This window comes from Francisella sp. XLW-1, from assembly GCF_008711455.1.
GTDB lineage: Bacteria > Pseudomonadota > Gammaproteobacteria > Francisellales > Francisellaceae > Francisella > Francisella salimarina.
Map to the genome: position 1 here is coordinate 230,686 of NZ_VXKP01000002.1, position 57,671 is coordinate 288,356.

Sequence of the window (57,671 nt, forward strand, 5' to 3'; positions counted from 1 at the left end):
CCAAAACAAATCACAATAGCTAAAAATATTGCGATAGGCGCGACAAGACTTACATTTCCAGGTATTGTTAATATTACAAATTTTATAATAGAGTCAATTCCAAGACCCTGTGAATAGGCCTGCTGAAAAAGTCGAATAAGTAAATTGGCAGACACAATAGATATTATAAAAAGAGTAATAGATGTGAATGTATTAACTATGTCTTTGTTGTAATATTTTTCTAGAATCAAAGTATGCCACTATATTTATATAATAATTATGCTAGTAGCAATTCTATATTTTTTATAAGCAAAAGTCAGTAAATAAGAATAACTAGGTTTTAAATTTAATGCGATAAATGTCGTTTTTTGATATTATGTTTGAAAATATGTTACAAAAAATACAGGATCTCTAATGAAAATTGTTGTAAATAATCAGTCGACTTTGTCCGCTGAAGTGTTGATTGTTGCTCAAGAAAACCTTAAGAAACTTGTTGAAGAAACAAAATGTCCAAATTCAAAGTCTTTACTAGATAAAAAAGTTTTTAAAGCTGAGTCTGGTGAGGTTCTTCCTTTACTACATGGTGATAAAGTTGTAGTTCTGCTAGGTCTTGGGCTTAGACAAGATTTTATAGCTTCAGAATACGATAAAATTATTGCAAAGATAGCCGAACAGCTTAAAAAATTAAACATAAAAGAGGTTTCTGTAAATATAGACTATATCTTTGCGAATTATAATGAGAAGCAGTTTACTTTAGACACCATTAGAGCATTGATTTCTGAAACCTATGTTTTTGATCAATTAAAATCTAAAAAAGAGAATTTTTCATTAGAGCAAATCGAATTAGTATATTCAGGAAATCAAGATTTGGAAGAGTCTGCTAAGGTTGGTTCAGCAATTGCGTGTGGCCAAAATTATGCCAAGGATTTGCAGAATCTTCCAGCAAATATTTGTAATACAGATTATATGTTGAATGAAGCTAGAGATTTAACATCTAAATATGAAACATTTAATCTTAATTACTTAGATCAGGATGCTATGGCAGAGCTTGGAATGGGCTGCGCATTAGCTGTGGGTCGTGGCTCAGATATGTCTAATTATACTGTATGTATGGAGTATAATGGTGGTGATGAAGATCAGGCCCCGATAGTACTGGTTGGTAAAGGTTTGGTGTTTGATAATGGAGGTATCTGTATTAAGCCCGCTGCTGGGATGGACTCTATGAAAATGGATATGGGTGGAGCTGCTGCTGTTATGGGTACAATGAAAGCTCTAGCAATGCTAAACATTCCTATTAACGTTGTTGGTGTTATGGGGCTTGCAGAAAATGCTGTAGATGCTAGATCATATAGACCAGGTGATGTACTTAAAAGTATGAAAGGTATAACGGTAGAGGTAAGTAATACAGATGCAGAAGGTCGTCTAGTGCTTTGTGATACTTTAACTTATGTTGGTAAATATAATCCAAAAGCAGTTATTAATATGGCAACCCTGACAGGTGCTATGATTATCTCTTTAGGAGATGCATTTTCTGGAATGTTTGCTAATAGCGATAAACTTGCCAACAGTCTTCAGCAAGCAGCCGATGTCTCTAATGATTTAGTATGGAGACTGCCTTTGCATAAGCCATACTTTAAAAAGTTAGAAAGTAAAGTTGCTGATATGGATAATTGTGGTCGCGATAGATCAGCAGGCTCTATAGTTGCAGGGTTGTTCTTATCAAAGTTTACAGAAGATTATGAGTGGGCTCATCTTGATATCGCTGGATCGGCAATGGGAGATTTTGCAAATTGCAAAGCATCTGGTAGACCAGTACCATTACTTATACATTATCTATTGTCGCAATCTAAATAACATATATTTCTCTCTAGTATATTTTTTCTAGTATGGTAGAATACTTCTGTAATTAAATATCACCTCTTTTAGATTTTAATTACGGAGATTAAAAATGCTAAGAATTACTCAACAAGCGATCACTTTTGATGATGTATTGCTTTCACCTAGATATTCGAACGTACTTCCACATCAGGTAGATTTGAAAACAAATATTACTAGGGATATTAAATTAAATATCCCTTTAGTATCTGCAGCTATGGATACTGTTACTGAGTCACGCCTTGCTATAGCTATAGCTCAAGAAGGTGGGATTGGAATTATACACAAAAATATGTCTATACAGGCTCAAGCTCAAGAAGTTAAAAAAGTTAAGAGATTTGAGAATGGGATGGTGATTGATCCAATTACCATAAAACAAGAGAGCTCAATCAAAGATGTCATGCAGCTTGCAAAAGAGCATAATTTCTCTGGTTTTCCAGTCGTTGATGATACTAATAAGATTATAGGTATTGTAACTAAGCGTGACTTTAGATTTGCAAAAGATTTAGATGAGCCAGTGAGTTCTATAATGACACCTAAAGATCAGTTAGTGACAGTAGCTGAGGATGCTTCTCAAGGTGCAATCAAGAAAAAACTTCATGAGCACAAGATAGAAAAGTTACTTGTAGTAAATGAGCAAGGCGAGCTAGTTGGTTTGATAACTACAAAAGATATTGAAAGATCACAAAACAAGCCTAATGCTTGTAAGGATTCGCTTGGTCGTTTAAGAGTTGGTGCTGCAGTTGGCACAGCGGCTGACACTAAGGAACGTGTCACGGCATTAGCAGCAGAGGGCGTTGATATAATTGTTGTTGATACAGCTCATGGCCATTCTCAAGGTGTACTTGATATGGTTAATTGGGTCAAAGAGAATTATCCAAAAATTGAGGTTGTAGGTGGGAATATTGCTACAGCAGAAGCTGCGAAGGATCTTGTTAAAGCTGGTGCTGATGCTGTTAAAGTGGGTATAGGCCCAGGTTCAATATGTACAACAAGGATTGTTGCTGGTGTTGGTGTGCCACAGATTACTGCGATATCAAATGTTGCTGAAGCTTTAGAAGGCACAGGAGTTCCAGTTATTGCGGATGGTGGTATCAAATTCTCTGGAGATATAGCAAAGGCCATAGTAGCTGGAGCTTCAGTGGTTATGATTGGTGGTCTTTTTGGTGGTACTGAAGAGTCTCCTGGTGAGGTGGAACTTTTCCAAGGACGTTCTTATAAGTCATATCGAGGTATGGGATCTCTAGGTGCTATGGAACAAGGCTCTTCTGATAGATACTTCCAGGGTAATACTGATGCTAAAAAATTTGTTCCAGAAGGTGTCGAAGGTAGAGTGCCTTACAAGGGGCATCTTGCTGCAGTTATACATCAGTTAATAGGTGGGTTAAGATCTAGTATGGGGTATACTGGTTCAAAGGATATTCAGACTATGCGAACAGAGCCAACTTTTGTTCAAATTACCGGCGCTGGGTTTAAAGAATCTCATGTACATAACGTTACAATTACGAAAGAACCACCTAATTATCAATCTTAGAGCTCTTTATTTTCGTTCTATTAAGCTATAATTTACTATTATTTTTTTTAGTAGATATAAAGTGATGTCTGAAGCTATACTGTTTCTAAATGGTAGTATCAATTTGTCTTTTTGTGAAAAGTACATTAGAGATATTTTGAATAATTACGATATATTTTGTGCAGATGGTGCTTACAAAAAGATTAGTGAATCTGCTTGTTTAAGTCCAAAAGTTAAAAAAGTTGTAGGTGACTTTGATTCATTCGCTGTTCTAGATGATGAGCTATTTCTTATTGATAAGGATCAGTACTCTACAGATTTTGAAAAATCTTTAGAATATATTATCTCTTTGGGTGTTACAAAGGTTTATGTCTTTGGAGCATCAGAGGGAGAAATGGATCATTTTTTATGCAATATTAGTATTGCTAAAAACTATATGCGAAGATTAGATATTGAGTTTATAGATACTTACTCTAGATATTTTTTTATACCTAAGAAGTATAGTATAGGCGGTGTGCTTGGTAAGATGTTTTCAGTTATGCCTTTTGGATATGCAGAAAATATATACTATAATGGTCTCAGGTATCCCTTATCTGGTGAGACCTTGAGTATAGATACTGGTACAGGTGCAAGAAACTATGCTATTGAAGATAGGGTGGAAATATCTTACTCAGATGGAGATATTTTATTATTTATATCGCATGCAAAATATAAGGATAGATTAAATGACATTTTGTAATAATTCTAGAAAGGGACTAAAACAACAGAATGTAAACTTGAAACAAGAGTTCGCAGTAGATGATCATAGAGTTGAAAAATTATCTTTGAAGCTTGAAGGTATTTACTTTGATTATTCAAAAAATCTTGTTAATGATGCTATATTAAAATCTCTTTTAGAAGCAGCTGATCAGTCTAACCTTAAAAATAAGATTTTGCAGATGTTCACGGGAGAAAAAATCAACTCTACAGAGAATAGATCTGTTTTGCATACTGCGTTACGTGATTTATCTAATTCTCCACTAGTCATAGATGGACAGGATATTCGCAAAGAAGTCAATGAAGAGAAGCAACGTGTAAAAGCTCTTGTTGAAAAAGTAACATCAGGAGAGTGGAAGGGCTTTTCGGATAAAAAAATTACGGATATTGTAAATATCGGTATTGGAGGTTCAGATTTAGGGCCAAAAATGGTTGTTAGAGCTCTGCAACCATATCATTGTACAGGTCTAAAAGTTCATTTTGTTTCAAATGTTGATGCGGATTCATTATTACAAGCTTTACATGTTGTTGATCCTGAGACTACTTTGTTTATTGTGGCATCTAAATCATTTTCGACAGAGGAGACTCTTTTAAATTCTATATCTGCTAGAGAGTGGTTGCTAGATCATTATGAAGATGAAAAAGCTGTAGCTAATCACTTTGTAGCTATATCTAGTAAATTAGATAAAGTAGAAGAATTTGGTATAGATCTTGAACACTGCTACAAGATGTGGGATTGGGTTGGTGGACGCTATTCATTATGGTCATCAATTGGTATGTCGATAGCTTTTGCAATTGGCTATGATAATTTTGAGAAGCTGTTGGCTGGTGCATACTCTGTAGATAAGCACTTTAGAGAAACAAGCTTTGATAAAAATATTCCTGTAATTATGGGATTGTTAGCCAGTTACTATTCATGTGCTTATGCTAGTCAGTCACAAGCATTACTTCCTTATGATGAAAGGCTCTGTTATTTTGTGGACTATCTTCAACAAGCTGATATGGAGAGTAATGGTAAATCTGTGAATCTTGCTGGAGAAACGGTTAATTATCAGACTGGCGTGGTGTTATGGGGTGGTGTCGGCACAAATGGGCAACATGCTTTTCATCAACTTTTACACCAAGGTAATGTTTTTATTCCTGTTGATTTTATAGCTGTGGCTACAAGCCATCATAGATATGATAATCATCAACAGGCTTTACTAGCTAATTGTTTTGCTCAGTCACAAGCACTAATGTTTGGACAATCTTACGATATGGTTTATAATGAGCTCTTAAATTCTGGTCTAAGTGAACAGCAGGCAAAAAAGATAGCTCCTCACAAAGTAATTCCAGGGAATAGGCCAAGTACTACTATTATACTTGATGAGCTTAGCCCATATACTCTTGGGGCTCTTGTTGCTCTATACGAGCACAAGATATTTGTTCAAGGAGCACTGTGGGATGTGAATAGTTACGATCAGTGGGGTGTTGAACTTGGTAAAAAACTTGGTAAAAATATTTTAAAGGCAATGGGCGATGATTCTTCTGATGAGTATCAGAATCTTGATGAGTCAACTAAATGGCTTATAGCAAAGGTAAAAAATAAATAATGTTTACTAGTAAGAAAAAAGGCTTTTCTTTAGTTGAGACAATGGTTGTTATTGTTATTATGACTATATTGATGATGGCAGCAATTAGTTCTTTTACCTTTTTTTTTAAAACATTTGCTGAGACTAGATTGACTAATTTACAAAAGTTTATTGAGTATAGTGTTATTAGGGCCCGCTCTGATGGCAGGACTGTTATAATTTGTGCAGCTACTCCAGATAGTTTTGATGAATCAGGTAAATTGGATAGAAATAGTTTGTCTTGCTCTAATTCAAGATTGTGGGGTGACGATCCTCTCGTTGCTTTTGAAAGTACTGATGGTACAGAAATATATGATGGTAATACTGATGAGATAATAGCAAACCTTCCTCAGGGAAATAATGGTCGTATTTATCTTAATTTAGCGGGGAATCCTAGCTTTATTAGGATTGCGCCTAACGGTTTTATGGCTACAGGTAACGGTAATATTACATATTGTGATAGAAATAATAATTATCAAGCAGCATTAGTTATTAACTTGGTCGGTAGAGTAGTTTATACTGATAGTCCTACGAGAGATGGTGGTGGGGCATTTACTTGTGAATAGTTTGATTTGTGTTATTAAAAGGAGAGAATAAATAATGACAAATGATAGAGTACCTATGACTCCAGTAGGAGAAGAGGCATTAAGAGCAGAGCTAAATAGACTAAAAAAAACTGAAAGACCTGCGATTATTGAAGCTATAGCAGAAGCTCGTGATCATGGAGATCTTAAAGAGAATGCTGAATATCATGCTGCTAGAGAGAGACAAGGTATTATAGAAGGTAGAATTAAAGATATAGAATCAAAACTATCTAATGCTCAAGTTATTGATGTAACAAAGCTTCAAGCCAATGGTATGGTTATATTTGGAGCTACAGTTACAATTATGAATATTGATACGGAAGAAGAAACTACATATCAGATAGTTGGTGAGGATGAAGCAGATATAGATAATCATAAAATATCTGTTATTGCACCTTTGGCACGCGCTTTAATTAAAAAAGAAGAAGGCGATGAAGTTACCTTGGATACGCCTAAAGGTAAAGTCACTTACGAAATCTTAGAAGTAGAATACAAATAATCTAAAATTCAACGGATATTTCTCTAAAATTCTTTATGAAAAAAATTATCATTAAGGGTGCAAAAACCCATAACTTAAGAAATATTGATGTTGAGATACCTAGAGACAAGCTTACTGTTATTACAGGTTTGAGTGGTTCTGGTAAATCATCATTAGCGTTTGATACGCTATATGCAGAAGGCCAAAGACGCTATGTCGAATCATTGTCTTCTTATGCTAGGCAGTTTTTATCAATGATGGATAAGCCGGATGTTGAGCATATAGAGGGCCTTTCGCCGGCTATCTCAATTGATCAGAAAACGACATCTCACAACCCAAGATCTACAGTTGGGACCGTTACAGAAATATATGACTATCTGAGAGTCTTCTTTGCTAGGGCTGGAACTGCTAAATGTCCAGTACATCATATCGAGCTTAAAGCACAGACAGTTAGCCAGATGGTTGATAAAATTTTAGAGTTTGATGAGAAAGCTCGGTTAATGATACTTGCTCCGATCATTTCTCAGAAGAAAGGTACTCACCATACTTTGTTAGATAAAATATTAGCACAGGGTTATATCCGCGTTCGTATAAATGGTGATTTTTTTAATCTAGATGAGGATTATCCAGAGTTAGATCGCTATAAGAAACATAATATAGATGTTGTAGTTGATAGATTTAAGCCTAAGAAAGACAATGAGCAAAGAATTGCAGAGTCTATAGAGACCGCTTTAGATCTTGGTAATGGTATCGTCAAATTAGCAGATATGACTAACGAAAATGCTGAAGATATCTTATTCTCATCAAAGCATGCTTGTCCGTTGTGTGATTATGCTCTCAAAGAGCTATCTCCAAGAATCTTTTCATTTAATAGTCCATTAGGGGCTTGTAGTAGTTGTGATGGTCTGGGGGTCAAAGAATTCTTTGATGAGAAGAAAGTAATAATAGACCCTGCAATTTCGCTTAAGCATGGAGCAATTGTTAAGTGGAATAAAACAAATCAATATTACTATTCACAATTAGAATCCTTGGCTGAGCATTATAAATTTTCATTAGATGAACCTTTTGAGAAATTATCTAAAAAAGTTCAAGAAATAATCTTGTACGGTTCTGGTGATGAAACCATTAAGATGACTGTTGATTCAATTAGAGGTGGTAGACAAACTAGAGTTAAATCATTTGAGGGAGTCATACCTCATTTTGAGCGTAGATACTATGAGTCTGACTCAGATATGGTCAAAAAAGATCTCTATGAGCTTATGAGTAACCTTAAGTGTAAGTCTTGTAATGGTGCTAGAATTAATGAATATGCTAGAAACATATTTATAGCAGATAAAAATATAGCAGATGTGTGTGCCTTGTCTATAGATGAATTATTGAAATGGCTTGATGAATTAGAGTTTGTCGGGCAACAAAAAGTTATTGCAGAGAATTTACTTAAAGAGATCAAGCTAAGAGTTGAATTTTTAGCAAATGTTGGTTTGGAGTATTTAAGTCTTTCAAGACAGGCTGATACTCTTTCGGGTGGTGAAGCACAGCGTATTCGTTTAGCTAGTCAGATTGGTGCTGGATTGGTTGGCGTTATGTATATCTTGGATGAACCTTCTATTGGTCTTCATCAGAGAGATAATCAACGCCTTTTAGATGCATTGCATAATCTTAAAGATTTAGGTAATACGGTTATCGTTGTTGAACATGATGAAGATGCAATTAGGCAAGCTGATTATGTTATTGATATGGGGCCAAAGGCTGGTGTTCATGGTGGTGAAGTAGTTGCATCAGGAAATTACCAGACTATTATCAAAAATAAAAAATCTTTGACTGCTGATTATTTAAGTGGTCGCAAGAAAATAGAAGTGCCAGATAAAAGGCTGAAAGCTTATAAGAATCGTTTTATTGAAATAAACGGAGCAACTGGCAATAATTTACAAGGTGATAACTTAAAAGTTCCTCTTGGTGTTTTGACTTGTGTAACCGGTGTATCAGGGTCTGGTAAATCAACTTTGATTAATAGGACATTATATCCTCTAGCATCAAGATTATTAAATAGAAGTACACTTGTACCTATGGAATATAAATCACACAAAGGATTTAATCATTTTGATAAGGTTATTGATATCGATCAGTCGCCAATAGGACGTACTCCTCGTTCAAATCCAGCTACATATACAGGTGTCTTTACACCGATAAGAGAGCTGTTTGCAGCTACAGCGGAGTCTAGATCTAGAGGGTATAGTCCAGGAAGATTTAGCTTCAATGTTCGCGGAGGTAGATGTGAGGCTTGTCAGGGTGATGGTGTTATAAAAGTTGAGATGCATTTCTTAGCTGATGTATATGTGGCTTGTGATGTTTGTGAAGGAAAGCGTTATAATCGTGAAACTCTAGCTGTACAGTACAAGGGGAAAAACATATACGAAGTATTAGAGATGACTGTGGAGGATGCTCTAGGGTTTTATGATGCTATTCCGAGTATCAGGACTAAATTAGAAGCTTTAATGAGTGTCGGATTGTCTTATATTAAGTTAGGCCAAAGCGCGACTACCTTATCTGGTGGAGAGGCGCAAAGAGTTAAATTAGCTAAAGAGCTTTCAAAACGCTCAACAGGCAAAACTTTATATATTTTAGATGAACCTACTACAGGACTACACTTTTATGATATTCATCAGCTTTTAAAAGTAATTATGGATCTGCGTGATAGAGGTAATACGGTAGTAATTATTGAGCATAATCTTGATGTTATTAAGATGGCTGATTGGATAGTGGATTTGGGTCCTGAAGGTGGAAGTAAAGGCGGACAGATAATTTTTGAGGGAACACCAGAAGACATTATCAAATGTAAAAAATCTTATACAGGGAAGTATTTGAATAATTTACTTTGATTAAGATGTTGAAACTTTATTTAAGTTATTAGGTTTGCAAAGTATCGCATAAGCTAAGATAGCTAATAAGCCCAAAAAATATATAACTTGAATCCATGCAAAAGCAGAAGAAGATATAATAGAGTCAAAGTTTATATTTTTAATTCCAGAAAATATTGCTAAAACTACACTCGCCCATGATATGGCAAATGCATTTGTTAATTGAATTATTGAACTATTAACAATTGTCGCAGGACTCATGTGCTCATCATTTTCGATAGAGTTATAAATTCCTGCATTACAAACTATAGTAAACATTCCAAAACAAATACCTATTATTATAAGTAAAACTGAGAATGCAAAAAAGTTAAAGTCAATAAAGATTATTCCTAGGCTCAAATATGTAAAAGCCATTGTTGTAAGAGTTATCACAAAAAAATTATAAAAATGTAAGCTTATTAGTACTTTTTTTACTACTTTTTTAACATACCATGCGGGCATTATGAAAAGCATTAATGTTAGGCCTGATTCAAAAGCAGAAAAGTGTTGCTTCGTCTGTAAATATAATGGTAGAAGGAAAGACATGCCCATTATCAATAAGCGGGTTGTGGAGCTTATGATAGTGAAATATTTAAAACATTCATTTTTGAAAATATTTAGATTAATAACAGCATTATCACCTAATCGTATTGCGTGTCGAAGATATATTGCAAATAAAATTATTGATGATAAAAGTATTAACCATTTAGTATTTGGAAGTATATTCGCATCAATCATAAGATCTATAAAAAACATTAATAATGCTATTGAGACTCCAAGAATTAGAAAACCTTTAAAGTCAAATTTTCTAATTTTTGCTACTGAAATATTGGGTAAGTAGATACTTATTAATATTATGCAAACTAGCACGATAGGGAAGTTAATAAAAAATATCATTCTCCAACCTATATAAGTTGTCATTGCACCTCCAAATAAAGGTCCTATAACAGGGCCGAGTGTAGCAATGACTGCTACTATTGACATAGCTGTTAAGCGATCGTTTTTGAATATTCTAACCATTGCTAAACGAGCAACAGGTGCTGTAAATGCTCCAAAAGCGCCTTGAAATGCTCTAAATATTACCAGACTAATAATATTTGTTGAGAGTCCACAAGCTACAGAAGAAATAACAAATCCAACCAAAGATATGACGAGAAGTTTTTTGCAGCCTATTTTATCTGAGATCCAACCAGATGCTGGAATAAATAACCCCAAAGCTAATAGGTAAACAGTTACAGCTACTTTAAGAGCTAAAGCATTTACTTGAAAATCATTAGCTATTTGAGGTAGAGCAGTATTAAGTGCTGAACCATCAATTAACTCTATAAGAAAAACTATACCAATTGTATAGGCTATTATTTTATTTCTATCCATTATAAATTTAAGAATTGCTTTCGTTTTGACAACGATTAAGTATCATGAATAGATCAGTATATATTTATATTGCTCAATATCATATTGATATTTATACAATTATTTGGCAAAACGACTAGCTAATAATCGAATTTTTTACTATAGTATTAGTTGGATTTTAGTATTAAAACTTCATAGGGAAGAAAAAGGTAAAATAAATATATGGCACAAAATAATGATAATAAAAATAATATGCTTAAAAATATTATTTTTTGGATTTTAATCATTGGTGGGATGCTACTGCTTTTCAATGGTATCAATGATACAAATAGTTCATCTAAAAGTATTAATTATTCATCGTTCGTTAGTAAGTTAAAAGATAATAAAATTAGTTTAGTAGATGTCGATGGTAGAACTATTACTGGTAAAACAGAAGATGGTGAAAGCTTTGTAACTTATGCTCCACTACTTGATGGAGGCTTGGTTAATAAGCTAGAAGATAGCAAAGCTGTTATTAAAGCAAAAGCACCTGAGAAGCCAAATATATTTTTGGCATTCTTGCTAAATTGGTTACCTATGTTACTAATCTTTGGTTTCTTTATCTATATGATGATGAAAGCAGGAGGTGGTAGTAAAGGAGGACCTTTCTCTGTAGGTAAAAGTAAAGCTAAACTTTTAGGCGAAGATGAAATCAAAGTAACTTTGGAAGATGTAGCTGGTGTCGATGAGGCTAAAGAAGAAGTAGCTGAGATTGTTGATTTCTTACGCGAGCCAAAAAAATATGAAAAAATTGGTGGTAAAATTCCAAAAGGTGTCTTAATGGTAGGACCTCCAGGAACGGGTAAGACACTTCTAGCAAGAGCTATAGCTGGTGAGGCTAAGGTACCATTTTTCTCAATTTCAGGTTCTGATTTTGTAGAGATGTTTGTTGGTGTCGGTGCATCTCGTGTACGCGATATGTTTGACCAAGCTAAGAAAAAAGCACCTTGTTTGGTATTTATTGATGAGATAGATGCTGTGGGTCGTCATCGTGGCTCGGGTATGGGTGGCGGTAATGATGAACGTGAACAGACTCTAAACCAAATGCTTGTTGAAATGGATGGTTTTGCTGATAATGAAGGTGTTATAGTAATTGCTGCAACTAATAGACCAGATGTTTTAGATAAGGCATTATTAAGACCTGGTAGATTTGATAGACAAGTAAATGTAGGTTTGCCTACGGTTAAAGGTCGTGAAGCTATACTTAAAGTTCATATGAAAAAAGTAGCTTTAGGCGATGATGTTAGGGCTGACTGGATAGCTCGTGGGACTCCAGGTTTTTCTGGTGCTGAGCTTGCTAACCTTGTAAATGAAGCAGCTCTATTTGCTGCAAGAGAGTCTAAAGATAAAATTAGTATGGCAGATTTCGAAAAGGCTAAAGATAAAATCTTGATGGGCTCAGAAAGAAGAAGTATGGCTATGACTGAGAAAGAGAAGAAGCTTACTGCATATCATGAAGCTGGTCACGCTATTATTGGTAAACTGATGCCTGAACATGATCCTGTTTATAAAGTAAGTATTATACCTAGAGGTAGAGCTCTTGGTGTAACTATGTATATGCCAGAGGGTGATACTGTTAGCCAAAGTAGGCTTATTTTACATGGACGTTTATGTAGTATCTTTGGTGGCAGAATCGCAGAAGAGCTTATATTTGGGTATGATCATGTTACTACAGGAGCATCTAATGATATTCAAGTTGCTACAGATATTGCTCGTAACTATGTAGCTCGTTGGGGTTTATCAGATGCTATGGGAACTATACTTTATGATGTTGAAGATGATGGTCCATTTGGAGGAAGTGGTGGTAAATCTGTCAAAATGTCAGATTCTACTATTCGTGAAGTAGATACAGAAGTACGTAAGTTGATTGATAAGAGCTATAACAAGGCTAAGAAATTATTAGAAGATAATGTTGATATCCTTCACGCTATGGCAGATGCTCTTATGAAATATGAAACTATAGATGCATTACAAGTTGACGACTTAATGGCGCGACGTGATGTACGTGAGCCAGGTGAGTATGGAGATAGCTACAAGCCAAGTGTCGAGGTTGGTAAGGTTATAGCTCCTGCAGCTCCGGATGAGGATGTTCCAGATACATCTGATGAATCTAATCCTAAAGATGATCTCTAAATATATATTAAATTAAAATCATTCTTAATTCTAAAAATGTTCAAGTAAAAATCTAATATGTATTAATAGTAATTTTAAAGTTAATGTGTTAACTAAAGTTAATAATATTAAAAGCTATAAAACTAAGATTTTTGTATAATTTATGCTAATATATTCTGAGTGAAATTAAGATAAAGGGAACAGATATGTCATTACCTACTCCTCATATAGAAACATTAAGAAAAGAAGAATTTGCAAAAACAGTTATTATGCCTGGTGATCCATTGAGAGCAAAATATATTGCAGATAACTATTTAGAAAATGTTACAAGAGTTAATGCTGTTAGAAATATGTTTGGTTATACTGGTACTTACAAAGGTAAAAAAGTAAGTGTCATGGGTTCTGGAATGGGTATGCCTAGTATGGGTATCTATGCTTATGAGCTTTTTAAGTATTATGATGTTGATAATATCATTAGGGTTGGCTCAGCGGGTTCTTATAAAGAAGAATTCAAAGTCTATGATGTAGTACTTGTTGAAGAAAGTTACTGTGAATCTGATTTTGTTGAAATTGTAACTGGTGATAAGGATCGTGATGTTAAGTCTTCGGAAGAGCTTAATAAGGATCTTGAAGAGTCAGCTAAAAGACAAAAGATAGAGCTTAAAAAAGCAAAAGCACACTGTACTGACGTTTTTTATAGAAAAAATTCTGATGATTATAAAAAAATCATCAAAAAGTATGGCTGTGATTTAGTTGAGATGGAGACTGCTGCTTTATTTGCAACAGCAAATGAGTTGGGTAAAAATGCATCTGCGGTTGTAACTATATCTGACAGCTTTATAACAGGTGAATCTACTACTGCTCAACAGAGAGAGCAATCTTTCACTAACATGATGGAAGTTGCTTTAGGTACCATTACTGAAAAATAGCAGTATATCTAATTTTCTGATTCACCAATCTCCTGTTTTATTTTTTCTAATGCTTTTTTAGCTGCTTTGTTTATTAGCTTTTTATTGTTTGTTTTTGCATAAAAGTTGGTGGGTTGTTCTATAATAAGTTCTATTTTCTCAACTCTTGAAAACATAGTTGTTTGGTTTAATTTTGTAATAAACTGGCTATGAAGTTCTTTTATTTTTGATTTTAGTATTTCCTTATCACTTTTAACTATAATTTTAACTGGTGAATAAAAAACTAAACTAGTATCTTTTAAATAAGGTATATTTAGCTTCTGTAGTTCTTTATTAGCTACTTCTACAGTAGTCTTTAGATTGGATGCTCTAGCGATAAGTGTTTTATTGGCGTAGGTTGAGTCAGTGATTTTTTTTCTAGTTTTATGTGATTCTATATTAGCTATTTTTTCTGGGATAACTTTTATGCTCATAATTTAATATATATTTGTTGCATTACTTAGTTGAGAATAGAATATTTCAATTGCATTGTCTATGGCTGAGTCTCTTCCTTTATCGGAACAAGATTTAATGGTATACAGTTTAGAAGCTAGTTGACCGGTTAAGTTATCAGTTATTTGTAATTCAATTTCTGTGTTTATGCAGTATTGGCTTTTCACTAACTGGTTATCATAGTCTCTCAATTTTAGAGATATACTAATATTTGCAGAGTTCCTATTATCTGTAGTTAGATAATTGTTTACTTGTATATATTTTTCTAAAGAGCTATAAAAAAAGCCACTATTCTGTTTATCAATGTATATTTGTATGGTTCGCTTAATATTTAATAGTTCATTGTTTATATTATTTAGAGCTTCCATATAGCTACTAATATTAATTGTTGGAGATAAAATTACTAATGCTCTTAAACTTGATTTTATTACTTTGATGTTTTTATCTATTTGATGAGCTATGTTAAGTCTATAGATAGAGTTTTTATTATGTGTAGTTGCTAGCAATTGATTTGCTTGGTTGATATTGCTAATAATTAATTTACTTAAATCTTCTATGGTTTGAGATTTGTCTATTTGAGTTTCTACATAGAATGCTTGATTTGTTTGAGACTGATTTATTATTTTATAGTTTGGAATTGTAATATCTGCTGTAGAGGTTGTAACTTCTTTGATAAGTTTTTGAGATATTTTATTATTGTCAGCAATACTGCTGAAACTAGTTGTTGAAGATACAGTCACCTGTAGTCTTTGAATCATATCTGCTAAAGCGTTATGAGTGGCTTGATCTAAGGTCTTACCTGAGCCGAAACCATATAGAGTTTCATCAGTATTGGATCGACTAGTTAGAAACCACTCTGGAACTGGTTCAATATTTATATTTTTAACCATAGGCTGTTTAGTAATATTTTTATGTGTCTGAGGTGTGTTTTTGGTAATATCATATTTTTCTTGAGTATTTCTGGAATAACTACACGCGGTTAAACTAAATATTATTAGCACTAGTAGTTTTAGCTTAAAATATCTCATTATTACACTATATGATTCAATTCGTACAATTAATGTATCTATCTTAATTTAAATTTCTTATAAACTCTATATAATGTACATTTAGGTTATTATTTTTATTTAAAACTATAAGAGAATCGGTTAATTAATAATGTTAAATTTAGTTCAGAAAATTATAGGCAGTCGCAACGATAGGTTTATTAAGAAAGTTTCTAAAACGGTTCAGAAAATTACTAGTTTAGAGCCTAAGTTTGAGAAACTTAGTGATCAAGAGTTAAAAGCAAAAACTCAAGAGTATAAAGAAAGGGTCGCAAAAGGAGAGACTTTAGAGAGTATTCTTCCAGAAGCATTTGCTACAGTTAGAGAAGCAGGTAAGCGAACCAAAAATATGCGTCATTATGATGTACAGTTAATCGGAGGAATAGTTCTTCATCAAGGTAAGGTTGCCGAGATGAGAACTGGTGAGGGTAAAACACTGGTTGCTACACTACCAGCATATCTGAATGCCTTGACTGGTAATGGGGTTCATGTGATTACAGTCAACGATTACCTTGCAAAGCGTGATGCTGAGCTGATGAGTGATATTTATGAATTTTTAGGTTTATCAGTAGGTGTAATCGTAGCTGACCTAAATCCAGAACAACGCAAAGAAGCTTATGCATGTGATATTACATATGGGACAAACAACGAGTTTGGTTTTGACTATCTTAGAGACAATATGGCTTATGATAAAGAGCAGCAAGTCCAAAGAAGTCGCAACTATGTAATTATAGATGAGGTTGATTCAATTTTAATTGATGAAGCTAGAACTCCACTTATTATATCTGGGGCATCTGATGATAGTTCTGAGATGTATAATATTTTTAATAGACTAGTGCCTTACTTAGAGAAGCAGGAAAAAGAAGAGTTAGAAGAAGATCAGGAACAGAAAGATTTTTATGTTGATGAGAAGTCTAAAAATGCTTATTTAACAGAAAAAGGCTATGCAAAAATTGAAAGTATGCTTAAAAAAGAGGGCATCCTTGAAGAAGATGATAACTTGTATAGTCCTCATAATATTACAAAAATGCATTATTTAAATGCTTGTTTGAGAGCTAATTCATTATACCAACTGAATGTTGACTATATTGTACGTGATCAAGAGATTGTCATTATTGATGAAAGTACCGGTAGAGCAATGCCAGGTCGTAGATGGTCAGATGGCCTACACCAAGCAATAGAAGCTAAAGAAGGTGTTAAAATCAATGCTGAAAACCAAACAATGGCATCCATTACATTCCAGAATTTCTTCAAGCTATATAATAAAATAGCGGGTATGACTGGTACAGCAGATACCGAAGCTTTTGAGCTTCACTCCATTTATGGATTAGAAGTGATAATTATTCCTACTAATAAACCATTAATTAGGAAAGATCATCATGATGAAATCTATGGTAGTGTAAGAGAGAAGTTTGATGCTATAGTTACTGATATCAAAGAAAGGATATCCAAAGGTCAGCCAGTATTAGTTGGTACTGCTTCTATTGAAGCATCTGAGGTTTTATCAACCTTGTTGAAGAAAAAGAAAATTAGACACAATGTATTAAATGCGAAGCAACATGAGAGAGAAGCTAGTATAATTGCTATGGCAGGTTATCCAGGTAATGTAACTATTGCAACAAACATGGCCGGTCGTGGTACTGATATTATTTTAGGTGGTAACTTGGAAGTTGAAATTGCACAGCTTGAGGATCCTTCAGCAGATGATGTTGAGAAAATTAGAGCGGAATGGATTAAGCGTAACGAGGTTGTCAAAAATGCTGGTGGATTATGTATTATTGGTTCAGAAAGACATGATTCACGCAGGATCGATAATCAGTTAAGAGGTCGTGCTGCTCGACAAGGTGATCCGGGTGAGAGTAAATTCTATCTATCGATGGATGATAATCTTTTGAGGATTTTTGCTTCTCAAAGTATGGCAGAAAGAGTTAAGAAAGGTCTTAAAGGTGGTGAATCATTAGCTTTTGGTTTTATGTCAAAAGTTATATCAAAAGCTCAAGGTAAAGTCGAAAGTTATCATTTCGATATCCGTAAAAACTTATTAGAGTATGATAATGTTGTAAACACTCAGCGTAAAGTTATTTATGAGCAGAGACAAGCATTTTTAGATTCTGATGATGTTAGTGAAATTCTTGCTGATATTCGTATAGACGTGGCGGAACAGTTATTTCATGATTATGTGCCTGCTGGCTCTATGCATGAGTTATGGGATCTTGAGGGTCTAGAAAAAGCACTTAAGTCTGACTTTCTGATAGAGCTTGACTTACAAAAGTCTTATCAGGAAAATGATAGTTTAGGAGAAGAAGATCTTAAGAAGCTTGTAAGAGAGGCTATAGAGTTTGAGTTTGCTGAGAAAACTAAAGATTTAGAGGTTGGAGCAGTTAGGCAGTTTGAGAAGTTCTCATTATTGCAGTCATTAGATAGTCATTGGCGTGAGCATTTAAGCTCAATAGATCATCTACGCAATAGTATAAATTTACGTGGTTATGCTCAAAAAGATCCAAAAAATGAGTATAAGAAAGAAGCTTTCGAGTTGTTTTCAACTATGCTAGATAACTTTAAGTATGAGGTTATATCTTCACTTGCTAAGATAAGAATTGCTACAGAAGAAGAAACTCAAAGAGCTCAAGAAGAATGGAAAGAGTCTATGAGTGAAATCAAAGCTGAGCATGAAAGTGTTATCGATAATAACCAATCAGAGGATGAGCAAGAGCAAGAAGAAGCACCAAAAGTTCAGCAAGTTAAGAGAGAAGGTCCAAAAATAAAAAGAAATGATCCATGTCCTTGCGGTTCGGGTAAGAAATATAAACAGTGTCATGGTAAAGTTGAATAATTCTATATAAACTTAAATGGCTTACAAAAATCGTTGCTTTGGTAATAAACCTAATCAAGAGCTTTATGCAAGCTATCATGATAATGAATGGGGCATACCAAAGTATAATGATAAGGAACTTTTTGAGCTTTTGATATTAGAAGGAGCTCAAGCAGGTCTTAACTGGGAAACTATTCTAAAAAAGCGTCAAGGTTATCGTGATGCTTTTTATAATTTTGATCCTATTAAAGCTGCAAGTATGTCAGATTCTGAACTTGAAGCTCTTCGAGACAATTCAAATATTATCCGTAATAAATTGAAAATCTATTCTGTTAGAAAAAATGCTCAAGTATTTCTTCAAATTCAAAAAGAGTTTGGTAGCTTTAGTGATTATATATGGGCGTTTGTGAATAATAAACCTATTAAAAACCACTGGAAATTTCATCAAGAAGTTCCAACCTCAACGTCTATCAGTGAGAAAATCTCAAAAGATCTCAAAAAAAGAGGGATGAGTTTTGTTGGACCAACTATAATTTATGCTTATATGCAAGCAACAGGCTTAGTTAATGATCATCTAGTTGATTGTTGGTGCTATACTGGAGAGATATGAGAATATATTTATAAAGTTAAAAGTTCATAACTACCTTCCTAAAGCAAGAAGTATTTCATACATAGTCGTAATATAATTAGGCTTGTGATTTTTGGGTTTTTTGTTATAATATGGTGTCTAGTTTTATAACTAGGTACTATGGAATAATAACAAAAAGTCAGAAGTCTATTGATTGTAGGCAGTTCTGAGGATTTAAAATCTAATAAATGGAGTAATAAATGTACGCGATAATTAAAAATGGCGGTAAGCAATACAAGGTTAAAGAAGGCGAAGTTGTTAAACTTGAGAAATTCGATCTTGGTATTGGCGAAAAAGTTGAGTTTGATACAGTTTTGATGGGTCAAACAGCAGAAGGCGAAGTTAAAATAGGCGCTCCTATTGTAGAAGGTGCTAAAGTTGTAGGCGAAGTTGTAGAGCAAGGTCGTAACAAAAAAGTTAAGATCATGAAGTTCCGTCGTCGTAAGCACAGCATGAAGCAACAAGGTCACCGTCAGTATTTTACAGCGGTAAAAGTTTCATCTATTAGTTTATAATTTTATTAAGAATATTTAAGGAGTATACAAATGGCTCATAAGAAAGCTGGTGGTAGTACTAGAAACGGAAGAGATTCAAACCCTAAGTATTTAGGTGTTAAAAGATATGGTGGTGAGTTTATTAAAGCAGGTACAATTATTCTGCGTCAAAGAGGTACTAAGACTCATCCTGGTGTAAATGTTGGTTGTGGTAAAGATCACACTTTATTTGCTCTTAAAGATGGTACTGTTAAGTTCCATGTTGGTGGTGCTTTAAATCGTAAGTTCGTTTCAATCGACGAATAATCCATCTATATCTATCTATCTTTTGAGAATATCATAATTTCATATTGATTATTTGCTGAAAAAGATATCATAATTAATTATTTTCTAGATATAATCTTTACTTTAAAACTTAAAGTTAGTTATATGAGTTTCTATATACCTTTGTTCTTATTTTGCATATCATCGACTATTACACCTGGACCAAATAATCTTATGCTTTTGATATCATCAATCAGATTTGGCGTGAGGAAGACTCTATCTCATTATCTAGGAGTCTGTCTTGGCTTTCCTTTTATGGTTTTAATTATAGGGCTCGGTTTAGAGTCAATTTTTGTAAGCCATCCAAGACTACATACAGTGATAAAAGTTGTGGGCGGTATTTATATGTTATGGCTGGCTTTTAAGATAATTTCATCATCCAATTTTGATGATGAAAAAAGTAGTAAACCACTAAGCTTTATTCAAGCAGCTCTATTTCAATGGATAAATCCTAAAGCTTGGATTATGGCAATTGGAGTTGTATCTACTTATACGGTAGTTAGTGCTAATATGAGCCTGTTAGTTCAGGTAGTTATTATTACTGTTATTTATATGGTAGTTTCATTCTTATGTACTGGGTTTTGGCTATTTGGTGGTAATTCAGTAAAAAGAATTCTAAATAATGAAAATCATTTACGAATTTTTAACCTGATTCTAGGAATATTGCTTATACTTTCAATAGTACTTATGATTTTTGAGTAACCTTTTAGCTTTGTCTTTTTTGGAATTTAGCAGAAATAAACATACCAAGTAATACGCCTATTATGATAATTGCTATCATAATTGTCGCTAGTGCATTTATTTCAGGGGTAGGTCCATTCTTGACAGTTGAGTAAATGTACATTGGTAGGGTAGGATTGTCACTACCAGCCACAAACTCTGTGACAACTAAATCATCAATAGATAATGTAAATGTAAGTAATGCTGATGTAATTAGTGCAGGTATAAGTTGAGGTAAAGTTATTTTAAAGAAGGTCTCTATAGGACCTGCACCTAGATCTAGAGCAGCTTCTTCTAATGATATATCTACACTAGCTATACGTGATTGCATTACTATTGCAACATAAGCTGTACACATTGTTACATGTGCTATAACCACCGTAGTAGTTCCTCTCTCATGAGGCCAGCCAATAATATGTTGTAATGTTGAGAACATTAATAATAAAGCCACCCCAAGAATGATATCAGGTAAAACAAGTGGTGTTGCTACAAGATCATATAAAAAACTTCTTGATCTAAAAAATTTAAATCTAGTCATAGCGTAGGCTACTATAGTTCCAAGTATTGTTACAATAATTGATGTTATTGTTGCTATCTTTAGGCTAGTAAAAGTGGCATTTATAATATCTTCATCATTAATTACTTCATGATACCAGTCAAAAGTAAAGCCACCCCATAAGTTTATAATCTGAGAGTCACTAAATGAGAAAACTACTAGGATTACTAAAGGTATGTATAAAAATACCAAGCCAAATACAAGCATTATGCTACTAAATGAAAATTTTTTCATTGCTTATACCCCCTAAACAAAAGTTCTCTTAGCTTGTATACGTTGCATCCACAGGATAGGCAATACTAGAACGACTATTAGTACTACAGATATTGCAGCAGACATACCCCAGTTATTAGATGTGAAGAACTCTTCCCAAATAACATTTCCTATCATTAATGAATTCATCCCGCCCATAATCTGTGGTACTACCACTTCACCAATAGCCGGAATAAATATTAACAAGCTACCGGCAATCAAGCCAGGCATAGATAATGGCAGAGTTATTTTAAAGAATGAATTAACTGGCTTGGATCCCAAGTCTTCTGCAGCATCGTATATGCTTGGGTCAATTTTTATTAAAGTGCTATAAAGTGGCAGTATTAAAAAAGGTAAATAACAATAAACCATCCCTAAATACATTGAGAAGTCATTGTATAATAAGGCCATGCTTGGCAAACCTAAATCCATTAAGAACTGGTTGAGAGTATGATTTCCTAATAGTGTTACCCAAGCATAAGTTCTAAGTAAGAATGATGTCCAGTAAGGAATAATAATTAATACCAAAAAGAAAATTTGTGTATTTTTTTTAGCTCTAGATAATGCTAAAGCCATTGGGTAACCAATAAAAATACACAAAGCAGTAGTTATAAATGCGACTTTAAAAGATTTTAAAAGAGATATGAATATTAGATTATAGTGAATCAACTCAATATAGTTACTTAGATATAAGGTAAAGTTTAGAGTTGAATCTTTGAATGTCATCAATGCAGTAACAGGGGGAGTACCGTCCGCTGGCAATGTAAAGCTAATACCTACAACAAATAAAAAAGGTATAAGTAAAAATACCATAAACCACACAAAAGGAACTAGGTATACTAATATGTGTCTAAAGCTTTTCTCTAAGTTTTGCATTATGAGTATAACACCATGATATTTTGTGATTCCCAAGTAAGATATACTTCATCATCCCAAGATGGATGGTCTGCATTTCTTTCAATATTAAAATCTGTAGATTTCATTATATTACCATTAGTGGTTCTAACATGATAAGTAGATAATCCACCCATATAAGCAATATCTTCGACAATACCCTTGATACAGTTTATAGGTTTGTTGGGATCATAGTCTTCTGGCTTTTCTTTGCTAATAACTATTTTTTCAGGGCGAAGACCGACCCAAATTTCTTGATCTTCAATTGCTTCGATATTTCTTCTTAATACAAAATCTGTACCCGCCTGCTCAGAAGTTATAACACTTCTAGTTCTTCCGACTTCTTCTACACGACCCTCAAAAATTGTACTTTTACCGATAAAGCTTGCAACAAATCGACTTTTTGGAAATTCATAAATTTCAGAAGGAGTACTTACTTGTTCTAACCAACCATCGGTCATAATACCTATTCTAGTAGACATGGTCATAGCTTCTTCTTGATCATGAGTTACCATTATAAAGGTACTACCTGTTTGTTCTTGAATATCCACAAGCTCAAACTGCATTTGATCGCGCAAGTTTTTATCTAGAGCTGATAATGGTTCATCTAGGAGAATTAATTTAGGTCTTTTTGCTAAACATCTTGCTAGAGCTACACGCTGACGCTGCCCACCAGATAATTGATGTGGTTTTCTTTTAGCAAGATGATCCATTTTTATGATTTTTAGAGCAGCATCAGTAGCTTTTTCTATTTCTTCTTTTTTTAGAGATTTCTCTTGTTTTAAACCGAACATAATATTTTGTTTAACATTCATATGCGGAAAAAGTGCATAAGATTGAAACATCATATTCACAGGTCTTTTATACGGCGGAGTATTTGACATATCTACACCGTCGATAATTATTTTTCCATCAGAAGGTCTTTCAAAACCTGCTAGCATTCTAAGAAGAGTACTTTTACCACTTCCTGAACCACCTAATAAAGAAAAAAACTCTTTTGGGTAAACGTCAAGATTAACAGAATCAACAGCTAAATGACCATCATCAAACTGTTTCGAAAGGTTCTTTATAGAAACCAAAGGTTTTTTTGAAGACTTTTGCATCTTTAGCTCTATATACAAATTAGTTAAGATGCTTAATAATAAGCAATTTTTATATAGAAAAAAAGCAAATATTAAGATTAATGAGTATTATTTAAATTATTGAATCTTTAGCATTTTATTAAACTAGCTAGTGATAATAAGTATAATCTAAGAAGTAGCATTATGATTGGTAGTGAAGTATGAGTAAGTTGTCTTCGATTTTCAACAGCGTTGAAAAAGAGTTTTCTGAGCATATATTGAGACCAAAATTATCAAATCTTCCTGACTGGTTTAGTGGTCAAATTATCAGAGTAGGTCCTGCTAAATTTGAATATGGAAATATTAAGCTAAATCATTGGTTCGATGGTTTGGCTATGTTGTATAGCTTTACTAATAGCAATAAAGGTATTTGCTTTTCAAATAAATACTTACAATCTGAGCAGTATCTATCGGCTGCTAAAGGGCGTATGAGATATGATGAGTTTGGTACAGTGTTACCTTATAGGTTCGCTAAGTTAGTTTCGATAGTTAAGACTATGTTGGGAGTCAAAGTAGAAAAGCCAAGTTGCAATGTTAATATTCTTAGACTCGACGATAAACTATTGGCCACTAGTGAAGTTACCACTATGCTTGAGTTTAATAAGAATGATTTGCATACATTAAAAGAATTTAGTTTTAGTGATAAAATGAAAGGTCAGTTTAGCTGTGCTCATCCTCAGTTTGATCCTGTCACGAAAGAACAGTTTAACTTTGTCGTCGATATATCAAAAAAGTGTAAATACACTATTTATAAAATTGCTAAAAATTCTTCAGAAAGAACAAAAATATATGAATTCTATGATAATCAATTTATATATAACCATACGCTATTTCTCACGGAGAGCTATGTTGTTTTATATTTAGGTCCATTAAGAGCAAATCCACTTGATTTTTTGACTAAACCTGTTTCAGAAGTTATATCTTATGATGATACTGCAAAATGCAAGTTATTGGTTATTGATAGACGAACATATGATGTTCGGATTGTAGATGCTGAGAGTATTGTCTTCCTTCATAGTGTTAATGCTTTTGAACAAAATAATAAAATATATCTAGACTTTATTGAGTATACCGACAATCTTGAACCATATAAGAAGTTCTATTTTAAAAATATTGAGAATGATGATTGTAGACTAAAAACACAGCTAACACGAATGGTTGTTGATATGAGTCGTAACACTATAGAAAGAAGTATTATTACAGCTCTCAATGTTGAATTCCCAAGGATTAATGAGAAATTTTTGGTAAAAAATTATCGCTATGTTTATCTAGCTAAGCGTACAACTCAAGCAGAATTTTTTAATAGCATAATAAAAATAGACTTATCAAATAATGATATGGTTGAATATTGTTTTGGAAATGATTTTGTCTCAGAACCTATATTTATAGCTAATCCACAAGCTCAAACTGAAGATGATGGTCTTATATTTGTAAATGTTATCGATACAGACAAGAAACTTAGTTATATTGTCTATTTAAATGCAACTGATTTAAGTTTAGTATATAAAGCATATTTACCAATCCTAATTCCTCCAGCTTTGCATGGGGTATACTTAAAGTAGTATTTATGAAAAATGTAATTTTTGATTTTGATTCAACATTGATTAAAAAAGAATCGTTAGAGTTAATCTTAGAGCCATTATTAAAACAATCTCCTTCAAAGCTAAAAGAAATTGAGCGTATTACCAATTTGGGTATGCAAGGAGACGTTTGTTTTAGAGAATCTCTTGAAAGAAGATTAGCTATTGCAAGTCCAACAAAGCAAAGTATCAAAGATTTTGCAGATAAGTATTGTCCTGATTTATTGACAAGTGGTATCAAAAAAATAATCGAAACACTTAGAAATAAAGGTTATCAAATATGGATTTTTAGTGGTGGATTAACTGAGAGTATCGAGCCATTTGCAGATTATTTGCATATTCCACGAGACAATATATTTGCAGTAGATATTGTTTGGAATGACGATGGAAGTTTTAAGACTCTTGATAACTCTAATGGAGCATGTGATTCAAAGTTAAGCGCTTTTGATAAAGTCAAAGATTTGATAAATGGTGATATTATAGCTGTTGGTGATGGTTATACAGATTATCAGCTATATGAAAGAGGTTGTGCCAATAAGTTCATAGCATATTTTGAACATGTTGAAAGAGAAAAAGTGTCACAATTATCTAAATATATAGCTAGAAATGTAGATGACTTAGAGCTATTGCTTTTCTAACTTTTTGGCAGATATTACCGAGTGAATAAATGCTATAAACAATACTAGTATTCCTATAGAACCACTAAACCATTCTGGAATATGAACGAATATCTTTAGTAATAGTACAGCTGCTAAAAAACCAATAGCGTAGTGAGCACCATGTTCTAAATATATATATTTTGCCAGAGTTTTCTTTTCTACAAATAGTATGGTCAGTGATCTTACAAACATTGCACCAATACCAAGACCAATCATAATTATGATAATATTTGCTGTAATAGCGAATGCACCAATTACACCATCAAAACTAAATGATGCATCTATTATTTCAAGGTAAATAAATCCCATTATGCCGTTGCGAGCAACTGTAGAACTATCTATATGCGATGTATCAAATATGGAGTTAAGCATACCAATGCTTTCATGTACAACTATACCCAAAAAGTAAGCAATTGCTAAACTGCCTTGATAATCAGGTTCTGCATCATAGATGATTATTAAGCCAATAAAGATTGCAAATAGAATATATCCACCATTATAATCACGTATTTTTCTTGTAATCCTATTGTTCTCAACTATAGGTATCCAATGATGACCTTCATTTTCACTGAGAAAAAAGTTCAGAAAAACCATAAGTAAGAAACTACCACCAAAACTGCAAATATAAGGCATGGAATGCTCTAATATATTTTGATACTGTTGAGGATTGTTTAGGGCAAGTGTAACTACGTTAGTAAAATTAATACCACTTGTGACACTTACCAATAAAATTGGGAATAATAAACGCATACCAAAAACGGCAATCGGTAAACCTAAGTAGATAAAGATCTTTTGCCATTTTTGTGACATTTGTCCAAGAATTTTTGCATTGATGACGGCATTGTCAAAACTAAGAGAAATTTCAAGTATGGCCAGAATTAATACCGAGTATATTGTTTCTAATGGAGCAGTTGGATAAGTAAATATAGCAATACTGATACCAATAAGAGTTACAAAGAAAGAACCATAGAAGTATTTTAAAATTTTCAAAGCGATCAAAAAGTATGTTTTTAACGAGTAGATTTTAACATATAATGATATTTTACAAGATATTTTCAAGGTAGTTATATGTCGTTAGCATTGTATACGATTATTTTTTTAGGATTATGTTTCTTTTTATGGCGTAATTTTATGAAAAATAAGGAATATGCTGTAGATGTTGCTCAACGTTCAACGGCAAAATATGATTTAGAGTTGCTAGATGAAACTGTTTGTTTACGTAAAATAGATGTTAAGCTTGAGAATAAGCGTTTAGCTTTTTATAGAGTATACTCATTTGATTATAATAGCTCATCATCTGATGAGAGGTTTCGAGGGTATATTGTTATAAGAAATGGAAGACTTGATGATATTGTGATATCTGAGTTTGAGAAAGCTGATATTGTCAAAGAAAATATTGTATCTAGGCAATTTGAAGACACTCAATCAGGATCAGCGGCAAATAATGTTATAAATTTTGATGAAGAAGGGAAGTTATGATTATTCATTTACACCAGTTACCGAAATTAAAAGGAAGGAGTTATAGTTGTAGTCCTTTTTGTCTAAAGCTTGAGCTATATTTAAAAGCTACTGATTTGAGTTATCAAAATCATTTTAGTTTAGAGTTTAATAAATCACCAACAGGTAAAATGCCATATATAGAGACTATGGGTAAGAAATTTGCTGATAGCAATCTCATTATCGAAATGTTAGATAAGCAAAATCATAACAACTTGGATGAGCATCTAAACTCTGAACAAAAAGCCATATCCACAGCATTTATAAGATTATGTGAGGATAGCTTGTATTGGGTTGGGGTATATAGCCGTTGGGCTGATAAAGATAATTATACATGGAAAAAAGAGTTCCTAGAGTCCACCAAGCTACCAAAGGCTATGGCGAGTATAGTTTATCCTGTTGCTAAGAGAAATGTTCTGCGTCAACTAAAGGCTGCAGGTGTAACAAATTTAACTAATAATGAAATTTATTCAAAGGCTGAGCGTGATTTACAAGCTATAGCAGACTATTTAGGTGAAAAAGAGTATTTCTTCAATTCTAAACTATCATTACTAGATTTAGTGGTGTTTAGCTTTATTGTCAATATTGCAGATGGAAGTTGTGGGCGTAGGTTACAAAGTTTTTTAGCTAGTCTAAAGCTTGATAATTTCATAAGAAATATGCAAGAATCATTTGAGATCAGTTTCTGATCAACGTAACTATCTTGATTTATAAAGTAATATCTTTATGGGTGATTTTAATTATAAAACTGTATGAGCTATTTGGAAGAGTTTCAGTAGCTTGTAGATAATTTGACTTGAACACAAGGAGGATGTGTAGTGCAATATATAGAGGAAAAACAACGAACGAAATACTTCATTTCATTATTTTTATTACAATTATTTGAAAGGTTTAGTTTTTTTGGTTTTTTTTATATTTTAATATTTTTCTGTATAAATAAGTTAAATCTTACAGAATCTTACGCATCAACCTTTGCTGGTTCATTTACTGCTCTTTGTTATGTTCTGAGCTCTTTAGGAGGTTTTATATCTGATAAAGCCCTAGGTGTGAGAAGGACTTTAATTGCAGGTGGTATTTGTCTATTATCAGGATATTCATTGTTAGCGACTAGTGATATGCTAATGAATTTTTCGATCTATATAGGGTTGGCAATGATTATTGTTGGAGCATGTTTATTTGTGCCAATGACATTGAACAGTGTATCTAGATTATATGCAGGAGATCCAGCAAAGTTAGACTCTATATACGCTTACTTTAATATGGCTAATAATATTGGAGCATTATCAGGTGCTATTTTGATACCTTATTTAAGCAGTGCAGATTCATATGGTTTAGAAAATAGGCATTATGGAATTGCTTTAGGGGTGTGCGCTTGTGGAGTATTACTAGCTCTTGGCAATATATTTATGAATAAAAAATTATTTTCAACAATAGCTGCGCCAGTTGGCAAAAAAACACTTAGTTTTCAGCAGTTGGTTTTAGCTATAGTAGGAATAGTCTTTTTTATATCAGTAGTTACTGGCTTATTGTATTTTAGTGATTTAATTATTATTGTACTTATTCTAGCGGTAGTAGTTATTGTTGGTTATTTCATAAATGTTACTTTCCAGCAAGATAAAGAGTATCGCTTAAAAATGCTACTTTTATTAGTATTTATATTTTATGCAACAATATTTTTTATGACTTATGCTCAAAAGACAACGTCATTCTTCCTATTTAATGTTCATCATGTGGATTTGAATATTTTAGGTATTAAGCTAAATTCGCAAACTGTACCAGGACTATTAAATACTTCAGGGATTTTAATTTTTTCTCCACTTCTTGCTATGTATTTCAATAAAATGGGTGATAGATTAAGATCAACAAGTAAATTTGCTTTGTGCTTGTTATGTGCTGGGATATGTTACGGTTTCTTATATTTGGTGTGTGTTTTTAATGATCCTTCTACAAAAGTTTCCTTTTGGTGGGAAGTCATAGCTGTAGGTGTGTTTTTTTCCTGGGCTGAGATTATGGCAACGGCTGTTGACTTATCTTTGATAACGCAACTTGTCCCGACTAAGGTCAGAGGCTTTTGTATGGGGATGTGGTTTTTAACTTGGGCAGTTGGTATTAAGCTAGGAGCATACGTGGCTTCACTTTATGCTAGTAAAGACTTGGAACACTCAAAGAGCTCTTTGTTAATTGGGCAAACTAAGATTAATAGTTATTTGGGTTATGAGAATTTATTTATGTGGATTACTATTGTTACCGTAGTTGCTGCTTTTTCACTTTTAGTCCTAAAAAATAAGATTAATAATGTTATTTATAAATAGTGTGGGAGATTTATGAATATTTTAAAAATTAGTAAACAAACTTTAAGGAATAATATTAAAATTATTCGAGAGTATATAGGCAACGCTAAGATGTGTTTTCCTGTCAAGGCAAATGCTTATGGGCATGGTATAGAAGAGATAGTAGAGAATACACATGATTTAGTCGATTTTTTTGCTGTTGCTAACTCTCTAGAGGCTTTTAGAGTAACAGCTGTTGCTAAAAATCCAGTGCTAGTATTTGGAGTAATATATTATGAATATATTGAAAAAATGATCTCAGAAAATATCAGAGTTAGCATTCAAGACTATGAAGATATTGAAAAGTTAGAGCAAATAGCCAAAGAGCTTGATAAAAAAGTATATGCCCATATTAATATAAACACAGGTATGAATCGTATGGGAGTGTGTTATAGTGATGCTTGTAGAACTATAAAAAGAGCACATGACTCTCAGTGGATTTTACTTGAAGGAGTGTATAGCCATTTAGCATGTGCTGATAATCGAGATCATCCAACAAATACTAAGCAAAAAAAGAGATTTTCAGAAATTGTTGAATATACTAAAGAGTTATCTCGTAAGATAATCTGTCATTTATCAAATTCTTATGGTTTTCTAGGAGATAAGGAAATTTGTTATGATATGATTCGCCCAGGTATTGTAACTTACGGTTTCCTTCCAGAGTTTTATGTTGATAGACCTATAAGAGAAATTAAGCCTATAGCAAGGCTATTATCAAAGGTAGTTAAGATAATTGATTTGGAAGAAGGTGATGGTGTAGGTTATTCGATGATATATAGGGGTTTTCATGGAGAGAAAGTTGCTGTATTACCTATTGGCTATGGCGATGGTTTTCCTAGGGAGCTTGGTGATAGAGGGTTTGTGAGTATCAACAATGTGCTATACCCTATGGCTGGAAGAATGAGTATGGATGGATTAACGGTTTCACTAGGCTATAATGAACACGATGTTAAAGTAGGAGATGTAGTAGAACTAATATCTGATATTCCACGCAATAGAAACAGTGCTTTTCTGATGGCTAAACAAGTCAATACAATCGAGTATGATATTATGAGTACTTTAAACGAGAGAGTTATAAGAGAGGTTATATAACTTCTGAAGTATTTACATGTAAGATCATTCGCAGTAAACTCTTAGTTACTATTTAGTAATTTGTTAATTAAAGGATAACATGGAAAAGAAGAGTCTTTCTACCCTTAGCTTGGTAGCTATGGGTGTTGGTGCTATTATGGGGTCAGGGTGGATGTTTGCCGCGCAGTATACATCGCAGGAAGCTGGTCCTGGATCTATTCTTTCTTGGATAATAGGTGCAATTTTAATGATTTTTATAGCCTTAGTGTTTGCTGAGGTTTGTACAATTGTACCAGTTGAGGGGTCTACTTCACGCATTCCTCACATTACTCATGGGACTATGACAAGCTATATGTTCGCATGGATTACATGGATATCATACTTGGTCTTAGCACCAATTGAGGTTCAGGCAGTTATTCAATATTTGGCAGTATTTTATCCATCACTCATTGATGCTAGCAGAGATGGTGCTTTGTCGATGGCTGGAGTACCGTTAGCAATAATTTTCCTTTTAGGATTCTGTGTTATTAATTTTTATTCACTTAAATGGTTAGCAAAAATTAATAATATTGTTACTTTATTTAAGGTTGCTGTACCAATATTTATATCGATTGTATTTGTTATATTTTGTTTTACTTTACCAGCTTTAAAGGATATGAAAGCAGAAGAATTATCACTTATGCCATTTGGGTTTAATGGTGTTTTGGCTGCAGTTTCAGTTGGTGGTATTGCTTATGCTTTTACTGGTTTTAAAACTATAGTAGAGCTCGCAGGAAGTACAAAAAACCCTAAGAAATCAATTCCAGTTGCAACGATCGGGGCAGTTTTGATTTGTTTGATTATTTTTCTATTCTTACAGGCTGCGTATTTATTAGTGATGTCAAAGTTTGTACATAATAATGATTGGCAAGGTGTTGTTGTGCCAGGAGCTAGCTCATCTAGTTTTGGTCCATTTGCTGTAATGGCTCAAAGTTTTGGAGTTACATGGGTTATGTACCCACTCTACTTTGGAGCTATAGTATTCCCTCTTATGGCTGGTCTAATTTACTTTAGTATTGCACTAAAATCTTTGGGAGCTATGGTGCATAACGGTTACTTGCCAAGTGTTTTAGGGAAGTTAAGCCCAATTATGCAAAAACCAATCTATGCTATTGGACTTAATTTCTTGATCGCTTTAGTTATGTTTGCTCCATTCCCTGGGTGGAAAGAAATGGCTACTTTCTTAACGTCATTGATAGCTCTTACATACATTACTGGTCCAGCATCAACCATGGCACTTAGACATCATCTACCTGACATGCATAGACCATTTAGGCTTAAAGGTGCTTATTTGCTATCAACTTTAGGTATGTTTGCAGCTACTTTAGTATTTCTATGGAGTGGATGGGCGATAGTTTCAAAGGCTGGTATAGCTCTAATTATTGCTTTGATTATGCTTGGAGTTTATAGAACCTTCAGAAAAGATATATCAGAAGAAATACATTGGAATTTTAGAGAGTCGATATGGTTTTGGATCTATATTGTACTAGTTACAATAGTTTCTTATTTTAGCTCATTTGGCGGAACAGGGGGGTTAGATTTATACTGGAGTTCAGCAATAGTTCTTGTAATTAGTTTTATCGTTATTACAATAGCGAAGAATCTATGTCTGTCTGCTGAAGATATGCAAGAAGGAATCAAAAAAGCTATTAGTGACGACAATTATATCTAAATAAACAATTTTATCTTATTATCTCATAATGTATTATATTGTTTAGAAAAGTTTATTAATAATACACTATGATTAAAGTATCTTTTCAGGGTGAGCATGGGGCTTATTCTGAGCAAGCAATAACTAATTTCTTAAATCAACAAAATATTAAAGATTTTCAGACAATTCCATGCTTCTCGTTTTCAGAAGCAATTGAACATACTATAGCTGGTAAATCAAACTTTGTTATGATTCCCGTTGAAAACTCATTGGCTGGATCAGTCGTGCCAGCTTATGATGAATTAATTAAGAGTAATTTAAAAGTAAAAGCTGAAGTAGTTTTAAAAATCAAACACTGTTTAATGGGATTGGAGGGAGTGCAGCTTTCTGATGTTAAGAGTGTTATATCTCATCCTCAAGCATTATCTCAGTGTTCTAAAAGCCTTAATAAACTAAAACTTGTTCCTGAGGCTTTTGTTGATACCGCTGGAGCCGCAAAGTATATTTTTGAGAAGAATGTTAAAGATAATTTAGCAATAGCTGGAGAGCTTGCAGCAAAGACTTATGGGTTAAAAATTTTTCAAAACGAGTTTGAGGATGAACATTTTAACTATACACGTTTTCTATTAATGGGATATGACGATATTCAGGTTGATTTAGATAATAGTAAATATAAAACAACTTTACTTTTTTCTGTTGAAGATAAATCTAATGCACTCGTAAATACCTTAAATGTTTTTGGTAAACATAATATTAATCTTACAAAAATAGAATCTAGACCATCAAGAAATAGGGCCTGGAATTATTTGTTTTTTATAGATTTTGAAGGCTCTGAAGATGATGAAAATGTTCAAAAGGCTCTGTTGGAAGTGCTTAAAAAGAGTACTTTTTTGAAAGTTTTGGGCTCATATAAAAGCTATCATTATAATTAAAGGATATGGTTATGAGAAGGTATATTAGTTTTATACTAATATTTTTTAGTATTGTATTTGTTTATGCTCAAGATGATATAACGGTTTTATCTTTAAATGACTTTCATGGTCAGGTTGAGCCCAATAAAGACATGGTTGGAGCAGCAAAAATAGCTAGTTTTATAGATAATTATAAAAAGACACATCCAAATCTGGTAGTGGTTGCAGCTGGCGATAACTATCAAGGTACGGGTATATCAAATATTTCTCATGGTGATGTGGTTAATGATTTTTTTGATTACATTGGTGTTAAGTACTCTGCTGTGGGGAATCATGACTTTGATTATGGTCAGAAGAGGTTCAAGCATTGGTATGACAAGAATGGTATTAGATTTTTAGCTGCAAATATTAGTTATAAAGATGATTCGTTATTTGACTATTTTTATAGGAAATATACTGAGCAAAATTCATTAGGTTATATTAAGCCTTTTGGCTATGAAACCTTACCAAGTGGTAAAACAATATATTTTATAGGATTAGCGACCTTAGAAACTCCTGATACTACAGCAGAAAAAAATGTCTCGAATTTGAAGTTTATGAATCCTGTTACAAGCGCTAATAAATGGGTTAAGTACATAAATAACTATAATAAGCATAAACTGCCAAAACCAGACACAATAGTCTTATTAACTCATATTCCTACTGATCAACAGAACTCTGAAATCTTTTTTGCAAAGAGGGCTGATTTGGGCGATGAGTCAGAAATATATGCGGTGGTAAATGGTGTTGACGATATCTCAGCTGTTTTGACGGGACATAGTCATAAGTTTGTTAATGGTTTGAAAAACGGTGTTGTAGTTGAGCAAGGAGAGAGCCAAGGTAAAGATATAAGTGTTTTACACTATGATTGTCACACATCCGATGTATGTAAAGTAACACCTGAAGTTATTAATTTAGCTCAGGCTACAAAAAATCTTAAACCTAACAAGGAAGTTAGTAATATAATAGCTAAATACAATAATTCTGTTAAATCTGAGCTTGATAAGATCATAACAAAGGCTCCTGCTGATATGTCAGACGAAGCACAAGATGGTTACTACAATATTCCTTTAACTTATACATTAGCAGATATTATTAAAAATCAAACCGGTTCGGATTTAGCTCTTGTTAATTCTCATGGTATTAGAAGATCTCTACCACAAGGTAATATTACCTATGGCATGATATATGAGGCGATGCCTTTTGATAATATGGTAGTCACCATGGATATAAAAGGGAGTGATTTATTTAAATTGATTAAGCATAGTTTGCAGCCACTTGGAGATAAACAGGTAGGTGTTTTTGCTGGATTAAATATTACATTAGATAAATCAAATCAAATAAAAAGGATTTTAATCGACAATCAGCCTTTAGACGAAAATAATACTTATAAACTTGCAACTATTGATTTTTTAACTACTGGAGGAGATGGTTTCATCTTTGATAATGTTAAAAACTATAAAGACACTAATATTACTATCAGAGATATGGTAACTGAATATTGGTCGAAAAATAATGCTGATGTTAAACAGGGCTGGCAAAATATAACAGTACAATAACTTATGTCATATGAAGTTGATATAATATATAAAAATGTTAAAAATCTAAAAATCTCCCTGAGTGCCGACGGTGTAATTACAGTTACCTCGCCCAAAGGAGTTTCAAAAAAAGAAATTCTAGAGCTTTTACAAACAAAAAAAAGATGGATAGATAGGCATACTAAACGTTTACTGATCAATCAAAGATATGACTATAGTAATTATAATTTGGATGATGGAGATTGTATTTATTTTTTAGGGCGACAATATCCTATTCAAATAACTTGTTCAAAACATAACTTGGTTAATTACTGTGATGATTATATCGAGTTCTTACTAAATTCTAGTGTTATCAATAATAAAGAGTTTAAGCAAAAACTATTGGAAGAATTCTATAGGGATCAAGCAGACATTATTCTCAATAATCTTGTTGCTAAATATCTGAAAATCACTAATCAAGAAATAAATAGAGTAACAATAAAGAAGACAAAAACTAGATGGGGCTCATGTAACTACGTTAAAAAAAATATAAATCTAAATTTTAATCTGATTTTAAGAGATATAGAGGCTATAGAGTATGTGGTGCTTCATGAAATAGCTCATCTGACTCATCCTAATCACTCCAAAGAGTTTTATGACTATGTTTCATGCTATATGCCAGATTGGAAAGCTAGAGAAAAGAGATTAAAATAAGATATAATTTAATTATCTTGTATTATTTCAGTTTTAACTTTTGGAGGAGTTTTATGGAAAGTACGTTTGAGCTTTTTTCTATCGGGGTAGGGCCATCTTCATCTCATACTATAGGACCAATGAGAGCTGGCAGCAATTTTATTAGTTTGTATGAGGACAAGTTAACTGAAACCACAAGAATTAAGATTGATTTATATGGGTCACTTGCTCTTACTGGTAAAGGTCATAAAACAGATTATGCAGTTATTTTAGGTGTAATGGGGTTCTTGCCAGAATCTGTAGATATTGAATTAGCAAAACAGCTTTATGACGACTGTTTAAAGCAAAAAAAACTTAATTTAGGTCAAAAATTTGAAATTAACTTTGATTATGATCAGGATTTAATATTTCATTATGATGAATTTCTTCCAGAGCACTCTAATGGTATGCGTTTTTCGTTATTTGATGATGATAATAAGCTTCTTTGTCAAAAAGAATATTTCTCTATAGGTGGTGGTTTTATCGTTGATAAAAAACAAATAAAAAAAGATGAAGTTCCGACAGAGGTGGAGTGTAATAAGCCTTATAAATTCGCTAGCATGGCAGAACTAAAAAATATTTGTCAAAAAGAAGGTATGTCTATTGCTGAGATAATGTTTGAAAATGAGAAAACAGCTTATGGAGAACAATATTCTTTGAAGAAATTAGCTGAAATTTGGCAGGTTATGGAAACATCAATAGAAAAAGGCTTAACTTGTCCGGAAGCAATATTACCAGGTGGTCTTAAGGTTAGGAAAAGAGCTCCAAGTATGATAAAAAAACTTAAAGAGCAGAATGTTGTTAATACTGACTTTAACTATCTAAACGCCTTTGCAATTGCTGTGAATGAGCAAAATGCATGTGGTGAAAGGGTAGTTACAGCACCAACGAATGGAGCTGCTGGTGTGATTCCTGCTGTATTGAAGTATTATCTGCAGACTCATGAAATTATTAATCAAGATGAATTATCAAAAGTTGTTAATAAATATTTACTTGTATGTGCCGCTATAGGTATTTTATATAAATCAGGAGCCTCTATATCTGCTGCAGAAGTTGGTTGTCAAGGTGAGGTCGGAGTTGCCTGTTCGATGGCAGCTGCTGGCTATTGTGCACTGCTTGGTGGAGATATTGACTCTATAGAGTCAGCAGCAGAGATTGGTATGGAACATAATTTAGGATTGACTTGTGATCCTATTGGAGGATTAGTTCAGATCCCATGTATTGAGCGTAATGCAATGGGGGCTGTGCAGGCTATAAATGCTGCAAAGTTAGCTCATTTAGATACAGGCGAGAAGAGATTCGTTGGATTAGACTATGTTATTAAAGTTATGTATGAAACAGGTCTGGATATGTGTAGTAAGTATAAAGAAACCTCTCTAGGAGGTTTAGCGACCAATGTCCCTGTATGCTAATTCATTTCAATTATTCTACATAAATCATAAAATTCTACTACTGACAAAATTATACTAATTTAGTATAATTTGTTTGATTTATATATTTAATAGGCAGTATACAATGTATGATGTGAAAAAAATTAGAAAAGATTTTCCATTTCTTGAACAAGTAATTAATGACAAGCCTGTTGTTTTTTTTGATACAGGGGCTTCGGCTCAGAAACCACAAGCAGTCATCAATGCTGTAGCTGATGCATATAAGTTTAATTATGCTAATGTACATCGTGGAGCTTATCAGCTAAGCCAAGAAGCTAGCGACAGATATGAAAATGTACGTGTAAAGGTTCAGCAGTTTATAAATGCTAAGTCATCAAATGAAATTGTATTAACCAAAGGCACCACAGAGTCAATTAATCTGCTAGCAAATTCTATTGGCAAGTCAATTGTTTCTGAGGGAGATGAAATTATTGTTACTGAAATGGAACATCATGCTAATTTTGTGCCATGGCAAGTGCTCTGTGAAGAAAAACAATTAGTTTTCAAAGTGGCTAAAGTCAATGATAATGGTGAACTTGATATTCAAAACCTTTTATCTTTGATTACAGATAAAACTAGGATTGTGGCTATAACCTTGTGCTCAAATGTCTTAGGGACTATTAATCCTGTCAAAAAGATAATAGAAGACATTAAAAAGATTAACACAAATATATTAGTAGTTGTTGATGGTGCTCAAGCTGTTATACATTCAAAAGTGGATGTCCAAGATTTAAATTGTGATTTTTTTGTGTTTTCAAGTCATAAATTATATGGACCAACTGGTGTTGGTGTTCTATATGGTAAATATGAGTTGCTACAAAAATTACCTCCATATAACTATGGTGGGGATATGGTCAATGACGTAACAATTAATAAGACAACATTTGCGTTACCTCCGTACAAATTTGAGGCGGGGACACCTGATATAGTTGGTTCTATAGGGTTTGGTGAGGCTATAGACTACGTTAATTCTATTGGTATGGAAAATATAGCAAACTACGAGCAACAGTTATTAGAATATGCAACAACAGAGCTACAAAAAATTGAAGGTCTAAAAATAATTGGTCAAGCTCAAAATAAAGCAGGAGTCATAACATTTGTTGTTGATGGCTGTAATGCTGGGGATATTGGAGAGCTATTGGCTATAAAAGGTATGTGTGTTAGAACAGGCAAGCATTGTGCGCATCCTTTATTAAATAGAATGGGTGTTTCATCAACTGTGCGCATATCATTTGGTATGTATAATACGGTTGAAGAAATAGACTTATTTATTAAAGCATTGAAAAAAGTAATATCTCAATTAAAATAGTCACAATAAACTGAAAAGGTTAGATAATATGGTCGAAGTTTTTGATCCTAATAATAATATTCTAGAGGTCACAGAAGCTGCTGCTAAGCATTTTGAAAAGCATTTGGCTAAAGGCTCTGAAAACATAGGTATATATATAGGTACAAAGTTAATGGGCTGTTCTGGATTAGCTTATGATATAGATTTTGTTACTAAACAGCCAAATGATACAACGATAGTAGATAAGCATGGTCTAAAGTTTTTTGTATCTAATAAGTCCATGGATTTTTTAAATGGCTTGCAAATTGATTATGTTAAACATGACTTTGGACTATACAAATTAGAATATACTAATCCAAATGAATCAGCTCGTTGTGGTTGTGGTGAAAGCTTTACAATTTAGGAATATATAAAAAATGAAGACAACAGATGTAACTATAGTAAGAAGGCAAGTAAAAGCAGTAGCTGTTCCATTTGGTAATGAGATTGAGCTTATGCCTGGTCAGGAAGTTTTGGTAACTCAAGATAAAGGCGGAAGTTTTACATTAAACGTAAATGGTAATTTGCTCCACTTAGATGGAAAGGATGCTGATGCAATAGGTAAGCAGGTAGTTAAATATCCTGTTGAAAATTATGAAATCAAGCCTGGAGACCCTATAAATATGGATGCAGTTTGGGATCAGATGAGAACAGTTTATGACCCTGAAATTCCAGTTAATATAGTCGATTTAGGCTTGATTTATAATGTAGTTACTAGAAAGTTAGAGAATGGTAATTTTCATGTGATTATAGATATGACTCTTACAGCTCCAGGTTGTGGTATGGGCCCTGTACTAATGACTGATGTTGAGAAGCGTGTAGCAATGTTGCCAAACGTTGATAAGGTTGATGTTGTGATGGTCTTTGATCCACCGTGGAATTCGGAACTTATGACAGAAGAGGCTAAACTAGAGTTAGGATTATTTTAATTAAGTCATGACAAAAATAGCAATTTATCCTGGTACTTTTGATCCTATCACAAATGGTCATGTTGATTTGGTTGATAGAGCATTAAATATTTTTGATGAAATAGTGGTAGCAGCATCTACCGCATATGGTAAGAAAACTCTCTTTGATTTAGATACAAGAGAGCAAATGATTAGAGAAGTTTTCAAAGATAATAGTAGAGTTAAGGTTGTTAGCTTTGAGGGACTTCTGGTAGATACTGCCGCAAAGTATAATGCCTGTGCTATTGTGAGGGGATTAAGAGCAGTATCTGATTTTGATTATGAGTTCCAGATGTCTAGTATGAACAATAAGCTTAATAGCGATATTCAGACTATATTTTTAACTCCCAGTGAAAAATTTTCTTGTATATCATCCACTTTAGTTAGGGCAGTTGCTATTCATAATTATCAAAGAGTAGGTGAGTTTGTACCAGAGTGTGTATTTAATAAAATAAAGCTAAAATATTCTAAGGACTAGTATGGCATTATTGATTACAGATGATTGTATAAATTGTGATATATGTGAACCAGAATGTCCTAATGAGGCAATATCACAAGGTGAGGAGTATTATGAAATTAATCCTGACAAGTGTACAGAGTGTGTGGGTCACTTTGAAGAGTCTCAATGTACCAAGGTATGTCCAATAAGATGTATCATAACAGACCCTAATAATATCGAAAGCCAAGAAGAGTTATTAATCAAATATAGAATATTAACTTCATAAAAATTAAAAAAAACTTGGAAACTTTATTCTAATTTTGTATAATGCTTCAGTCTTATTTATTTACTACTAGTTTAAAAAAGAGTTTTAAAAGGAGCTTTTGATGAAATTAAAGAACATTGTTATCGCTACGACAGTACTATTAGGTACGGCTACGTTTTCATTTGCTGCAGGCTCTGACAATATGGATACGTCAGTAGATGCAAATTCAACAGCTACTCAAAGTAGTGCTGGAAATAGTTTCCTTGCTCCTTTTGCTAATACATATAGCTCTTTAACTAACAAAGACAATACTTGGGGTCCACAAGATAGAACAGGTCAGTGGTACTTTGGTGTAGATGCTAATGGTCTTGCTGGAACGCCTAATTCTCCTTCTGGAGCTGGTGCAAATATGATAATTGGTTATAACATCAATAAATATTTTGCAGTTCAATATAACCAATTAGTTGGTAGAGTATTTGCAGGTTTAGGTGAGGGTGTTATTAATTTCAGTAATAGTACTATGATCACTCCATATGCTGCTGGTGGTGCTGGTTGGGCTAATTTGGCTGGTCAAGCTACAGGTGCATGGGACGTTGGTGGAGGCCTTAAATTTGAGCTTTCTAGAGATGTTCAAGTAAGTGCTGATTATAGATATATTCAGACAATGGCTCCAAGTGGTATGTCAGGTGCTCAAGGTAGAGCGGGTACTAACATGATTGGTGGTGGTATTACATGGTTCTTTGGTGGCAAAGATGATAGTAATAATGATACTGGCAACATCCAAGACAATGGTGCTACTACAGCTGCAGAAACTACAGCTATGCCAACAATTGATGAATCTAAGTATGTTTTACCTCAAGGTATTAAGCAGTGTGAAGGTAACTTCAACTTAACTAAAGAAGGTGTTGCTTGCTATACTGTGAACGGCGATGATGTAACAGTTTATTTAGATACTAAATTTGCTTATGATAGTTCAAAATTAAACAGTAAGGGCAAAGATGCTATAGCATCTTTTGTTAACTTTGTTAAGAACAGTGATATTAAAACAGTAACAGTTAAAGGTTATGCTTCTCAAGGAACAACAGGAAGTGAATTTGAGATATATAACCAAAAACTTTCTGAGAAGAGAGCAGAAGCTGTAGCTGAGTACATGAAGCAACTAGGTTTAGATAATGATAAAATCATTACTAAAGGATTTGGCTATGAGAATACTTTAGATGGTATCCATAAGTCAGATGCTCGTAATCAACGTGTTCAAGCGAGTGTATCAGCTCCTTTAAAAGAAGAAGCTTAATTTCTTAATTTCTTAACTTATTAATATTAATCTCTCGAATTTTCTTTCATCATTTTTTAATTTAATTTAATTTAATTTAATTTAATTTATTTTATTTTAGATATTTAAATACTGATTTTCATATCATCATGTTGTAGAATCAGAAAATGTGAATATTAAGGTTCTCAATTAGTCTATTTTATTAACTATCTCTTATTGTACATCTAACTTATATTAGTAAGGGTCTAGATAACTATGGTACTTATCATATGTTTCTCTATGATGGTTATAATAAATGTCTGTTTTAAAGCAGGAAATATCCTACTAAGTGTTTTGGTGAATTTTGTTATACCATGAAGATTATCTTAGCGATAGCCTTTAAGAAATACGCTTGGGAAGTGCTACGGAGCAAGAGAATGATACTATTTTTGTAAAATAATAAGTAATAAATTTAGATAAAATATTTTGGATAAAATGAACAAATAAGGTTGCTAGCCTATAGCATCTCCCATTTGGAACATTGGCATATACATACTTACTACAAGGAAACCGACAACACCACCTAGCACAATCATAATTAGAGGTTCTAACATTGAGCTCAAACTTCCTACAAGTGTATCAACTTCTTCTTGATATACTCTATTAAGGTTTCCAAGCATTGTTTCTAAAGCACCTGACTCTTCACCAACAGCTATCATCTGTTCTACTAAGAATGGGAAGCTTCCTGTTTCAACAATAGCTTCTTTAAATGACGCTCCTTCACTGATACTTTTTTTAATGTCTATAGCTGCTTGGTCATACTTGGCATTACCTGTTGCTAATGAAACCATATCTAATGCTCTTGTTAAGCTCATACCTGATTGAACAGTAATCTCTAATGTACTAGCAAATCTTGCTAAAGCAGATTTGAAAATAACTTCACCAATTATTGGTATTTTAAGCATAAAATGGTCTTGAGCAACTTGTATCTTTGGGAATTTGAATTTCAGAGATTTAAATATTGATATTGATATGAAGATTACAAGAATAATTTTCCACCATGAATTTTGCATGAAGTTAGATGCATCAACAGTGACTTGAGTAATCGCAGGCAGGGGTTTTCCAGAGTTTATAAACATTGCTGAGAATGCTGGAACTGCAAAAGTTAAAAGTATCCCTGTTACACCAGCTGCTATAACACATACAACAATTGGATATGAAAGAGCTTTTTTAACTTTCTTTTTAATACTTTGTAATGCTTCACGTTGGTCAGCTATTTTATTAAGCATAAGATCTAGGTTACCAGATTCTTCTCCAGCAGTTATGAGACCTATATAAAGCTTATCAAAAACTTTTGGAAAATTACTCAAGGCTTTTGAAAATGATTCACCACCTTCGATAGCTTGCTTAATTTGGATGGCTAATATCTTTAGACGAGGGTGTTTACGAATACCCATTATGAAGACTTCAAAAGATTTAATAATTGGGATACCTGCTTTTGTCATTGTAGCTAGCTGACGAGTCATTTCCGTTATATCCTGATATGATATTTTTTTAGGAAGTAAATCTTTAGGCTGTTTTTTGACTTTAACATCAGTGTAGCCTTTTTGTCTTATTTGAATCTCAGCTTTTTCTTTAGTATCAGCATCTATGATTCCTTTTATGGTTTTACCATTTTTGAGCTTGGCCTTATAGCCCCAAGATGTAATCGTTATTTTGTTTTTATTCTTATTTCCAAATAGCATATTTTATCCTTTAACTTACTCTGTAAGCCTCTTCCATAGATGTTAACCCTTGTGAAACTCTTACTAGTGCTGACTGTCTAACTGTGGCAACTCCTTCTTTTTGAGCCTGTATTGCTAGCTCCATAGTGTTTTTGTCTTCTAATATCATTTTTGCAATTTCTCTAGAAACGGGCATAACCTCATATAAACCAAGTCTTCCTTTGTATCCTTTAAAGCATCTTGGACATCCTTTAGGATTTGGTTTGTATATCTTTGCACTCTTTACTTTTTCAAGTTTTGTACCGAATGTTTTCATAAGTATCTCGTCATTTAGACCACTATCTTCAACAAGTAATGAGAACTCGGTATCAGTATCTTCTAATTTGCATTTTGGGCACAATTTTCTTGTTAAACGCTGAGCAATAATCAACGTTACAGAAGTAGCAATATTATATCTAGGTAAGCCCATATCTACCAATCTGTTTAATGTTTCTGGAGCACTATTTGTATGTAGTGTTGACATAACCAAGTGACCTGTTTGCGATGCCTTAATTGCAATGGATCCTGTTTCAATATCCCTAATCTCACCGACCATGATTATATCTGGATCTTGACGTAAGAAAGATTTAAGAGCCGCGGCAAATGTTAAACCTTGTTTATTATTAACGTTAACTTGGTTGATACCTTTTACAAAAAGCTCGACAGGATCTTCTGCTGTAGAAATATTTTTTTCAGGTTTATTCAGAATGTTTATACCTGTGTACAAAGTAACTGTTTTACCTGAACCAGTTGGACCTGTTACTAGTACCATGCCTTGTGGTTGTTTGATATATTTAAGATATGTTTCTTTTTGAGTTTCTGAGAAACCTAATTGTTCAATTGGTATTTGTGTTGAACTAGAATCAAGAATACGAAGTACAACTTTTTCACCAAAACTTATTGGACATGTACTAACACGAAAATCAATAGCTTTTTCTCTTGAAAGAGAAATTTTAAATTTACCATCTTGAGGGATTCTTTTTTCTGCGATATCAAGGCTAGACATAATCTTAAGTCTTGATATAACTTTAGGTCCAAGATTTTTTTTGGTATTAAAAGTCTCTATTAGTAGGCCATCTATTCTGTATCTAATACGAAAGTTTTTTTCATATGGTTCAAAGTGTATATCTGAAGCACCTTTTTGTATTGCATCCACAATAGTATTGTTGATGAATCTAATGATAGGAGCTTCTTCATCTTCACCACTTCCTATTATGGCATCTCCTTCACGCTCACCTTCTTCAACAAAGTCAATATCAAGCTCACCACCAGCATTCATCTGCTCCTCAAGTTTTGATTCGCTTTCTACGTGTCCTTCATCTTTGAGATATTGATCGTACTCTTCAATCTTTTCTCGTATTAGATTAATTTCTCCTACAATAGGAGTAAAAGAATAATCATATTTACTGCGTAGTTTTTTTAGTATTTCTTGACTATCTATTGGATTAGCTATTGCTACATAAATGCTCTTTTTTCTTTTAAATAGTGGTAAACATTTATTCTCATTACAAAACTCAGCATCAAAGTAATCTTGTGGCAGAAAATTTACATTTATAGCAGTTAAGTCAATATACTGTAAACGTAACAGAGTTGCAGATTCAATCATAAATGATTTACTATCAACTAATTCATGATCAATTAGGTAGTCTAAGAGGTCTTGTTTGGCTAGTGATTTATCTAAACTTATCTCTTCAAGTTGCTCTCTTGTTATAAGCTTACGATGTAGTAGTAAAGAAGCTAGCTTCTTGTTAATATACGGACTATCAATCATTTATACTAAAATAAATCACAAAAATTAACAAAAATTATATCATGATTGAGATAATTATTAAAAAACAAAATATTCAATATAAATTAATAAAAAGGATTTATTTTAATAATATTTTTTAATGTATAATTCAAATCCGAGTTTAATAAATTTTTTGATATATGCATGTAGATAGATATATTTCTCATAGAGGCGCAAATAATGATGCTGTAGAAAATACAATAGAAGCCTTTCAAATTGCCAAGAATGCTGGGTTTAATTGGTTTGAAACAGATGTGCAAATGAGTTCTGATGGGGTGTTATTCTTGTTTCATGATGATACTCCAAAAAGGTTTTTTGATATTGATAAAAATGTTACTAATATGTCAATATTTAGCTTAAAGTCTTTAGAACTTGTTCATCCTAAGTTAAAGTCAACAGCTAAAATATTAACACTGAAAGAGTATATCGAGTGGGCGGAGAATAATAATGCTTTTTTGAATCTTGAAATTAAAGTAAGTAATGAAAATATAAGCTACCAAAAGACTTTAGTCGCTAAGGTTATTGAGCTTCTTGAGCATTATCCAACTATGAAATCAAAAATTTTATTGTCGAGCTTCTCAAAAGTGGTAATGAGAGAGTTAAGAAGACATAAAGATTTTACTCAAGGTAAACTTTTTTACACCGTTAACTGGGTTAGGGATTTTGAATATATTGATAGTGATTTTTATAAAGACTTTATTAAAAACAAATATATAGCAGTCATAATAAATTATAGCTGCTTAACCGATTCAAGAGTTAAATATTTGAAACGTAAATTTGGTAAAGTTTTTGTTTATTCTGTTTATACAGATGATGAAATTAAACACTTGCTTGAATGGCAGGTTGATGCGATATTCATTGATAAGAAAGAACAGTTAAATCTTAGTCTTTAGATAATCTTTTAAAAGATGTTCTACATCTATTATGATACTTTCACTATGAGGACAACCTTCAGGATAAAAGTACTTTAACTCGATAAAGCCTTCTGCAATTCTATATTTGAAAGTAACAAACGGATATTTTTCCTTAATCACTTCTAAGTTTTCTGCAAGCAGGCTTTCACCAATATTGAAAATATTCCATTTTTTACGAACTATTTTTCTTTTTTTACTTGTTTTGTTGTTTAGATTTAATGCCTCAAGCATAGGAATGCACTCTTTAGGAGGTCCAGGAAAAACATATATATATCGACCAGACTCAAACTCTAGTTTAAATCCGTTTGCAGTACCATTTTGATTTATTAAGATTTCTGAGCCCTGAGGAAACATAGCTTGTTTTTCAGTACCCAAAGTAATTCTACCATATTTTTCAATCATCCTTTTTTCTAGTTTGTGCCATGAGTCATCGTCTAAAGATAGACTTTTGTCAAAATATTTGGCAATTGACTCTGTGGTTAAGTCATCTTCAGTGGGACCCAAGCCGCCTATAGTTATAATGTTTTTATGATTTTGCTTTAGAAACTCTATACTTGAAACTATATCTTCATAATCATCTTTACACGATATATGAAACCCTATTTCAAAATCATTACTTACTAGGTATTTAGCAAAATTACAGGAGTTAGTATTGACTATATCTCCATCTACTACCTCATCGCCAATAGCTATAAAGCCGAAATCATATTTCATTATCTTCCTTACAAATTTTTGTAGAATTATTAAAATCCGCTATTCTTGGACATGATTTTTATGTATCATGATTTGTGAAGTATATATTAAGTGTATACAAGATTGAATATCTAAGGAGTCTTTAATGAAAATACTATCTACTAATGTTTATGTCGGACCTAACATCTATGCAAACTTTCCTGTTATTAAACATGAAATTGATTTGGGAGTGCTTGAAGAATGGCCATCTGCAAAGATTGGTCAGGATTTTGTAGATCGACTTGTGGATAGTTTACCAGGATTAGAAGAGCATGGTTGTTCATATAGAGAAAAGGGTGGTTTTATCCGTAGAATGAGAGAGGATGAAGGCACTTGGATGGGTCATATTTGGGAGCATGTAATACTAGAGCTTCAAGATATAGCTGGTAGTAATGTAACATATGGTCGTACTAGATCGACAGGTGAGCTTGGTTGTTATAATTTGGTCTATGAATATAAGCAAAAAGATGTTGGTCTAAGAGCTATGGAGTTGGCTAGAGATTTATTGATATCTTTATTGCCAGAGGATCTTAAAAAGCAAGTGGCTCATAAGAATGAAGATTTTGATTTTGAATATGAAAAAGTAAGGTTTATAAAATTTGCACAAAGCAAAGAATTTGGACCAAGTACAGCATCATTAATTGAAGCTGCTAAAAAAAGAGATATTCCGTATCTTAGATTAAATGACCATTCATTAGTTCAATTTGGTTATGGTAAATACCAACAAAGAATTCGAGCAACAATTACAGGTAAAACTACTAGTATTGCTGTTGACTTATCTTGTGATAAAAATCAGACGAATACTATTCTACAAGGTTTGGGGCTTCCTATGCCTAAGCAAAGGATGGTAACTACTGAAGAGGGAGCTTTAAGAGCTGCAAAAATCTTAGGCTTCCCATTAGTTGTTAAGCCTCTGGATGGTAATCATGGTCGTGGAATATCTATTAACTTAAAAACTATGCAAGAAATTAAAGATGCCTTTGTTGAGGCAAATAAAGTATCTAGATATGTTTTAGTGGAGCAGTTTGCTACTGGTTTCGATCATAGAATGTTGGTAGTTGATGGTAAGCTTGTAGCTGTTGCTAAAAGGGTTCCTGGTCATGTGATAGGAGATGGTAAACATAATATTAAAGAGCTAGTTGATATTGTAAATGAAGATCCACGTAGAGGTGTTGGACATGAGAAAGTTCTAACAAAATTAGAGTTGGACTATCAAGCTAAGACTTTATTGGGAGCTGCTGGGTATGATGAAAATACTATTCTTAAGGATGGAGAAGTTTTCTATTTAAGATCTACAGCCAACCTTTCAACTGGTGGTACAGCTATTGATGTCACTGATATTGTACACCCTGACAACAAAGATATGGCGGAAAGAGCTATAAAAGCTATAGGTCTTGATGTTGGTGGTGTTGATTTCTTGATAGATGATATATCACAATCTTATCACGATATTGGTGGTGCTATTTGTGAATGTAATGCTGCTCCAGGGTTTAGAATGCATGTGGCTCCTAGTGAGGGTAAATCTAGAGATGTTGCAGGTGCAGTAATAGATATGCTGATTCCTAAAGAACATGGTAATGCTAGGATTCCAATTGCTGCTATTACTGGTACAAATGGTAAAACTACAACATCACGTATGGTTGCTCATATGTGGAAAAATGCTGGGAAAATAGTAGGACTTACAACCACAGATGGTGTTTATATCAACGGAAAACTAACTGTAGCAGGTGATACTACAGGTCCAGCTTCAGCTCAAATGGTTTTGAAAGATCCTTCTGTAGAAATGGCAATCCTTGAAACTGCTAGAGGCGGGTTACTAAGAAGTGGTATGGGCTATGATTACTGTAATGTTGGAGCTTGTTTAAATATATCCTCTGATCACCTAGGTCTTAAAGGAGTTAATACGTTAGAAGACTTGGCTAAAGTTAAGAGTATAGTTCCTCAAGCAGCAAAGGATGTCGCAGTTCTAAATGCTGATGATCCTAATGTACTTAAAATGTCAGCTAAAGTAACAGCAAAATATATACTATATGTAACTATGAATCCAGAGCATGCTTTAGTTAAACAACATATACGTGCTGGCGGTAAAGCTTGTATTATTGAAAAGGGTGTTAATGGAGATATAATTACAATTTTTGATAATCATGTTCATATACCAGTTTTATGGACTCATTTGATTCCAGCTACAATGGAAGGTAAAGCTATCCATAATGTTCAAAACTCTATGTTTGCAATAGCTATATCTTACAGTATGGGTATGAGTTTAGATGATATTAGAGATGGATTGAGAACATTTGTAACATCATTCTACCAAGCGCCAGGTCGTATGAACTGGTTTGAGGAGCATCCATTTAAAGTACTGATGGATTATGGACATAATCCGGCAGCAATAAAGCTTGTGAGCCAGATGGTTGATAATATGGAGTTTGCCGGTAAGAAAATATGTGTTTTAGCATCACCAGGTGATAGAAGAGATGAAGATATCTACGAAATAGCTAAAACTGCTGCACCATATTACGATCACTTTATTTGTAAGCGTGATGATACTCTAAGAGGTCGAGCTCCTGATGAAGTTCCAAGAATGCTTAAAGAAGGTTTAATAGAGGCTGGTGTGACTGCCGATAGGATAGAAACTATCGAGAGTGAGCAAGAAGCTGTGGATCATGCTCTGGCAATGGCTCAGGATGGTGATCTGGTAGTTATTTTTGCAGATAAATTAAAAAGAACATGGAAGCAGATTATTTACTTTAACAAAGAAGATGCTGACGACAATAAAGAGCAAAAAGAAGAAAAGAAAGAAATGTTTTCTGCTTCTATTATTGCTCAGGATCCTAGTCTATCAGAAGAAATTTCTGAAGTTATAAAAGCAGGTGTTATAGCTGATGAGAGTGGTGTTAGAGTTATTTTTGATGAAGAAGATAACGACTAATTGTTTATTACTATTTTAAGGGAGCCTTTATATGATTCCTGAAGGTTATTCACGTAGACTTGTTGGACCTAACTTGTTTTTTAAAGAGACTGGAACGGTTCTGGATGTGCCACTTATAGAGCACCGCGATAAATTGACAGAACTTTTTTATCAAGAGGCTAATAGGATTCTTCCTGTATTAGGTTGGCAAGATATAAAACTTACTCATAAGTTTTTTAATAATGGTGTTCGTTATGCAATGATTGCCCCTGTCGATATTACAATGCCAGCGTGTGATGTTATTGACTTTATTTGGCTTTCTGTGAGAGAAGGTTTTGAAACAGGCAGTTTCAAATCACTTCAAGAAGCACAAGATGAGCTAATGCCTTTTATAAATGAAGACAAAAACTTAACTTATAGAAAGCTTTATGAATTAGCTAAATCCAAAGGTTTTAATGCTTTTAGAGATAAGAATAAAGCTTATGTTGGTTCTGGTACTGGTTGTTATGAGTTTGATTTAGACAACGATAAAATTGAAGATGTTGACTGGTCAAAAGTTTATGATATACCGGCTGTTATTGTAACAGGTACAAATGGTAAGACTACAACGGTCAGACTTACTGATTATATCTGTCGTACAGCAGGTAAACTTACAGGGTATACATCTACTGATTGGGTAAAGGTAAATGATGAGTTGATAGATGAGGGCGATTACTCAGGTCCAACAGGACATCAATTTGTTCTTACAAATAAGAAAGTCGAAGTAGCTCTGCTAGAGTCTGCTCGAGGAGGACTTTTAAAAAGAGGTTTAATAGAAACTTATGTTGATGCAGCAGCTGTTACGAATGTCTCTGCTGATCATTTAGGTGAAGATGGAATAGAGACTGTTGCAGAGTTAGCAGAAGCAAAATCGATTGTGTTCCGTACGATGGGCAAAGGCTCTCATGCTATTATCAACTTAGATAATTCGTATATGAAAGAGCGCTTTGATAAGTTAACTTGTGCAAAAATTATCGTGACGCAAAATCCAGAGCAACACGATATGGACTATTATTTATCAAAGTCTGATTATGCTTGTATTGTTGAAAATGGTAGCTTTATTTGGATAAGTAGTGATTCTAAACAGGAAATACTACCAGTTGTTGATGCTCCATTGACAGTTAAAGGTTTTGCCAAGCATAATATCGAAAATGCTATGATTGCTATAGCTTTATCTTTTAAGCTTGGAATTAGTTTTGATAATATCGAAAAAGCTCTTAGAAGCTATAAGAATGATCCTAAAGTTAATAGAGGCCGTGCTAATATCTTTGAGTTTGATAATAAGGTTGTGGTTCTTGATTATGCTCATAATGAAGCTGGTATGGACGCGTTATTAAGTATGATGAAAGCTTATGATAAAGGTGGCAAGAAATACTTGATGATTGGTACTACTGGGGATAGGAAGTATCTGATACCTGGGATAAATGACATTATAATTAAGCATGGTATTGATTTTGTGGTCATTAAAGAAACAGAGAAGTATCTTAGAGGAGCTGAGCCTCTTGAGCTACCGACATTAATCCGAGGTGATCTAGAGAGCAAAGGGTTTGATATCTCAAAGACTTATATTTCACATGGTGAGCTAACAGGTGTGAAGTATATCTTAGACAAGCTTGAAGATGATGATATTGGCATTTTCTGTTGTCAGGCTGAGCTAGAGGAGGTCGCAAACTATCTTGAGAACCTAGCTCAGAAGTAGTCAGTTATCTATTTAGTAGGCATACAACGTGTGTGGCAATGCCTTCTTTCCTACCTATAAATCCTAACCGTTCTGTGGTTGTTGCCTTAATATTTATTTGATTAGTTTGAACTTCAAGCACATTTGCCAAACAAGCTTTCATTTTTTCGATATGAGGAAGCATCTTAGGTGCTTGTGCAATTATGGTACAATCAATATTACTGATTTCGTACTCCTTATCATCAAGCATTTTTTTTATTTCAGATAAGAAAAATTTACTATCAGTATTTTTATACTCCATATCGGTATCAGGGAAGTGTTTACCTATATCTCCAAGACCTAGTGCACCTAAGATAGCATCACAAAGAGCATGGATTAATACATCGCCATCAGAGTGAGCTTCTAATCCCATTTCATATGGAATCTCAATTCCACCAATAATGATATTTTTTTTTGAAGATGTGAATTTGTGCACATCAAAACCGTGACCAATTCTAAATGACATTATATAGTTCCTAGTCTTGTGTTACAGGGAAGTTATTATTTAACCATGCATTGATTCCACCTTCTACAGATATAATATCCGTATAGCCCATACTTTTTAAGCTTTTAGCTGCTAATGCCGATCTAAAGCCACTACCGCAGTATAAATATATTTTTTGATTTTTATTTGGAATTAGACTCTCAATTTTGACTTCTATTTGCCCCTTGCTAAGATGGGTAGCACCTTGGATATGGAATCTATTGAATTCAGAATCTTCTCTAACATCAAAAATGACACCATCTAGTTCATTAGAGTTTATCTTATCGTATAAATCAGTTACAGAGCATTCTTTGATATCAGATTTAGCATTATTGACAAGCTTTAAAAACTCATGCGGTCTAGCTTGATTAGGTGATTTAGTAGGATAGCCTTTAGCATTCCATGCTCTCCAACCACCATCAACAGAAATTACATTTTTATAACCCATTTCACGCAGTTTATCAGCTACGATAGCAGATCTGAAGCCACCACCACAATAAAAATACATCTTTTGACTTTTGTTAGGAACTGCTGACTCAATAGCACTTTCGATAATTCCTTTACTAATATGAATCGCATTAGGAATGTATCCATTTGCAAATTCTGACTCTTCACGTGTATCAATAAGTAAACCATCAAGAGTTTCTGTTTCATTCATTTTGTTGATATCATCAACTGTACATTCTTGTATTCTACTTTTTGCATCGTTTACTAAATCTAAAAAACCTGATGTGTGTTGCATATCTATACCTTGTAGTTTTGTGATTAAATAACTATTTATATTTTATCTTTTTCTTTGCTTAAAGAGAATATTTAAAGAATATAATCAATGACTTGGAATATGATAATAATAATTGCAATAGTTAGAGCAAAGTTGTTAAGCTTGCTATTTTTCATTGATTTGTAAATTATTTCAAAATTACGGTTACGAAGTATTCTAACCATATTTAGTGGACATGAAACAAGCATAATTAGAGAAAATAGACCTACAACAGAAAGAGCAATTAAGAAAAGCTTTTTAAAATAATAGTTCAGAAATATCGGTAACATGAAAAGCAGAAAGCTTAGAAGAATGTTTTTGCTTAGTGTTGATAGGTTGTTCATTTTAAATCTATCAAGTATTAGATCTTTTAATGCTAATGATAGAGTTATAAAAGCAGTTGTTACAGAAATTGTAATAAAGGTATAAATTAAAGTTATAACTTCAGAAGACTGAATATTAGCTTTAAGAATATAAATAAGCTGAGTAACACTATCTTCCGAGCTAAGAGATTTTAGGACTTCAGCAAAACTATTTTTATCACCATAAATAGCTATATTGCCAAATATTGATACTATCCAGCATACATATATTACTAGTATTATTAGAGATGCAACTATAATAATTCTTCTAATATCTTTTGGGTGTGGTCCTACATAGTTGACAACGCTAGGAACAATTATGTGAGCTGAGAATGTTGTGGCAAGTATAGGTAAAGTAACTATAACCTCTTTTAGAGTGCCAAAACTATAGCTATCTAGCTTAGAGATACTTATGGTTTTGAAAAGTAAAAGTATTGTAAATAATATGATAATAAGCTTTACGGTAAGAAAAATTCTATTAAGCCATTCAGCAGGTCCTGTGCCTTTTAATATAAATCCACCAAAAAGTATAACAAAGCCAATCTCTATAATAATATAGTTTATATCTAGTAGGCTTTCAAAAGATGAGCCTATTGCAGAGATATATGCTGCAAGCATTCCGTAAAGTATTCCAAAAGCACATATATAAACCAGAATGACTCCTGGTTTCTTAAAGAGTTTATGAGCAAGCCCTAGATAACTAATACCACTTTCAAAATGCAGGCAGGCTTCTGCAACAGCTAATGTTGAATATGTCATTAAAAGCCACATCAAAAACATTATGATGCAACCAATAACAACACCAAAGCTTGAAAGAATCATAGGAATAGCAAGAATACCTCCGCCCAAAGAGGTACCTATAATCAAGAAGATACTACCAATTTGTTTATTTATACTTGTCAATTTTTAGAATAGTAAGTTTTATCTTTGAATACATTAAAACATATAAAATTATGATTATAAATTAATAAATGAAAGAAATAATTACCAAGCTGGTATAGCAGCACCATTCGGATAAAGTTTTTCAGCTAATTGTTTAACTTCATCTGTATTAAATGCTTGTACATACTCTTTAAGTTTAGGATTATCTTTTTGCGATTCTTTAACAGCAATAACATTTGCAAAAGGAGAATCTTTAGGTTCTACAAAAAGAGCATCTTTTAGGCTTAGACCTGCCTTAGGTATATAGTCATTATTTACAATACCAATATCTACATCGCCTAAATTATTAGGGATTTGATCTGCTTGTAAAGCTATGATTTTTAGATTTTTGGGATTACTAGCTATACTGTCTGTAGTGGCTTTCCAAGTTATACCATCTTTAAGTTTGATCAATCCAGCATCTTGTAGAATCATTAATGCTCTACCTTGATTAGTAGGGTCATTAGGGATTGCTACTGTAGCGCCATTTGGAATATCTTGGATATTTTTATACTTTTTAGAAAACATTCCCATTGGGTATAAGAAAGTCTTACCAATATAAGTAAGTTTATAACCAAACTGTTTGATTTGATTTTCTAAGAATGGAATGTGTTGGAAGACGTTTGCTTGCAATTCACCATCATTAAGTGCTCTATTAGGAATATTGTAATCACCAAATGTTACTAGATTTACGTCAAGATTATATTTTTCTTTAGCTATTTTTTTACTTAGCTGCATGATTTTATCTTGAGGAGGACTGGTAATATATCCTACAGTTATTTCATTTGTATTGGTAGTAGCTGCAGCATTCACATACAGCTGTGTAGCACTTGCAGCCAATAGAATGGCAGTAATAATCCAAAGTGAAGTCAATTTCTTGGCTGTAACTAGATAGTTGCCGAATGATTGGGTGATTTGGACAAGTATAACTAACATAATTACACCACCAAGTAGTAAAGTGTAATTACCGTAATTATAACCTTTGAAATAGGTCAAATCACCTAGGCCACCACCACCAACGATACCAGCCATAGCTGAGAAACCGATTAGTGAAATACATGTTAAAGTAGCAGCATCAATCAACAAATTTTTTGATTCAGGAAGTAATACTTTAAAAATAATCTGCCTTTTAGTTGCTCCCATTGATTTGGCTGCTTCAATAAGCCCGTTATCAACTTCACGCAAGGCTGATTCAGTTAGTCGAGCATAAAATGGCAGAGCAGCAATAGCCAGAGGTACTATTGAAGCGGTAGTCCCTATTGTTGTGCCAACTATAAGTCTTGTCAGAGGATATAGAAGTATTAGCAATATGATATATGGGATACTTCTAGTTATATTTATAATAATACTGAATGTTTTGTTAAATCCTTTAACAGCAACATTTTTACTATCTTGTGTTATATACAGTAATATGCCTAATAATATACCACCTATAACAGCCACTAAAGTAGCTATGAAAACCATAAAAATAGTTTCCCATGTTGATTGAGCTATTAGGCTAAGCTCATGTAAACTAAATATTGTCTGCTGTTGCATAACCTAGCACCTTTAAATTAACATCTTGGTTTGAAAGAAATCTTAATGCATTTTCCCAGTCTTGACGCTCACCTGTGATATGACAAATGGCAATTCCAACTATTTGTTCTTGGATTGTTTCTATATTTGCTTGAATGATACTCGCTGTAGCATTAAATTGACGAGAAATCTCAGCAATGATAGGCATCTTACCTTTATCTCCATAGAATGTTAGTTGTACTACGGGGTATGTATCATCATAGCTATAAGGATTGTCATAAAGTCTTTTAGCTATGAAGTCTGGAACTTTTGTGTGTATGCTTGTCTCAACAAAAGATTTTGTTACAGGGGCTTGAGGATCTAGGAATATGTCTAATGTTTTGCCCATTTCTGCAATACGACCTTTGTCAATAATTGCTACACGATCACAGATTTTTCTGACAACATCCATTTCATGTGTAATCAAAACTATTGTTAAGCCAAGTTCTTTATTTAATCTTTTAAGAAGTGCTAAAATTTGTTTTGTAGATGTTGGATCTAGTGCGGATGTCGCTTCATCTGATAATAATACTAAAGGATCTAAAGCTAAAGCTCGAGCAATGGCAACTTTTTGTTTTTGACCTCCACTAAGCTCTTGAGGATATGCATTTGCTTTATTTGGAAGCTCTACCAGCTCTAAAAGCTCAAAAACTCTTTTTTTTATTTCGGCCTTTGGTATTCCTTGAATCTCAAGTGGAAGGGCAATATTTTCAAAAACATTGCGAGATGATAGCAAGTTAAAATGCTGAAATATCATCGAAACTTTTTTGCGAAATTCTCTAAGCTGTTTTGGATTCTTCTTTGTAATATTTTCATCAGCAATGAATATTGAACCATCAGTAGGTTGTTCTAGAAGATTTAAGCACCTTAAAAGAGAGCTTTTACCGGCACCACTATGACCTATTATACCAAATATCTCACCTTGTTTAATATCAAGGTTTATATTGTCAAGCACAAGGTTGCTAGTATTATTTGATCTGTATTCTTTTTTTAAATTTTTAATTTGAATCATTTTTTGCCTTTGCTTTATCGCCGATTTTACTTTCTTGACCACTGACTAATCTTTGAATATTTCCTCTGTGTTTAACAAGTATTATTATCGCTATTATCAAAAATGGTGTTGCCACCTGTAAATCAGATGTAAATATTACTGAAAAACTTGCTATAACAGTAGCTACTAATGCTGATAAAGATGAATAACGAGTAATCACGGCAACACATAACCACGTAATGACAAATATTAAACCCAAAATCCAGCTAAATCCAAATAGTGTACCTATTAAAGTTGCAACACCTTTGCCGCCTTTGAAGCCAAAGAAAAGAGGGAATATATGACCAAGGATTGCATATAGTGCAGTACAAGCAGTTATAAATTCATTCCCAGTTAATACTTTAGCTAAAACTACAGGCACTAAACCTTTTAGTATATCAAAAGCAAGAGTTATTACCGCTGGTACTTTACCACCTATTCTTAGAACATTTGTAGTTCCTGGGTTACCAGAACCAACGCTTCTCGGAGATGGTAATCTAAATATATAACAGACAATAATTGCACTATTAATTGATCCCAAAAGATAAGCAAACACTAGTATGCTAAAATTTAAAAAGTTCATTGTTTTCCTTGATGATTTTAAAACTATTTGAGTTATTATAAGAGATAATACTATCTAGGCAATATCTTCGCTAGCTATTTTTATAAGTTTGTTATAGGATTAGTAGCTTAAAAAAACTTATTCATTAATATCTGTTTCAAAAGGTTAAATTTTATGACTGTAATGAAGTTCGACTTGATTAAAAAAGAAGGTAAAGCTAGAAGAGGGAAAATAAGTTTCCCAAGAGGAGATATTCAGACTCCTGCATTTATGCCAGTAGGGACTTATGGAGCCGTTAAATCACTATCTCCAGTTGAGTTAAAAGAAATGGGTGCTGATATTATCTTAGGTAATACGTTTCATCTATGGTTACGTCCAGGTACTGAAATTATCAAAAAACATGGTACTTTACATGACTTCAACGGTTGGGACAAACCCATTCTTACAGACTCTGGGGGGTTTCAAGTCTTTAGTTTGGGTAAAATGCGTAAGCTTACAGAAGAAGGCGTTACATTTAAATCACCAATTAACGGTTCAAAAGTTTTTTTATCTCCTGAGATATCAATGCAAGTCCAAAGAGATCTTGGCTCTGATATTGTAATGTGTTTTGATGAGTGCACACCATATCCAGCTACTGAAAAAGAAGCAAAAGATTCTATGGAACTATCTATGCGTTGGGCAAAAAGATCAAAAGATGCTCATGGTGATAATCCATCTGCATTATTTGGAATTATTCAGGGTGGAATGTATGAGCATTTACGTGATGAGTCTCTAAAAGCTTTAAAAGAAATAGATTTCGATGGTTTTGCAATAGGTGGATTATCTGTGGGTGAGCCTAAAGAAGATATGATTAGAATACTCGATCATACTGCTCATCAAATGCCAGAAGATAAGCCGAGATACTTGATGGGTGTTGGTACGCCAAAGGATTTAGTAGAGGCTGTTTATCGTGGTGTTGATATGTTTGACTGTGTAATGCCGTCACGAAACGCTCGCAATGGTCATAT

Annotated in this window: 52 protein-coding genes (2 of these 52 only partly in view); 35 read left to right on the forward strand and 17 right to left on the reverse strand. The window is 33.3% G+C overall.

Going from position 1 to position 57,671, the window contains the following annotated elements:
- Positions 1-230 carry the beginning of an LPS export ABC transporter permease LptF gene (gene lptF / locus F3D59_RS03615; RefSeq protein ID WP_041263800.1) on the reverse strand. It extends 853 nt beyond the left edge of the window, so 230 of the gene's 1,083 nt are visible here — the first part of the coding sequence; the start codon lies at positions 228-230; its stop codon lies beyond the left edge, outside the window.
- 163 nt (positions 231-393) lie between these two features.
- Here lptF and F3D59_RS03620 point away from each other — a divergent pair, with 163 nt between their 5' ends.
- From F3D59_RS03620 to uvrA, 7 genes are all read left to right on the forward strand, one after another.
- Positions 394-1,833 carry a leucyl aminopeptidase gene (locus tag F3D59_RS03620; RefSeq protein ID WP_150463833.1) on the forward strand — a complete coding sequence of 480 codons (1,440 nt, stop codon included), beginning with the start codon at positions 394-396 and terminating at the stop codon, positions 1,831-1,833.
- A 94-nt stretch (positions 1,834-1,927) separates the two neighbouring features.
- On the forward strand, positions 1,928-3,388 hold the full coding sequence (gene guaB, locus F3D59_RS03625) for an IMP dehydrogenase (RefSeq protein WP_150463834.1): 1,461 nt from the start codon (positions 1,928-1,930) through the stop codon (positions 3,386-3,388).
- A gap of 64 nt (positions 3,389-3,452) precedes the next feature.
- On the forward strand, positions 3,453-4,106 hold the full coding sequence (locus tag F3D59_RS03630) for a thiamine diphosphokinase (RefSeq protein WP_150463835.1): 654 nt from the start codon (positions 3,453-3,455) through the stop codon (positions 4,104-4,106).
- Complete coding sequence (gene pgi / locus F3D59_RS03635; protein ID WP_150463836.1) at positions 4,093-5,715, forward strand: glucose-6-phosphate isomerase; 1,623 nt, start codon at positions 4,093-4,095, stop codon at positions 5,713-5,715. The genes F3D59_RS03630 and pgi overlap by 14 nt, the downstream gene beginning before the upstream one ends.
- Complete coding sequence (locus tag F3D59_RS03640) at positions 5,715-6,299, forward strand: type II secretion system protein (RefSeq protein WP_150463837.1); 585 nt, start codon at positions 5,715-5,717, stop codon at positions 6,297-6,299. Before pgi ends, F3D59_RS03640 begins: the two co-directional genes overlap by 1 nt.
- 34 nt (positions 6,300-6,333) lie before the next feature.
- A complete protein-coding gene (greA, locus tag F3D59_RS03645) occupies positions 6,334-6,816 on the forward strand; it encodes a transcription elongation factor GreA (protein ID WP_013923407.1) in 483 nt (160 codons plus the stop codon).
- Positions 6,817-6,851: 35 nt separating this feature from the next.
- Entirely contained in the window at positions 6,852-9,674 is a 2,823-nt protein-coding gene (gene uvrA / locus F3D59_RS03650; RefSeq protein WP_150463838.1) for an excinuclease ABC subunit UvrA, read from the forward strand.
- Here uvrA and F3D59_RS03655 read toward each other — a convergent pair whose 3' ends face one another.
- The gene (locus F3D59_RS03655) at positions 9,675-11,066 is read right to left on the reverse strand and encodes an MFS transporter (protein ID WP_150463839.1); all 1,392 of its coding nucleotides are present in this window, start codon (positions 11,064-11,066) and stop codon (positions 9,675-9,677) included.
- A 201-nt stretch (positions 11,067-11,267) separates the two neighbouring features.
- Here F3D59_RS03655 and ftsH point away from each other — a divergent pair, with 201 nt between their 5' ends.
- Positions 11,268-13,217: an ATP-dependent zinc metalloprotease FtsH gene (ftsH, locus tag F3D59_RS03660; protein ID WP_191092425.1), complete on the forward strand. Its 1,950-nt coding sequence runs from the start codon at positions 11,268-11,270 to the stop codon at positions 13,215-13,217.
- A 185-nt stretch (positions 13,218-13,402) separates the two neighbouring features.
- Positions 13,403-14,125 (forward strand): purine-nucleoside phosphorylase, encoded by a 723-nt coding sequence (gene deoD, locus F3D59_RS03665; protein WP_149368057.1) that lies wholly within the window; start codon positions 13,403-13,405, stop codon positions 14,123-14,125.
- A gap of 8 nt (positions 14,126-14,133) precedes the next feature.
- Here the strand turns inward: deoD and F3D59_RS03670 are convergent, their stop codons facing one another.
- Complete coding sequence (locus F3D59_RS03670; protein ID WP_150463840.1) at positions 14,134-14,577, reverse strand: hypothetical protein; 444 nt, start codon at positions 14,575-14,577, stop codon at positions 14,134-14,136.
- Between the two features lie 3 nt (positions 14,578-14,580).
- Complete coding sequence (locus F3D59_RS03675; protein ID WP_150463841.1) at positions 14,581-15,624, reverse strand: LPP20 family lipoprotein; 1,044 nt, start codon at positions 15,622-15,624, stop codon at positions 14,581-14,583.
- Between the two features lie 130 nt (positions 15,625-15,754).
- Between F3D59_RS03675 and secA the strand changes: the two genes are divergently transcribed.
- From secA to F3D59_RS03705, 5 genes are all read left to right on the forward strand, one after another.
- Positions 15,755-18,475: a preprotein translocase subunit SecA gene (gene secA / locus F3D59_RS03680; protein WP_150463842.1), complete on the forward strand. Its 2,721-nt coding sequence runs from the start codon at positions 15,755-15,757 to the stop codon at positions 18,473-18,475.
- Between the two features lie 16 nt (positions 18,476-18,491).
- The gene (locus tag F3D59_RS03685; protein WP_150463843.1) at positions 18,492-19,064 is read left to right on the forward strand and encodes a DNA-3-methyladenine glycosylase I; all 573 of its coding nucleotides are present in this window, start codon (positions 18,492-18,494) and stop codon (positions 19,062-19,064) included.
- Between the two features lie 218 nt (positions 19,065-19,282).
- Positions 19,283-19,597, forward strand: coding sequence for a 50S ribosomal protein L21 (rplU, locus tag F3D59_RS03695; RefSeq protein ID WP_004288036.1), 315 nt, complete (start codon positions 19,283-19,285; stop codon positions 19,595-19,597).
- A gap of 30 nt (positions 19,598-19,627) precedes the next feature.
- Positions 19,628-19,882 (forward strand): 50S ribosomal protein L27, encoded by a 255-nt coding sequence (rpmA, locus tag F3D59_RS03700; protein WP_150463844.1) that lies wholly within the window; start codon positions 19,628-19,630, stop codon positions 19,880-19,882.
- Between the two features lie 123 nt (positions 19,883-20,005).
- On the forward strand, positions 20,006-20,602 hold the full coding sequence (locus F3D59_RS03705; RefSeq protein ID WP_150463845.1) for a LysE family translocator: 597 nt from the start codon (positions 20,006-20,008) through the stop codon (positions 20,600-20,602).
- Between the two features lie 4 nt (positions 20,603-20,606).
- Here F3D59_RS03705 and F3D59_RS03710 read toward each other — a convergent pair whose 3' ends face one another.
- Genes F3D59_RS03710 through F3D59_RS03720 form a run of 3 tightly spaced genes read right to left on the reverse strand, consistent with a single transcriptional unit; the run spans position 20,607 to position 23,425 of the window.
- Entirely contained in the window at positions 20,607-21,410 is an 804-nt protein-coding gene (locus F3D59_RS03710) for an ABC transporter permease (RefSeq protein WP_150463846.1), read from the reverse strand.
- Between the two features lie 12 nt (positions 21,411-21,422).
- Positions 21,423-22,304, reverse strand: coding sequence for an ABC transporter permease (locus F3D59_RS03715; RefSeq protein ID WP_150463847.1), 882 nt, complete (start codon positions 22,302-22,304; stop codon positions 21,423-21,425).
- A complete protein-coding gene (locus F3D59_RS03720; protein WP_146421161.1) occupies positions 22,304-23,425 on the reverse strand; it encodes an ABC transporter ATP-binding protein in 1,122 nt (373 codons plus the stop codon). The genes F3D59_RS03715 and F3D59_RS03720 overlap by 1 nt, the downstream gene beginning before the upstream one ends.
- 179 nt (positions 23,426-23,604) lie before the next feature.
- Here F3D59_RS03720 and F3D59_RS03725 point away from each other — a divergent pair, with 179 nt between their 5' ends.
- Both F3D59_RS03725 and F3D59_RS03730 read left to right on the forward strand, forming a co-directional pair.
- The gene (locus F3D59_RS03725; protein WP_150463848.1) at positions 23,605-25,005 is read left to right on the forward strand and encodes a carotenoid oxygenase family protein; all 1,401 of its coding nucleotides are present in this window, start codon (positions 23,605-23,607) and stop codon (positions 25,003-25,005) included.
- A gap of 5 nt (positions 25,006-25,010) precedes the next feature.
- Positions 25,011-25,661 (forward strand): HAD-IB family phosphatase, encoded by a 651-nt coding sequence (locus F3D59_RS03730; RefSeq protein WP_150463849.1) that lies wholly within the window; start codon positions 25,011-25,013, stop codon positions 25,659-25,661.
- Here F3D59_RS03730 and F3D59_RS03735 read toward each other — a convergent pair.
- Positions 25,647-26,672 (reverse strand): DUF475 domain-containing protein, encoded by a 1,026-nt coding sequence (locus F3D59_RS03735; protein WP_150463850.1) that lies wholly within the window; start codon positions 26,670-26,672, stop codon positions 25,647-25,649. The genes F3D59_RS03730 and F3D59_RS03735 overlap by 15 nt on opposite strands.
- Before the next feature lie 78 nt (positions 26,673-26,750).
- Between F3D59_RS03735 and F3D59_RS03740 the strand changes: the two genes are divergently transcribed.
- The 15 genes from F3D59_RS03740 to F3D59_RS03810 all read left to right on the forward strand — a co-directional run bounded on the left by F3D59_RS03740 (position 26,751) and on the right by F3D59_RS03810 (position 41,171).
- Positions 26,751-27,161: a DUF3301 domain-containing protein gene (locus F3D59_RS03740; protein ID WP_150463851.1), complete on the forward strand. Its 411-nt coding sequence runs from the start codon at positions 26,751-26,753 to the stop codon at positions 27,159-27,161.
- A complete protein-coding gene (locus F3D59_RS03745; protein ID WP_150464006.1) occupies positions 27,161-27,868 on the forward strand; it encodes a glutathione S-transferase family protein in 708 nt (235 codons plus the stop codon). Before F3D59_RS03740 ends, F3D59_RS03745 begins: the two co-directional genes overlap by 1 nt.
- Positions 27,869-27,997: 129 nt before the next feature.
- Positions 27,998-29,491, forward strand: a complete 1,494-nt coding sequence (locus tag F3D59_RS03750) for a peptide MFS transporter (protein ID WP_150463852.1) — start codon at positions 27,998-28,000, stop codon at positions 29,489-29,491.
- Positions 29,492-29,503: 12 nt separating this feature from the next.
- Positions 29,504-30,601, forward strand: a complete 1,098-nt coding sequence (gene alr, locus F3D59_RS03755; RefSeq protein WP_150463853.1) for an alanine racemase — start codon at positions 29,504-29,506, stop codon at positions 30,599-30,601.
- A gap of 79 nt (positions 30,602-30,680) precedes the next feature.
- Positions 30,681-32,291 carry an APC family permease gene (locus tag F3D59_RS03760; RefSeq protein ID WP_150463854.1) on the forward strand — a complete coding sequence of 537 codons (1,611 nt, stop codon included), beginning with the start codon at positions 30,681-30,683 and terminating at the stop codon, positions 32,289-32,291.
- A gap of 68 nt (positions 32,292-32,359) precedes the next feature.
- Positions 32,360-33,202: a prephenate dehydratase gene (gene pheA, locus F3D59_RS03765; RefSeq protein ID WP_150463855.1), complete on the forward strand. Its 843-nt coding sequence runs from the start codon at positions 32,360-32,362 to the stop codon at positions 33,200-33,202.
- An 11-nt stretch (positions 33,203-33,213) separates the two neighbouring features.
- Positions 33,214-34,779 carry a bifunctional metallophosphatase/5'-nucleotidase gene (locus F3D59_RS03770; protein ID WP_191092426.1) on the forward strand — a complete coding sequence of 522 codons (1,566 nt, stop codon included), beginning with the start codon at positions 33,214-33,216 and terminating at the stop codon, positions 34,777-34,779.
- 3 nt (positions 34,780-34,782) lie between these two features.
- Positions 34,783-35,451 (forward strand): M48 family metallopeptidase, encoded by a 669-nt coding sequence (locus F3D59_RS03775; RefSeq protein ID WP_150463857.1) that lies wholly within the window; start codon positions 34,783-34,785, stop codon positions 35,449-35,451.
- A gap of 53 nt (positions 35,452-35,504) precedes the next feature.
- Positions 35,505-36,881, forward strand: a complete 1,377-nt coding sequence (locus F3D59_RS03780; protein WP_150463858.1) for an L-serine ammonia-lyase — start codon at positions 35,505-35,507, stop codon at positions 36,879-36,881.
- Positions 36,882-36,984: 103 nt separating this feature from the next.
- Positions 36,985-38,208 (forward strand): aminotransferase class V-fold PLP-dependent enzyme, encoded by a 1,224-nt coding sequence (locus F3D59_RS03785; protein WP_150463859.1) that lies wholly within the window; start codon positions 36,985-36,987, stop codon positions 38,206-38,208.
- 28 nt (positions 38,209-38,236) lie between these two features.
- Complete coding sequence (locus tag F3D59_RS03790) at positions 38,237-38,590, forward strand: HesB/IscA family protein (protein ID WP_150463860.1); 354 nt, start codon at positions 38,237-38,239, stop codon at positions 38,588-38,590.
- A gap of 13 nt (positions 38,591-38,603) precedes the next feature.
- Complete coding sequence (gene sufT / locus F3D59_RS03795; RefSeq protein WP_013923377.1) at positions 38,604-39,155, forward strand: putative Fe-S cluster assembly protein SufT; 552 nt, start codon at positions 38,604-38,606, stop codon at positions 39,153-39,155.
- A 7-nt stretch (positions 39,156-39,162) separates the two neighbouring features.
- Complete coding sequence (coaD, locus tag F3D59_RS03800) at positions 39,163-39,651, forward strand: pantetheine-phosphate adenylyltransferase (protein WP_013923376.1); 489 nt, start codon at positions 39,163-39,165, stop codon at positions 39,649-39,651.
- Between the two features lies 1 nt (position 39,652).
- Positions 39,653-39,898, forward strand: a complete 246-nt coding sequence (locus tag F3D59_RS03805; RefSeq protein ID WP_013923375.1) for a YfhL family 4Fe-4S dicluster ferredoxin — start codon at positions 39,653-39,655, stop codon at positions 39,896-39,898.
- Between the two features lie 100 nt (positions 39,899-39,998).
- On the forward strand, positions 39,999-41,171 hold the full coding sequence (locus F3D59_RS03810; RefSeq protein ID WP_150463861.1) for an OmpA family protein: 1,173 nt from the start codon (positions 39,999-40,001) through the stop codon (positions 41,169-41,171).
- 470 nt (positions 41,172-41,641) lie between these two features.
- Here the strand turns inward: F3D59_RS03810 and F3D59_RS03815 are convergent, their stop codons facing one another.
- Positions 41,642-42,874, reverse strand: a complete 1,233-nt coding sequence (locus F3D59_RS03815; RefSeq protein WP_150463862.1) for a type II secretion system F family protein — start codon at positions 42,872-42,874, stop codon at positions 41,642-41,644.
- A gap of 10 nt (positions 42,875-42,884) precedes the next feature.
- Complete coding sequence (gene pilB, locus F3D59_RS03820) at positions 42,885-44,663, reverse strand: type IV-A pilus assembly ATPase PilB (RefSeq protein WP_146421176.1); 1,779 nt, start codon at positions 44,661-44,663, stop codon at positions 42,885-42,887.
- Between the two features lie 158 nt (positions 44,664-44,821).
- Between pilB and F3D59_RS03825 the strand changes: the two genes are divergently transcribed.
- Positions 44,822-45,574 carry a glycerophosphodiester phosphodiesterase family protein gene (locus F3D59_RS03825; RefSeq protein WP_150463863.1) on the forward strand — a complete coding sequence of 251 codons (753 nt, stop codon included), beginning with the start codon at positions 44,822-44,824 and terminating at the stop codon, positions 45,572-45,574.
- Here the strand turns inward: F3D59_RS03825 and F3D59_RS03830 are convergent.
- Positions 45,557-46,309: a competence/damage-inducible protein A gene (locus tag F3D59_RS03830; protein ID WP_150463864.1), complete on the reverse strand. Its 753-nt coding sequence runs from the start codon at positions 46,307-46,309 to the stop codon at positions 45,557-45,559. The genes F3D59_RS03825 and F3D59_RS03830 overlap by 18 nt on opposite strands.
- A 124-nt stretch (positions 46,310-46,433) precedes the next feature.
- On the opposite strand from F3D59_RS03830, the gene cphA reads away from it, so the two are divergent.
- Entirely contained in the window at positions 46,434-49,256 is a 2,823-nt protein-coding gene (gene cphA / locus F3D59_RS03835) for a cyanophycin synthetase (RefSeq protein ID WP_150463865.1), read from the forward strand.
- Positions 49,257-49,287: 31 nt separating this feature from the next.
- Complete coding sequence (locus F3D59_RS03840) at positions 49,288-50,973, forward strand: Mur ligase family protein (protein WP_150463866.1); 1,686 nt, start codon at positions 49,288-49,290, stop codon at positions 50,971-50,973.
- Positions 50,974-50,977: 4 nt separating this feature from the next.
- On the opposite strand, the gene ispF is transcribed toward F3D59_RS03840, so the two are convergent.
- From ispF to plsY, 6 genes are all read right to left on the reverse strand, one after another.
- Positions 50,978-51,457, reverse strand: a complete 480-nt coding sequence (gene ispF, locus F3D59_RS03845) for a 2-C-methyl-D-erythritol 2,4-cyclodiphosphate synthase (RefSeq protein ID WP_150463867.1) — start codon at positions 51,455-51,457, stop codon at positions 50,978-50,980.
- A 10-nt stretch (positions 51,458-51,467) separates the two neighbouring features.
- Positions 51,468-52,217, reverse strand: a complete 750-nt coding sequence (locus F3D59_RS03850; protein ID WP_150463868.1) for a rhodanese-like domain-containing protein — start codon at positions 52,215-52,217, stop codon at positions 51,468-51,470.
- A 71-nt stretch (positions 52,218-52,288) separates the two neighbouring features.
- Positions 52,289-53,500: an amino acid permease gene (locus F3D59_RS03855; protein ID WP_150463869.1), complete on the reverse strand. Its 1,212-nt coding sequence runs from the start codon at positions 53,498-53,500 to the stop codon at positions 52,289-52,291.
- A gap of 81 nt (positions 53,501-53,581) precedes the next feature.
- Positions 53,582-55,054 carry a MetQ/NlpA family ABC transporter substrate-binding protein gene (locus F3D59_RS03860; protein ID WP_150463870.1) on the reverse strand — a complete coding sequence of 491 codons (1,473 nt, stop codon included), beginning with the start codon at positions 55,052-55,054 and terminating at the stop codon, positions 53,582-53,584.
- Positions 55,032-56,084 carry a methionine ABC transporter ATP-binding protein gene (locus F3D59_RS03865; protein ID WP_146421184.1) on the reverse strand — a complete coding sequence of 351 codons (1,053 nt, stop codon included), beginning with the start codon at positions 56,082-56,084 and terminating at the stop codon, positions 55,032-55,034. The genes F3D59_RS03860 and F3D59_RS03865 overlap by 23 nt, the downstream gene beginning before the upstream one ends.
- A complete protein-coding gene (gene plsY / locus F3D59_RS03870) occupies positions 56,071-56,685 on the reverse strand; it encodes a glycerol-3-phosphate 1-O-acyltransferase PlsY (RefSeq protein ID WP_149368084.1) in 615 nt (204 codons plus the stop codon). The genes F3D59_RS03865 and plsY overlap by 14 nt, the downstream gene beginning before the upstream one ends.
- A 153-nt stretch (positions 56,686-56,838) precedes the next feature.
- Here plsY and tgt point away from each other — a divergent pair, with 153 nt between their 5' ends.
- Positions 56,839-57,671: the 5' portion of a tRNA guanosine(34) transglycosylase Tgt gene (tgt, locus tag F3D59_RS03875; protein WP_146421185.1), read on the forward strand. 274 nt of this gene lie beyond the right edge of the window; the window shows 833 of its 1,107 coding nt (coding positions 1-833); its start codon is at positions 56,839-56,841; its stop codon lies beyond the right edge, outside the window.

Bases quoted from the DNA above. Each gene is read 5' to 3' on its own strand.
- F3D59_RS03620 (WP_150463833.1), top strand. From the start codon at position 394: ATGAAAATTGTTGTAAATAATCAGTCGACTTTGTCCGCTGAAGTGTTG.
- guaB (WP_150463834.1), top strand. From the start codon at position 1,928: ATGCTAAGAATTACTCAACAAGCGATCACTTTTGATGATGTATTGCTT.
- F3D59_RS03630 (WP_150463835.1), top strand. From the start codon at position 3,453: ATGTCTGAAGCTATACTGTTTCTAAATGGTAGTATCAATTTGTCTTTT.
- pgi (WP_150463836.1), top strand. From the start codon at position 4,093: ATGACATTTTGTAATAATTCTAGAAAGGGACTAAAACAACAGAATGTA.
- F3D59_RS03640 (WP_150463837.1), top strand. From the start codon at position 5,715: ATGTTTACTAGTAAGAAAAAAGGCTTTTCTTTAGTTGAGACAATGGTT.
- greA (WP_013923407.1), top strand. From the start codon at position 6,334: ATGACAAATGATAGAGTACCTATGACTCCAGTAGGAGAAGAGGCATTA.
- uvrA (WP_150463838.1), top strand. From the start codon at position 6,852: ATGAAAAAAATTATCATTAAGGGTGCAAAAACCCATAACTTAAGAAAT.
- F3D59_RS03655 (WP_150463839.1), bottom strand. From the start codon at position 11,066: ATGGATAGAAATAAAATAATAGCCTATACAATTGGTATAGTTTTTCTT.
- ftsH (WP_191092425.1), top strand. From the start codon at position 11,268: ATGGCACAAAATAATGATAATAAAAATAATATGCTTAAAAATATTATT.
- deoD (WP_149368057.1), top strand. From the start codon at position 13,403: ATGTCATTACCTACTCCTCATATAGAAACATTAAGAAAAGAAGAATTT.
- F3D59_RS03670 (WP_150463840.1), bottom strand. From the start codon at position 14,577: ATGAGCATAAAAGTTATCCCAGAAAAAATAGCTAATATAGAATCACAT.
- F3D59_RS03675 (WP_150463841.1), bottom strand. From the start codon at position 15,624: ATGAGATATTTTAAGCTAAAACTACTAGTGCTAATAATATTTAGTTTA.
- secA (WP_150463842.1), top strand. From the start codon at position 15,755: ATGTTAAATTTAGTTCAGAAAATTATAGGCAGTCGCAACGATAGGTTT.
- F3D59_RS03685 (WP_150463843.1), top strand. From the start codon at position 18,492: ATGGCTTACAAAAATCGTTGCTTTGGTAATAAACCTAATCAAGAGCTT.
- rplU (WP_004288036.1), top strand. From the start codon at position 19,283: ATGTACGCGATAATTAAAAATGGCGGTAAGCAATACAAGGTTAAAGAA.
- rpmA (WP_150463844.1), top strand. From the start codon at position 19,628: ATGGCTCATAAGAAAGCTGGTGGTAGTACTAGAAACGGAAGAGATTCA.
- F3D59_RS03705 (WP_150463845.1), top strand. From the start codon at position 20,006: ATGAGTTTCTATATACCTTTGTTCTTATTTTGCATATCATCGACTATT.
- F3D59_RS03710 (WP_150463846.1), bottom strand. From the start codon at position 21,410: ATGAAAAAATTTTCATTTAGTAGCATAATGCTTGTATTTGGCTTGGTA.
- F3D59_RS03715 (WP_150463847.1), bottom strand. From the start codon at position 22,304: ATGCAAAACTTAGAGAAAAGCTTTAGACACATATTAGTATACCTAGTT.
- F3D59_RS03720 (WP_146421161.1), bottom strand. From the start codon at position 23,425: ATGCAAAAGTCTTCAAAAAAACCTTTGGTTTCTATAAAGAACCTTTCG.
- F3D59_RS03725 (WP_150463848.1), top strand. From the start codon at position 23,605: ATGAGTAAGTTGTCTTCGATTTTCAACAGCGTTGAAAAAGAGTTTTCT.
- F3D59_RS03730 (WP_150463849.1), top strand. From the start codon at position 25,011: ATGAAAAATGTAATTTTTGATTTTGATTCAACATTGATTAAAAAAGAA.
- F3D59_RS03740 (WP_150463851.1), top strand. From the start codon at position 26,751: ATGTCGTTAGCATTGTATACGATTATTTTTTTAGGATTATGTTTCTTT.
- alr (WP_150463853.1), top strand. From the start codon at position 29,504: ATGAATATTTTAAAAATTAGTAAACAAACTTTAAGGAATAATATTAAA.
- F3D59_RS03760 (WP_150463854.1), top strand. From the start codon at position 30,681: ATGGAAAAGAAGAGTCTTTCTACCCTTAGCTTGGTAGCTATGGGTGTT.
- pheA (WP_150463855.1), top strand. From the start codon at position 32,360: ATGATTAAAGTATCTTTTCAGGGTGAGCATGGGGCTTATTCTGAGCAA.
- F3D59_RS03770 (WP_191092426.1), top strand. From the start codon at position 33,214: ATGAGAAGGTATATTAGTTTTATACTAATATTTTTTAGTATTGTATTT.
- F3D59_RS03775 (WP_150463857.1), top strand. From the start codon at position 34,783: ATGTCATATGAAGTTGATATAATATATAAAAATGTTAAAAATCTAAAA.
- F3D59_RS03780 (WP_150463858.1), top strand. From the start codon at position 35,505: ATGGAAAGTACGTTTGAGCTTTTTTCTATCGGGGTAGGGCCATCTTCA.
- F3D59_RS03785 (WP_150463859.1), top strand. From the start codon at position 36,985: ATGTATGATGTGAAAAAAATTAGAAAAGATTTTCCATTTCTTGAACAA.
- F3D59_RS03790 (WP_150463860.1), top strand. From the start codon at position 38,237: ATGGTCGAAGTTTTTGATCCTAATAATAATATTCTAGAGGTCACAGAA.
- sufT (WP_013923377.1), top strand. From the start codon at position 38,604: ATGAAGACAACAGATGTAACTATAGTAAGAAGGCAAGTAAAAGCAGTA.
- coaD (WP_013923376.1), top strand. From the start codon at position 39,163: ATGACAAAAATAGCAATTTATCCTGGTACTTTTGATCCTATCACAAAT.
- F3D59_RS03805 (WP_013923375.1), top strand. From the start codon at position 39,653: ATGGCATTATTGATTACAGATGATTGTATAAATTGTGATATATGTGAA.
- F3D59_RS03810 (WP_150463861.1), top strand. From the start codon at position 39,999: ATGAAATTAAAGAACATTGTTATCGCTACGACAGTACTATTAGGTACG.
- F3D59_RS03815 (WP_150463862.1), bottom strand. From the start codon at position 42,874: ATGCTATTTGGAAATAAGAATAAAAACAAAATAACGATTACATCTTGG.
- pilB (WP_146421176.1), bottom strand. From the start codon at position 44,663: ATGATTGATAGTCCGTATATTAACAAGAAGCTAGCTTCTTTACTACTA.
- F3D59_RS03825 (WP_150463863.1), top strand. From the start codon at position 44,822: ATGCATGTAGATAGATATATTTCTCATAGAGGCGCAAATAATGATGCT.
- F3D59_RS03830 (WP_150463864.1), bottom strand. From the start codon at position 46,309: ATGAAATATGATTTCGGCTTTATAGCTATTGGCGATGAGGTAGTAGAT.
- cphA (WP_150463865.1), top strand. From the start codon at position 46,434: ATGAAAATACTATCTACTAATGTTTATGTCGGACCTAACATCTATGCA.
- F3D59_RS03840 (WP_150463866.1), top strand. From the start codon at position 49,288: ATGATTCCTGAAGGTTATTCACGTAGACTTGTTGGACCTAACTTGTTT.
- ispF (WP_150463867.1), bottom strand. From the start codon at position 51,457: ATGTCATTTAGAATTGGTCACGGTTTTGATGTGCACAAATTCACATCT.
- F3D59_RS03850 (WP_150463868.1), bottom strand. From the start codon at position 52,217: ATGCAACACACATCAGGTTTTTTAGATTTAGTAAACGATGCAAAAAGT.
- F3D59_RS03860 (WP_150463870.1), bottom strand. From the start codon at position 55,054: ATGCAACAGCAGACAATATTTAGTTTACATGAGCTTAGCCTAATAGCT.
- F3D59_RS03865 (WP_146421184.1), bottom strand. From the start codon at position 56,084: ATGATTCAAATTAAAAATTTAAAAAAAGAATACAGATCAAATAATACT.
- plsY (WP_149368084.1), bottom strand. From the start codon at position 56,685: ATGAACTTTTTAAATTTTAGCATACTAGTGTTTGCTTATCTTTTGGGA.